This window comes from Alloalcanivorax balearicus MACL04, assembly GCF_025532145.1.
Taxonomy (GTDB): Bacteria; Pseudomonadota; Gammaproteobacteria; order Pseudomonadales; family Alcanivoracaceae; genus Alloalcanivorax; species Alloalcanivorax balearicus.
Window position 1 is genome coordinate 1 of record NZ_ARXS01000015.1, and the last position, 56,871, is coordinate 56,871.

Below are 56,871 nucleotides of genomic sequence, written 5' to 3' on the forward strand. Positions count from 1 at the left end.
GCTCCATTCGCTTGCAGGCAAGCTCCCACAGTGTCTTCGTGGCCATCTTTGAATTCATGTCTCCAAGGCTCGCGATTGGCGGTGGAGCACTCTGATTCATGCCCCCTCTTGTGCTTACGCGTCGCCCACTACCCCCTTTTCCCGCCAAATGCTTGTTATTGCACGACATTGACGCGGTTTTCCGCGCCAGGGTTTTGACAGCCGTTTCGCCACGGGCAGAATGAAGGCTGACTGGAACTCTTGGGGGAAATGCCGGTCAGCTTCAGACGTTACATCTTTGTTTCTCCTGTTGGTCGGGGTGTTTTCGGTTCCGTTGGACCATGGCGACCCCCGACCCTTGTCGGCGTTCACGGTTTAGCGCTGGCGCGAGGGGGCGGGAAACTGGCAGTATGGCCAGATTCCGCCGCCGGGTGCTGGGGCGCGGCCGTTACTTCGGCGGGCGAGCGGGAAATAACCACAGGCCAATGGAGGCAGAATGAAAAAGTTGGGAATCGTGCTGGCCGGTACCGTCCTGGTGGCGGCTTGCGGTCAACAGGACGGCGGTGAGGATGCCGCCAAGGTGGAGATCAAGACGGACGACCAGAAAGCGTCCTACGCACTGGGTTATCGCAGTGCCGAGCAGATGAGTGCCATGGAGGGACTGGATACTGAAGCAATGATTGCCGGTATCCGCGATGGTCACACTGGCACGGATTCCCGCCTTGGGGATGAGGACCTGAACCAGCTGATCCAGGATTTCCAGATGCGTCTGGTGGAAAAGCGCCAGGCCAAGCTGGAACAGGAAGCCGAAGACAATCTGAAGAAAGGCGAGGAATTCCTGGCCGAGAACGGTAAGCGTGATGGTGTTACCACCACCGACAGCGGGCTGCAGTATGAAGTGTTGAAGTCTGGCGAGGAAGGCGCGCCGTCCCCCACCGTGGAGGACACCGTTACCGTACATTACGAAGGCAGCACCACCGATGGTGAGGTGTTCGACAGCTCCATCGAGCGGGACCAGCCGGCCACTTTCGGTCTGGCCCACATTGTCCCGGGTTGGCAGGAAGCGCTGCCGATGATGAAAGTCGGCGATAAGTGGAAGCTCTATCTGCCGGCGGAACTGGGCTACGGTAAGCAGGGCGCCGGTGGTGACATCGGTCCCAACGAAGTGCTGATCTTCGAAGTGGAGTTGCTGGGTATTCAGGGTCAGGGCGATGACGCCGCCGATGACCAGCCCGCGGCGGACGAAGGCGAATAACACCACCGTTCCGGCCGGCCCCGATGGGGCGGCCGGAAACCGCTACCCGCGCTCGGCTCGCGCCGCCGGCGCCGGCTGCTGGTAAAGGCTCACTATCAACTGATCTTCCAGCGCGAACCGCTCCTCCAGCGCCACCATCAATCGCGCCACCCGTTCCGGTAATTCCGTCAGCCGAGTCATGCAGTGGGTCGGACTGTCGTAATCCTCATTGAACGCCAGCGCTTCCTCGGTGGAGGCGTCCAGCCTCTGAATCAATTGTTCCGCCCATTGTGGTGGCCCGTTGCCGTAATGGCGCGCCGCTCGCACCAGGGCGTTATACACCTCGAAATAACCCGCGCTGAGATAGTCCATCAGTACCTGGCAGAGGTCCTGGATGCGTTGATGGACGGGGGTGTCCGGTTCTTCCCGCGACGGCGTGTGGTCGATGCCTTGTACCTGGCACAGGAGCACGATCAATTGCCGCCGCTCCTCCAGCCAGGCTTGTACCAGTGCCTCAATATGCTGCCATTGGGCCAATGCTGTGGAACTGGAACTTGCCATTGTTCGCTCTCCTTTTTCGGGCATGGCTGACAGATTTTTTTCCTTGGGGGAAGTCGAGACTAGAACCGGCGAGCGGCCACTGGCAACGGGTGAGAATGGGACACGATCGGGGTGGAGGGGAAAAAGCACGCGCCATCAGTGGCTTGCCGCAAAAGATGATTTCTTCATAACCCTCCCGCTCTCTTATAAGTCCTGCGGAGAGCCCTGGCTATGGCATTGAAATACCAGAGGTTATTGGCTCCGGGTCATTAAAGTGTCACGGCCACCTTCTAGCGTCTGCAGGGTTTTTCCCACTCCCGAATTCGGATAAGGAGGTCTCGTGCGACGATTGCTGATCGCGGTGTTGGGTTCGCTGGCCTTGCAGGCTCAAGCCAACCCCGACGTTATTTCCCGGGAATACAAGCTGATTCTGGATGCCAGCCGGTTTCAATCGCAAACCGAATCGGGCGATGTGCTGGCCCTGATGCAAGTGGTGAAGCCGGCCATCGAGAATGCCATCGAGCGCGATGTCAGCGGGGCCATCAGCCTGGATCACGACCGCCAGGTGCGCTTTTACGACACCGCCTCGACCTGCCGGTTGAGACAGCTGGGCTACAGCTTCCGTGAGCGAGTGGAAAACGGCGAATCGGAGGTCACTCTGAAATTTCGCAGTCCGGACCGGTATATCGCGGACTTCGAGGATCTGTCGTCCGCCACCAACGGCGCGGAGAGCAAACTGGAAGCGGATGTCGGCGCCACCAGTACGGTTCCTTTCAAGGTGGTCTATAGCCACTCCACCAAGGCGCCCAATACCCGCACCCTCAATCGCATGGACGATATTCACACCCATTTCCCCGGTTTCCAGTCCGACTATGGTCTGGATGACACCCTCACTCTGTCCCTGGTCGGGGGGCTGACCATACAGGAGAGAGCGTACCGGAACGTGGATATTGATCTGGGCCAGCACGATGCTGAAATCAGTATCACGCTTTGGTACCAGGGCACGCCCTCGGGCAGTCAGTCACCGGTGGTGGCGGAGCTGTCCTTCAAATACCAAGACCCGTCCGCGGACTACACACGCAAAGTAGTGAACCGGGCCCGCCAGGCCTTTGATGCCCTGCGCGGCCTGGAGCAATGGGTGGAGGCGGATGGGCAGACCAAGACCGGTTTCGTCTATCAGTACGACAGCGCTTTTTGTCAGCCCTGAAACAACAACACCAAGGATCTTTCCATGTTCAAAAAAACTTTGCTTGCCACTCTGATGGCGTCCTCGTTGCTGGTGGGATGCGGTAGTGATTCCGATAATGATCCGGCGCCCGCCGGTCCGTCTTCCCTGTTGGATATCGTGCCGGCGGAGGGCGCGTCGCTGCCGTACTCGGTGCTGCGCTCCGACCTGATCGACGCCAGTGACCAGCAACCCTTTGAAGTGCGTAACGGCGGTTTCGGTTCCGCCATGACCGCGGATCCGGAAGACGATCGGCGTTTTTATGCCTTGACCGATCGTGGTCCCAACGCGGTCTTCAACACGGGCAATTATGGCAACGGCAAGAAATTCCCCACGCCGGATTACACCCCTCGCATTGGTCATTTCGAAGTCACCAACGACGGTGAAGTGGTGATGCTGAATGAAATTCTGTTGAAACGTCCGGATGGAACCCTGATCACCGGCCTACCCAACAGCGACGGTCTTGGTGGTACCGGGGAAACGCCCTATAACGCGGATGGCTCGCCGATTCTGGTTGACCCCAGCCTGCCCTATGACGAAGAGAGCAACCCCCTGCGTCTGGATGATTATGGTCTGGACGGTGAAGGGCTGGTGGCACTCAGTGACGGCACTTTCTGGGTCAGCGACGAGTATGGCCCGCACATGGTGCACTTCGATGCTGACGGCAAGGAAATCGAACGCATCAATCCGTTCGCAGCCGATCAGCGCGAAACCCGTACCCATACGCTGCCAGCTGAATTCGGCCACCGGCGCGCCAATCGCGGCATGGAAGGGCTGACGATTACTCCGGATGAGAAGACTCTGGTGGGCATCATGCAGTCCACCATGGACCTGCCCAGCAAGGACGTGCGGGCGCTGGATATCACCCGTATCGTTACCGTTGATCTGGAAAGCGGCCGGGTCGGCCAGTATCTCTACAAGCAGCAGAAAGCGCAGAACTCCAATTCGGAGTTGGCGGCGCTGAGCGAGAACCAGTTTCTGGTGCTGGAACGGGACGGCAAGTTTCTCTACGGCGGCCCCGACGGCGTTGACGCCGCGACTCCGGATGCCCAGAAGCATGTCTACCGTATCGATCTGACTACCGGCACCAACCTGGAAGAGCTGGCGGTGGGCGGTGATCTGGTCCAGGACGACGCCTTGGGGTTGACCATCAACGGTGAGACCCTGGAGCAGGTGGTGATGAACCAGGGCTGGCAGGCGCTGGCGGCGCATAACATCGTGCCGGTGGAAAAGAGCCTGGTGGTGGATATGGTGGCTCGGGTGAGCTACCCGCACGACAAGATGGAAGGGCTGTGGGTGATCGACAGCGAGACCCTGGGCGTGCTCAACGACGATGATTTCGCCACCTGGTCCGTCGACGGTGAGCTGGTCCAGAAGCGCTTGGACAGCAACACCATCGACGGCAACCGGCTCTACGTAGTGCCGGCGGATCTGTCGGTGCAATAACCCTCCAGGCTTCCCACCTGTCGCGGCCCTTGCACGGGAGGGCCGCGATACTCATCCCATCAACGAGGAAACCCACGGCCAGATCCAGGGCAGGGCCAGGGCGGTCAGCAGGCCGGTCAGGCCCAGCGCCAGACCGCCGAAGGCCCCCGCCTTTTCGCTGAACTCGAAGGCGCGGGCGGTGCCGATGGCGTGGGCCACCAATCCGAGGGCGAAGCCGCGGATGCGGTCATCCTTCACCCGCAACAGCCGGAATACCGGGCCGGCGGCCAGGGCGCCGACGATGCCAGTGATCGCCACCGCGCCGGCGGCCAGGGAAACATCCCCATTGGTGACCCTCGCCACCTCGATGGCGATAGGCGTGGTGATGGATTTGGGCGCCAGGGAGCCGACCACGGTTTCCGGCGCGCCCAGCCACCAGGCCAGGCCCACCGCCAGCCCGGAGGCCAGCGCCGCGCCGATCACCACGGTGATCAGCAATGGCCGCCAGACGCTGCGCACGGTATGCAGCTGGCGATACAGTGGCCAGGCCAGGGCCACGGTGGCAGGACCGAGCAGGAAGGAAATCAGAGCGGTCTGGTCACGGTATTCCTCGTAAGGCACGCCCACCAGCGGCAGCACGATAATGACCGGAATGGCGGCGACGATAAACGGGTGAAACAGCGCCAGGCTGTTGGATTTGGCGTAGGCCCATTGGGCGAAACGGTAGCTGGCCAGCGTCAGCAGCAATCCGAACAAAGGGGTGTGCAGCAGCTCACCGAACAAAGGAGTGTGCATCAACTCAGCCATGGTGCGAGTCTCCTCCACCGCTGCCATGGGAAGAGCGCCGCAGCAGCACCTTCAACAGCAGAGTCACCAGTACCAGAGCGATCAGAGTGCCGAACACCACCGATACCGCCAGGGCCAGGGCATTGTCCTGATAGCGATGCCATTGCAGCACGATGCCAACGCCGAGAGGAAAGATCAGCAAGGTGATATGGCGAATCAGGGCCCCGGCGGCCTCGGAGACTTTATCCATCCCCGGTGCGCCCAGCATCAGCGCGAACAGCAGCAGGATCATGCCCACCACCGGTGCCGGCAGGGGCAGGCCGGTGAGGTGGATCAGCACCTCGCCAAGAAATTGAAACAACAACAGAATCAGCAGGCCATCAATCATAAGGATCTCCCGGAAGTCCCCAGCTCTGGACAAAGCCCGGAATCACGGCGCTGCGAACCTGGAATGGTGAAACGGGGGGATCAGCGGAATGGCCTGAACCAGGCTTGAAAGGCCCGCGTCGAGTGCCTCCCTGCAGCGTCGTGGCGCCTGGTCCGGAGGCATGAAGCCGGCGGCCAGCGAAAAGGGCCACCGGCGAGAACCGGTCAGGCGCGTAACGGACGGAACAATTGTACCAGGGCGAACAGCAACAGTCCGGTAAACACCACCAGCGACCAGCCGGGGATGCTCAGACCAAGAAAGGTCCAACTGATCTCGGCGCACTCGCCGGAGCCGGACAGCACCTGCGCCAGGACATCGTGGAGTGGAAACACATCGAACATATAATCCAGACCGGGACCACAATCGGGTACCTGATCCGGCGGCAGGCTCTGCAGCCACAGATGGCGGATGGCGATGCCACCTCCCACCAAAGCGGCGAGAGCAGTGAGTACGGCATAGATACGTACGCCGATACCTCGCGGACCGTGCAGGAACGCCACCAACAGAATGGCCATCACCGCGAACACGGCGACGCGCTGGAAGATACACAGCGGGCAGGGTTCCAGGCCATCCACATGCTGCAAATACAGGGCGCTGGCCATGGCGATAACACAGGCCAGCAAAGCAAGCCCGTTAAGGGCCCGGGGCGAAGGCAGTTTGGACCACATCGATTTGATTCCTTTCCGGCTCAGGCGGGGCCTGGTTTATTTTTTCGAATCGCTGGCATGCTGATTCGCGAGCAAGCTTGCTCCCACAGCGGCTCTGTAGCCCCTCTCTGTGGGAAGCTGCCTTGGCAGCGAATACTGTCCACGGACCGCGATTCCCCCCCTTCAACTTCAGGGACATGATGGTATGGAGTGCGGGACGGACACAATGGTTCCCCGCGCCATTGCCGTCAGTCCTTGCAACCATCAGTCCTTGAAATAGGTTTCCAGATAGCTTTCGAAATCCATGTCGTCCGCGGCTTCCCAGGCGGCCTGTTCGGTCAGGCTGTGCCGGGCCAGCGTGGCCAGTTGCGCCTCGCGGTCGGCATCCAGCGGCCGGGAACGGAAATGGTCTCTGTGGGCCAGAGCCTGGTTCATGGCGAACTGGAAGAAGGTCTGATCGCGGCTTTCCAGCTTGTCCATGATCTGCCCGGATGGCGTGGCGTCCGGTTCTTCCACCTTCAAACGCTGACGTTTCAAGGCATCGCAATAGTTGTTGCCGCCGTGACAGCGGTCGAACAACTCGGCGATCGGCACCATCTGGTCCAGTTTTTCCAGCGCCCACTGTTTCAGCGTCACGCTCTCGCCCCAGTTATTCAGGGCCACGGAGGTGTCCCGGCCGTTGTAGACCACCTGGCGCAGGTTGTCCTTGCTGGCGTTCAGATCACAGCTTTCCAACTGCGGCGAGGTGCGCAGCAGGCAATAGGTGGCGAACAGGTCGAGGAAGCGGATTTCCTGCTGATTGATGCCCACCGGTTCGAACGGATTGAGATCCAGAGCGCGGATCTCGATGTACTCGACGCCGCGCCGCTTGAGCGCCAGGGTGGGGCGTTCCCCTTTGTTGATGGTCCGTTTGGGCCGGATCGAGGAGTAGTACTCGTTTTCGATTTGCAGGATGTTGGCGTTGAGCTGTTGATAGTCGCCTTTGGCATCCAGTACGCCGATGGCGTCGTAGGCCGGTTCCGGTGTTTTGATGGCGTGGGTCAGCGTCTCCACGTATTCATCGAGATTGTTGTAGCTGATCGCCAGGGACGACTGGGCGTTGTTCTGATAGCCCAGATCACTCATCCGCAGGCTGGTGGCATGGGGACGGTAGAGGCTGTGGTCGAAGCGCTCCAGCAGATGGTGCTCGCGGCCGGCCAGGAACGACGCGCACAATGCCGGTGAAGCGCCGAACAGGTACACCAGCAGCCAGGAGTAACGCTGGAAATTACGGGTCAGGTCAAAGTAACGCCGGGAAATGAAATCCTGCAGCGGCTCGTCACTGCCTTCCTGGGCCTGGTGCAACTGCCAGAATGATTCCGGGAAGGAGAAGTTGTAGTGAATGCCGGCGATGGTCTGCATCTTGCGGCCGTAGCGGTGGCCCAGGCCGATCCGGTAGATATGCTTCATGCGGCCCACGTTGGAGCTGCCGTAGCGGGCCACCGGCACTTCGTTGTCCTCTTTCACCCGGCACGGCATGGAATTGACCCACAGCAACTCGTCACCGATGTGGCGGTAGGTGTAGCGGTGCAGTTGATCGAGGAATTCCAGCGGGCTGTGCAGATCGCTGCTGGCGGGGGTGATGAACTCCAGCAGCGCTTCGGAATAGTCCGTGGTGATGTAAGGGTGAGTCAGAGCCGAGCCGAGAGCCTCGGGGTGGTCGGTTCGTGCCAGATTGCCATCGGTGCTGATGCGCAGGCTCTCTTTCTCAATGCCCCGGCGAATGCCCACCAGGGTGCTGGCGGCGTCGGAGTCCAGAAGGGCCTGAATGCGTTGACTGAGCAAGTCGGTCATGGGGCTGTCCCATTCTTGGGGCGGTAATCGGGGCGGTGTCGGTCCGCCGCCCGTGTTGATGATCCGTTACCGGCGGCGTGCCGCCGGTTTGGCTGGCACGCTGCCCGCGGGCTGCTTAACGGAAGGTTAGCCGCGCTTCTTCTGTTGCTCCAGAGCCTTGGCGAAAGCCGCGCCCAGTGCGCCTTGCGGTGCCGCCGCCGGTTTGTTGCCGCCACCACGCTGACGCTGGCCGCCGCCACGCCGGCCCTTGCCCGCCGGTGCGCCCTGGCTTTGACCAGCCTGACGCTCCTGATGGCGATCGTCCATACGCATGGTCAAGCTGATGCGTTTGCGCGCCTGGTCCACTTCCAACACCTTCACTTTGACGATATCGCCGGGGTTGACCACATCATGGGGATCCTCGACGAATTTGTCGGCCAGCGCCGACACGTGCACCAGACCGTCCTGATGCACGCCGATGTCGACGAAGGCACCAAAGTTGGTGACGTTGGTCACCGCGCCTTCCAGGATCATGCCCGGCTTCAGGTCGGCCAGGGTTTCCACCCCTTCCTTGAACTCCGCCGCCTTGAACTCCGGGCGCGGGTCGCGGCCCGGCTTTTCCAGCTCGCCAAGGATGTCGGTGACGGTGGGCAGACCGAAATGCTCGTCAGTGAACTCGACCGGTTTGACGCTCTTCAGGAACGGGATGTCGCCGATCAGGTCCTTGATCGGGCGGTCGTGCTGCTTGGCGATCCGCTCCACCACTGGATAGGCCTCCGGGTGCACGGCGGAACCGTCCAGCGGGTTCGCACCGTTCATGACCCGCAGGAAGCCGGCGGCCTGTTCGAAGGTCTTTTCACCCAGACGAGGCACCTGCTTCAGAGCGTCACGATCGTTGAAGGCGCCGTTCTTCTCGCGGAAGCTGACGATGTTGCCGGCGATGGTGCTGTTGAGGCCGGCGATGCGCGCCAGCAGCGGCGCGCTGGCGGTGTTTACGTCCACGCCGACGGCGTTCACACAGTCTTCCACCACCGCGTCCAGGGAGCGCGACAGCTTCACCTGGCTGACGTCGTGCTGGTACTGGCCGACGCCGATGGATTTCGGGTCGATCTTGACCAACTCCGCCAGCGGGTCCTGCAGACGGCGGGCGATGGATACGGCACCGCGGAAGGACACGTCCAGTTCCGGGAATTCCCGCGCCGCCAGTTCGGAGGCGGAGTACACCGAGGCGCCGGCCTCGGACACCATGATCTTCTGAATCTGCTGCTTGTCCTTGAGCGCCTTGACCAGTTCGCCGGCCAGCTTGTCGGTTTCGCGGCTGGCGGTGCCGTTGCCGATCGCCACCAGATCCACTTGATGCTTGACGCTCAGTTTGGTCAGCGCCGCCAGGGACTGTGCCCACTGGTTTTTCGGCTGGTGCGGGAAAACCGTGGTGTGTTCCAGCAGTTTGCCGGTGGCGTCCACCACCACCACCTTGACCCCGGTACGCAGCCCCGGGTCCAGGCCCATGGTGGCTTTCGGGCCCGCCGGAGAGGCCATCAGCAGGCTCTTGAGGTTGCGGGCGAATACCTGGATCGCCTCTTCCTCGGCCAGTTCGCGCACGCGGCCGAGCAGTTCGGTTTCCAGGTGGGTGTTGAGTTTGATCTTCCAGGTCCAGCGCATTACCTCGCCGAGCCAGTTATCGGCGCCGCGACCCTGATCACGCCAGCCGGCCACTTCGCGGACCATGGCCACGCAGGGGTGTGGCTCGGCACTTTCCAGCTCTTCCGGCAGCACCATGGCGACATGCAGCACGCCTTCGTTGCGGCCGCGAAACAGAGCCAGGGCACGGTGGCTGGGAATGTTCTTGAGTGCTTCCTGGTGCTCGAAGTAGTCGCGGAACTTGGCGCCCTCTTCTTCCTTGCCGTCGGCCACCCTGGACTGGATCTGGGCCCGCTCCCAAAGGAAGGTGCGCATACGGGTGAGCAGTTCGGCGTTCTCGGCGAAGCGCTCCATCAGGATCTGCTTGGCACCGTCCAGGGCGTCCTTGGCGGAAGCGATCTTGTGCTCTTCGTTGAGGAAACCGGCGGCTTCGCTCTCCGGATCCAGGCCGGGGTCGTTCAGCAGGGCGTCCGCCAGCGGCTCCAGGCCGGCCTCGCGGGCCATCTGCGCGCGGGTGCGGCGCTTGGGCTTGTACGGCAGATACAGATCCTCGAGCCGGGTCTTGGTGTCCGCCTCGCGGATCGCCTTTGCAAGCTCCGGGGTCAGCTTCTCCTGCTCGTCGATGCTCTTGAGGATCGCCTCGCGGCGCTCCTCAAGCTCGCGCAGGTAGCGCAGCCGCTCTTCCAGGGTCCGCAACTGAGTGTCATCCAGCCCGCCGGTGGCCTCTTTCCGATAACGGGCGATAAACGGCACGGTGGCTCCTTCGTCCAGCAGGGCCACGGCGGCGGTCACCTGTTGCGGCTGGGCGTTGAGTTCCTGGGCGATGATCTGTTCGATGCTCTGCATGGGTATTCCTGGATTGCACGCTGATCCGCATCACGCCGGCGTTTCCGGCACGTATATAAGAAACGACCGGAATCATAGGGAATGACTCCGGCCGTTCATAGATTGACTTGCCAGGATGGCTGTGGTTATCGCCGCGGATCAGCGCAGAACCCGGTCGATTTCCGCCAGTAGCTCCGCTTCCCTTGGGGGCTTGACGATGTAGCCGGAGGCGCCCTGGCGCTCGCCCCAGACTTTGTCGGTCTCCTGATCCTTGGTGGTCACCAGAATCACCGGAATGCCCCCCAGCTCCGCGTCCCGGGTGATCTTGCGGGTGGCCTGGAAGCCATTGAGTTCCGGCATCACCACGTCCATCAGAATCAGGTCCGGGCGTTCGCTGCGCGCCCGTTCGATGCCCTCCACGCCGTTCACCGCGGTGATCACTTGATGTCCCTGCCCCTCAACGATCTTCGCCAGATTGGTGAGCTGGGTGGGTGAATCGTCCACCACCAGTATCTTGGCCATGCGTGTTATCCCCCCTGAAAACGGCATTTTGACGAAATGATAGCAGCCCGTCCGGCAAAGGTAAGCTGATGAAAAACGTCAGCCGGGTGCCGTTTCCGGTCAGGCCGGAGGCCGGGATACCAAGTACTGACAGTAATCTTTATATACAATCTTAATCATCGTAAAACTTGCCCGCCGTCACAGTGACGGGTAAGGAAGCTGTGTCAAAACGATTCGGGAACCCTCATGAGCGAACAAGTGGACAAGATTCTGGTGGTGGACGACGACGCCCGCCTGCGCGGCCTGCTGCAACGGTTCCTCGAGGAGCAGGGCTACGCGGTGAAAGCGGTGGCGGACGCCGAGCAGATGGACCGGGCCTTGTCCCGGGAGATCTACTCGCTGATGGTGCTGGATCTGATGCTGCCCGGCGAGGATGGCTTGTCGATCTGCCGGCGTCTGCGCGAGAGCGAGAACGGCCTGCCGATCATCATGCTCACCGCCAAGGGCGATGATGCCGAGCGCATCGAAGGGTTGGATGCCGGTGCCGACGATTACCTGCCCAAGCCGTTCAATCCAAAGGAACTGAGCGCCCGCATCCGCGCGGTGCTGCGCCGTCACGTGCGTGAAGTGCCGGGGGCGCCGAGCAAGGCGGAAGGCAGCGTGGACTTCGGGCCCTGGACGCTGGACCTGTCCAGCCGCACGCTTAGTCGTGACGGTGAGCCGCAGGCGCTGACCACCGGTGAGTTCGCCGTGCTCAAGGCGCTGATCCAACATCAGCGGGAGCCGCTGACCCGGGACAAGCTGATGAGCCTGGCCCGGGGGCGGGAATGGTCCGCCATGGAGCGCTCTATTGACGTGCAGGTGTCACGGCTGCGCCGCCTGTTGGAGGAGGATCCCTCCAAGCCCCGCTATATCCAGACCGTATGGGGCGTGGGTTATGTGTTCGTGCCGGACTGAAATAATTCGCTTGCAGCGGCCCGCCGCCCGGACCAAGCTCCCACAGCGGCTTCGTAGCCCTTCGTGAACACCGCCCTGGCAGCGCGCTGGAATGAAATCCCATGCCCAAACTTTACCCCCGCACCGCCTTTTTCCGCGCTGCCCTGATCGTCGGGCTGGTGATTGGCCTGAGTCAGGCCATCACCCTGTGGTTTTTCGCCCGTAACGCCTATCTTCCGGGCATCCGCGAGTACGCCCGGCTCACCGCCTTGCAAGCGGAACTGATCTTCGAGGAGGGCGCCGACAGCGACTTTCTGGAAGAGCGTCTGGGAGCCACCACCGGTATTGGTGTGGGGGCGCCGCCGAGCTTGCGAGAGCCGGACAGCCTGTTGCTGACGCGGCCGGTGGTGAATCAATTCGGTGATGAACTGGCGGAGCTGCTGGACGAGCCGGTGACGGTTCGTCTGGAGGACGCCCGCCAACCAGTGCTGTGGGTCAACGCGCCGTCGTTCGAGGGCACCTGGCTGCGTGTGCCGATGGTGTTCTTCCGCGACTATGATCGTTACCTGCTGCTGGGCTGGGGTGTCACCGTGCCGCTGTTGGCGGTGATCGGCGGCTTGCTGATCGCCCGCAGCCTGAACCGGCCGCTGCGCCGGCTGGCGCGGGTCGCCCTTAAAGTCGGCCGGGGGGAAGCGGTGCCAGTGCTGGACGACACCATCGGTCCCACCGAGATCCAGGCGGTGAACCGCGCCTTCAATCGTATGACCCGGGATCTGCAACAGGCGCAGCGTGACCGTGCGTTGCTGCTGGCGGGGGTCTCCCACGATTTGCGCACGCCGCTGACCCGGCTGCGGCTGTCCGCTGAATTCCTCGACGACGAGGAGCTCTCCCAGGGCATCATCGCCGACATCGAGGACATGGATGCGATCCTCGAGCAGTTCATTGCCTTCATTCGCGACGGCGCCGACGAGCAGCCTTCCTACGAAAGCCTCAACGCGCTGATCGAGGAAGTGTGCGGCAAATACCCGGCGGAGCAGCTCCGCGTCACTCTGGCGGAGGTGCCGCGCCTGATGCTGAAGCGGCTCACCGCCAAGCGCATGCTCACCAATCTGATCACCAACGCGCTCAAATACGGCGCCGCGCCGGTGGAGATCCACACCATGGTGGATGACAACGCGGTGTTGCTGATTGTCCGCGACCACGGCCGAGGCGTGCGTGAAGAGGACATTCCCATGCTGTTGCAGCCGTTCTCCCGAGGGGAGAAGGCGCGCACACTCAGCGGCAGCGGCCTGGGTCTGGCCATCGTCAAACGCATCGTCGACATGCACCACGGCCAGATGGCGCTGGACAACCACCCGGAAGGCGGCTTGCAGGTGCGTATCCGCTTCCCGGTCACCGGCCAGCTGGTGCAGCCGGAGACCCTCTCCGCCGGGGTGCGGTGAATCGAAGAACCTGCCGCTGACCTCACAATCATGAATTCAGAGGTCGCTACAAGGCCGCTGTGGGAGCTTGCCGGCAAGCTCCCACAGCGGCTTTCGTAGTCCGGTCCGTGGGAAGCGGCCGGGCGGTTAATGGTCGGTGGCCCGCTCCACCGCCCGGCCGGCGAAGAACACCAGCAGGCCACCCAGCGCCAGAGCGGTACCCACCAGCCCGGTGGTGGACCAGGGCAGATCGCCGCGGGTGGCGACGCCGGCCAGCCAGGCGCCGAGGGCGTTGGCCAGGTTAAAGGCGGCGTGGTTAAGGGAAGCGGCCATGGTCTGGCCGTCGCCGGCCACATCCATCAGCCGCGTCTGCAGCGCCGGACCGAGCGCCATGCTGGTGCCCACCAGACCCACGAACAGTAACCCCCACCACATGGAATTGGCGGCAACGAAGAACAGGCCCTGGATCACCGCGCACCAGATCAGAATGCCAGGGATGGACTTCATCAGATTGCCGTCGGCGGCGCGGGCGCCGGCCAGGGTGCCGAGGATGGTGCCGATACCGAAGATGGCCAGCACCAGCGGGCCCAGGGATTCATCCATACCGGCCTGTTCGGTGAGCGTAGGCATCACATAGCTGAACACCGCGAACATACCGCCGAAGCCGATGCTGGCGATGCCCAGGGTGAACAACACCCGGTGTTTGAGCAGCGCGGACAATTCACGCAGCGGGCTGGCATGAGGATCCACCGGTTGCACCGGCACGAAAATCCGCACCATCAGAGCGGTGAGCAGAGCGATAGCGCCGACCCCGGCGAACGCCACCGGCCAGCCGAACTGATTGCCGGCCCAGGTGCCCAGAGGGGCGCCCAACAGAATCGCCACGGTAAGGCCGGTCATCACCCGGGCCACCGCCCTGGCCCGTTGATGAAACGGCACCGCCGAGGCGGCGACCAGGGCGGCGACGCCGAAATAGGCACCGTGAGGCAGACCGGCGATGAACCGTAACGCCACGAAGGACCAGAAACCGGGGGCCAGGGCGCTGGCCAGATTGCCCAGAGCGAACACCAGCATCAGTATGATCAACAAGGCGCGGCGCGGTACCCGGGCCGCCAGGGTGGAGATGATCGGCGCGCCCACCACCACGCCCATGGCGTAGCTGCTGATGGCGTAGCCCACGTCCTGTGGATCCACCTGCAGATCCAGGGCGACCCGGTTGAGCAGGCCCATGATCACGAATTCCCCGGTGCCGATGCCGAAGCCACCCAGCGCCAGGGCCAGTTCGGCGATGCGGGGGTGTCTGGCCATGGCGGCCTTGGGTTGCTGGACGGACATGCGCGCTCCTCGCTGCCGCGGCAAACAAAAAGCCGCCGGAGAAGCCGGCGGCCGAGAATGAGGTATGGGAAGACGTCTATTTTGACAGATTTGTTCCTAAGCAAAAGAAAAGATTTTGTTTATGACGCTGATGAGCACGGCCAATGCCCCGACGGTATCAGTGCCGACCGCATCGCGATTTCAGGCACCGGGTACGGATTCGCATCGTGAACCCGGTACACTCTGTATTCATCAATGGGAGGGAGGCGCGGCCATGGAAACGCGGTACACCATAAGCGAAGACGATTACGTCCGTGCCGCCGGATTGTTTGCCCGGCCGACGCCCAGGGCGAAGGTGGTCTACGCATTGGTACTGGCGGTTCTGGTGGTGCTGGCGCTGTTTGGGCCGCCGGTGGTGCGGGCCGGGGCGATGGGTGGCCTGATCGGTGGCGGTGTGACTTTCCTGCTGCTGCGGTTGTTGGTCGCGCCCTGGCTTTCACGGCGCCATTATCGAAGCTACAAGGCGATTCAGGAGCCCACCACGATGACGCTGATGGACGCCGGGATCCGCTTCGAGGCGGAGAGTGGCACCGCCATGGTGAGCTGGGACAAGATACTCAAGTGGCGCCACAACGACCGCTATATCCTCATCTATCCGATGCCGCGCTTGTACTACATCGTGCCCAAGGCGGCGGCCGGGCCCGGATTCGACCCGGCGCTTCTGATCGAGGCGTTGAGCGCGCGTGTTGGCCGGGAGCGCTGAAACGTGAAGGCGACTTACCCTAGCCGCCGAGTAACCTGACCAGCGCCGGCAAACCGAACGCCAACAGCAGGCTCACCGCCAGACCCAGCATCGCTTTCATGGCATCCGACATCACCACGCGCGCGGTTTCCCGCGTCGAGGGTGTGAACATATGCATGGAGATGGCGAATTCCCGGCCGGCCAGCAGCCCCAGAAACACCCAGGTGGTGGACATGGGGATACTGCTCATCTCCTTGAACACGAACAGAATGATCGCGTAGATGAAATCGATGATGGTGGCGGCCCGGATGTCCACGGTGCCGGTCTTGGTGGTGACGATGCGCTGGATGGTGCCGCCGGCGGTCTTGAAGATCCAGGCATGCAGGACCAGCAGCACCACCAGTGACAGGAAAAATTGCAGACCGTCCAGTTCCCGGGGCAGGTAGGCATAGATGTTGGCCAGATCCTGAATCAACCATTGGCTCCACAGAAAGCCGGTGGAGGCCCATTGCAAGGCGATCCAGTAGGAGGGCACCGGCTTGCCGTAGGTGCGGTCGAAATACTCGGTCAGATGCCGGATCACGAACCGGTAGGTGAACAAGGCGACGACGAACGCCACGGCGTACCCGAGCCCGGATTTGCTCAGCATTGACTGCACGTTGCCGGCGGCGAATACCGACAGCACCAGGAAGGTGGTGCTCACCGGTATGCCGTAGCGGGTAAGAATCAGGATCGCCAGGGGCGGGATCACATAAAGCCAGGTGATGCCCTGCTCGGGCATGGGGAATTTCTCCAGGCGGCCATAGGCCGGATCGCCGCCATGACTGAACCAGCCATACAGCAGCACGACCACCAGAATGGCACTGGCGAACGCCCACAGCAGCCACCAGGGGCGGTGATGGTTGGAGGAAATGAACGTGCCCAGGGTTTGGATGGCGTCGTTGGCGACAATGGAATACGCCGCCAGTAAGAAGCCCGCCACCATCAGAATATCGCCCATATTCTCGTTCCTTATGAATGGGATTTGCCGACCAGCCTGTTCCCGATTGTTTACGACTCTATGACGTGGCGGTAAAAGCGTTATGCTGGAATCAGCCCGTGATCAGGAGAACAACGATGAACGAAGACAAACGCCGCCGTTATTCCGCGCCGGTGGTGGACGGCATTGCCAAGGCGCCGAGTCGGGCCATGTTGCGTGCCACGGGATTCACCGATGAGGATTTCGTCAAGCCGCAGGTGGGTATCGCGTCTACTTGGAGCCGGGTCACGCCCTGCAACATGCATATCGACGGCCTTGCCCGGGAGGCTGGTGCAGGCGCCGACGCCGCCGGCGGCAAGAGCGTGATCTTCAACACCATCACCATCTCCGATGGCATCGCCAATGGCACCGAGGGCATGAAGTACTCCCTGGTTTCCCGTGAGGTGATCGCCGACTCCATTGAAACCGTGGCCGGTTGTGAGGGGTTTGACGGGCTGGTGGCCATCGGTGGCTGCGACAAGAACATGCCCGGCTGCCTGATGGGGCTGGCACGGCTTAACCGGCCCTCGGTGTTCGTTTATGGCGGCACCATCCAGCCCGGTCCCGGCCACACGGATCTGATTTCCGTGTTCGAGGCGGTGGGGGCCTACACCAAGGGGGACAAGCGTCTGATCGAGGTGGAGCAGGTGGAGAAAGTGGCGGTGCCCGGCCCCGGTTCCTGTGGCGGTATGTACACCGCCAACACCATGGCCAGCGCCATTGAGGCATTGGGTATGAGCCTGCCGGGCAGCTCCGCCCAGAACGCCGTATCCGAGGACAAACTGGCCGATTGCCGGGCCGCCGGTGCCGCCGTGCTGGACCTGCTGGAACGGGACATCAAACCCAGCGATATTCTGACCCGGGAAGCGTTCGAGAACGCCATCACCGTGGTCATCGCCCTGGCTGGATCCACCAATGCCGTGCTTCATTTGATGGCCATGGCCCATACCATCGGCGTGCCGCTGAGCCTGGAAGACTTCACCCGCATTGGTAAAAGGGTGCCGGTGCTGGCGGACGTGCGCCCCAGCGGGCATTACCTGATGAGCGAACTGGTGGCCATTGGCGGCATTCAGCCGCTGATGAAAACGCTGCTGGAGGAGGGGTTGCTGCACGGTGATTGCCTGACCGTCACCGGTCGCACCCTGGCGGAGAATCTGGCCGATGTGGCGCCCTATCCCGACGAGCAGAACATCATCCGCGCGCTGGACCGGCCGATCAAGAAAGACAGCCATCTGCGTATTCTCTATGGCAATCTGGCGCCGACCGGCGCGGTGGCCAAGATCACCGGTCACGAGGGCACCCACTTCAGTGGCAAGGCACGGGTATTCGCCTCCGAGGAGGGCGCCACCGCCGGCATCATGGAAGGCACCGTGGTGGCCGGCGACGTGGTGGTGATCCGCTACGAAGGCCCGCGCGGCGGCCCGGGCATGCGTGAAATGCTGACGCCCACTTCGGCGATCATGGGACGCGGTTTGGGCAACGACGTCGCCCTGATCACGGATGGCCGTTTTTCCGGCGGCAGCCACGGTTTCGTGGTGGGCCACATCACTCCGGAGGCCCAGCAGGGCGGTCCGATTGCCCTGGTGGAAGACGGCGACGAAATCGTCATCGACGCGGAGAACAACACCATCACCTTGAAAGTTTCCGAACAGGCGATGATCGACCGCCATGCCCGCTGGCAGGCACCAGCACCCCGCTATACCCGCGGGGTGCTGGCCAAGTACGCCCGCACCGTGGGGTCGGCTTCCCAAGGCGCGGTGACCGACGGCGATTGAGCGGTGGAAGAAGAGCCGGACGCCGGGCGCTATAAACAAGAGGTCGGACGTCCGACGTCCGGCTCAATCCGGCGCGCGGCGGAACCCCACGCCGAAACGATTCAGCATGTTGATCACGCCGATCACGTAAGTGAGATCGGTGCATTCCTTCTCGGTGAACTGATCCGCCAGCGCCCGGTAAAGCGCCTCGTCATCGTGGCCGGCGTCGCTGAGGCGGGTCAGGTGGTCAGTCCAGGCCAGGGCGGCTCTTTCCCGCTGGCTGAACCAGGGCGCTTCGTGCCAGCCTGGCAGGGTGTCCAGCACTTCGTTGGGAATGCCCCGGTTACGGGCATCCGCCGCGTGCATGGACATGCAAAACAGGCAGCCGTTGATCTGTGAGGCACGCAGCTTCACCAGTTCCACCAGGCGATGTTCCAAACCGGTGGCATCGATGACTTTCTGAGTGGCGAACACCGCTTTCATGGTGTCCGGTGAGGCGCTGTAGAAATCGAAGCGGGCTTTCATTTTTATCTCCTGAACAAGAGCGTTATTCCGGCTCGTGACGGAAGCCGACGTTGAAGCGGTTCCACATGTTGATGACGCTGATGGCGTAGGTCAGATCGGTGCGTTCTTTTTCGCTAAAGTGCGCGGCCAGCTGATCGTATTCCGCCTCGTCGTCACGGTGGCCTTCGCCGAGTCGGGTGAGGCGTTCGGTCCAGGCCAGAGCGGCCCGTTCCCGTTCACTGAACCAGGGCGCCTCACGCCAGCCGGACACGGTATCGAGGACTTCGTTGGGCACGCCGGCGGCGCGGGCATCGCGGGCGTGCATATGGACGCAGAAGGCGCAGCCGTTGATCTGCGACGCTCGCATCTTGATCAGTTCCAACAGACGGTGATCCAGGCCGGTATTCTCGATCACTTCCGAGGTGCCGAGCATGGCTTTCATGGTGTCCGGCGAAGCGGTGAAGAAGTTGATACGGGCTTTCATGGTTGCTCCTGTTAAACAAGCGGGCCTGTTGAACAGGCCGGGTGGCAAAGAGGTTGAAATGCCGGTTCAGATTAGGGCTGAATTGGAAGGTCTGGCAGATCCAATTCGAACGATTTTGGGAGACCAATTTGCAAATCCACCTACCGCTGAATGGCACCGGAACGGTACCCCAGCGGCTTTACCGCGACCTGCGCTTGGCTCTGGCGGAGGGCCGTCTGGCCCCCGGCGAGCGGTTGCCACCCAGCCGCGCATTGGCGGCGGAGCTGGGTATCGCCCGGCAGGCGGTGGTGGATACCTATGAACGTTTGGTTGCCGAGGGCTTTTTTGAAGCGCGCCGGGGTGCCGGAACCTTTGTCCGTCGGCTGCCACCGGTGGTGACCGGCGAACAGGTGGAACCGGGAGTGGGGCCGGGCCGGCACTGGCGTCCGTTACCCGTATGGGGAGACCGGGAGGCGCCGCGGCGCTATAACTTCGCCGGTGGCGTGACCGACCGGCGTTTGCTGCCGATGACGGATTGGCGTCGGGCGGTGATGCATGCGCTGCGTGAGGAAGCCCGGGATCGCACCCTGCAGGGCGAGTGCCAGGGGTACCTCGGTTTGCGCGAAGGGATCTCCCATTACCTGGGTTACAGTCGCGGTTTGCCGTGCGCGGCGGATGAAGTAATGGTCACCCAGGGGGCCATGCAGGGGATGGATTTGCTGTCCCGGGTGCGGATCGCGCCGGGAGCGGTGGTGGCGGTGGAGGAGCCGGGCTATCCGCCGGCGCGCTGGGTATTTGAATCCTATGGCGCCCGCGTGGTGGGGGTGCCGGTGGATGAGCAGGGGTTGTGCGTGGACCAGGTGCCGGAGGCGGCTTCGATGATCTATGTGACGCCTTCCCACCAGTTTCCCCTGGGTATGCCGATGACCCTGGAACGGCGGCTGCAATTGCTGGACTTCGTTCGCGGGCGTGACGTGCTGATCGTCGAGGACGATTACGATGGTGAGTTCCGCTTCGACGGCCGTTCCCTGGAAGCGCTCAAGAGTCTGGACCGGCACCAGCAGGTGGCGTATCTCGGCTCGTTCTCCAAGGTGCTGCATGCGGATCTGAGACTCGGCTACATGATCATGCCGAAGGGGCTGCAACCAGCGCTGCGCCAGGCCAAGAGCCTGACCGACGGGCGCGCGCCCAATCTGATGCAAAAAGCCCTGGCCAATCTGATTGAGGAGGGCGCTTTCGCCCGGCACCTGCGCCGCATGCAGAGGCTTTATCAGCGGCGGCGGCAGCGACTGCTGGAGGCACTGGCGCAACGGCCGGATCTGTGGAACTGTCTGCCTCAGGTGGCCGGAATTCATTTGACGCTGGAATTCCGGCAATCGGTGGACAAGCTGGAAGCCCGGTTGCTTGGAGCAGGCATCAACGCGGAAGATCTGGGTGGCTTTCACGCTTCGTCCGAAGGGACGAAGGGGCTGCTGATCGGCTTCGGTATGATTGATGACGAGGACATTGAGGTTGGCGTACGCGCGCTGGCGCGGGCCTTATCGGCTTAAGCTCCGGGGCGTCGGAGCCCGCGGATCAAGGAGAATAATGAATGACCTATCTTCGCTTCCGTCAGTTGTGTTTGGTAGCCCGCCAGTTGGAACCGGTGGTGGAGGATCTGGCCGAGGTTTTCGGAATTCAGGTCTGTCATCGGGATCCGGCGGTGCAGGCGTTCGGTCTGCATAATGCCTTGTTGCCGGTGGGCAATACCTTCATTGAAGTGGTGGCGCCGGTTCGCGAGGACACCACCGCCGGCCGCTTTCTGCAACGCCGGGGCGGTGACAGTGGCTACATGGTGATTCTCGATACCGACGATGTGGACCGCTGGGGCCCCCATGTGGATGCGCAAGGCGTGCGGGTGGCCGCTTTTCTCGGGCACGGTGACTATCGGGGCATGCAACTGCATCCCAAGGATCTGGGCGGTACTCTGCTGGAAATCAATCACACCCGTTACGGTGAATCTCTGGACGGCCCCTATAATCCGGCCGGGCCGGATTGGCAGAGTTTCGTTAACACTGACCGGGTGGAACGCATCGTCGGGGTCGAGTTGCAGGGCGGAGAATCGGAGGCCATGGCGCGCCGCTGGGGAAGCCTGTTGCGCCGGCCGGTGGAGAATAGTGGCGAAAGCAGCGGCGGGGGCCAGCAGGTGACGCTGGATAACGCCTATCTGCATTTCGTCGCTGATCGGGATGGGCGCGGTGAAGGGTTGAGTGGCGTGGATATCCTGGTGAATGATCTGGAGGCCATCAAGGAGCGCGCTCTTGAGCGTGGCCTGCCGGTGGATCAAAGCCAGGTCAGCATTGGTGGCGTCCGTTTCCACCTGGTTCATTCCGAGGCTTTGAACTGATCCGTTGGCGCTTGGCCGCGAGGGGACCGGCTGTGATCAAGGGCTGCGTTCAGTCCGGCTCCACCCGGAGCAGTTGCCCGTCATTGCTGTCGGTGAGCAAATACAGATAACCCTCCGGGCCCTGGCGCACATCGCGGATACGTTGCTCGCGCTGCCGCAGATAACGCACTTCCTGCTTCGGTGTCTCACCCTCGAATCGCACCCGGTTCAGATGCGTCAATTTAAGCGCGCCGGATAACGCATCGCCCCGCCATTGTGGGTACCGCTCACCACTGACGAAAGCGAAACCGGAAGGCGCAATGGAGGGCACCCAATAATGCAGTGGTTGGGCCAAGCCTTCCTGGTGGGTCTCGCCAATGGCGGGGCCGTAATATTCGCGGCCGTAGGTGATTTCCGGCCAGCCGTAGTTCACTCCCGGTTTCACCGTGTTGATTTCATCGCCGCCGCGCGGGCCATGTTCGTTGAGCCAGGGTTGACGGGTGTCGGGGTGTAACGCCAGGCCCTGGGGGTTTCGATGCCCCCAACTCCAGATTTCCGCGCGGCCGTTGCCGCCGTTGGCGAACGGATTACCGCTGGCGGCGGCGCCGTCCTGATCCAGACGCAGTACACTGCCGGCATGATCGCCGGTGTCCTGGGCCCGCTGCCGTTGTCCCCGGTCGCCGATGGTGAGAAACAGATGGCCCTCGTCATCGAACAGCAGCCGCCCGCCAAAGTGCTGGCCGGTATCACTGCAGGCGTCGGCCACCAACACATCGCGGAAGCCGTGTAGTTCGCCGTCACGATATTCACCGTGGCCCACCGCGGTGGTGGCGCCGCCGTCACAGGCTTTGGCGTAGCTCAGATACAGCCGCCGGTTATCCTCGAAGCGGGGGTGAGGCAGCACATCGAACAGGCCGCCTTGGCCCTGGGCCACCACGGCGGGAATGCCGGGGACCGGTTCTTCCACCAGTACACCATCATGGAAACGGCGCAGGGTACCGCCCCTTTCGGTAATCAGAACCTCGCCTCCGGGCAGAAAGGCCAGAGACCAGGGATGCTCAAGCCCTTCAGCGAGAACGGTGACGGTGAGTGGTGTCCCGTTTTCCGGGGTAATGGGGGAGGTGGCGTCGGCGCAGCCGCTTAACAGAGCAACGAGGGCAAGCGCCAAGCAAGAGCGGAGCAGCATGACGGAGAGTCCTGGCGGAAAGGCCCGGTCAGCTTAGCGGGATGGAGGGCGGCAAAAAAGTGCCGGTATCGCGGTCCGTGAACCAGCGCTGTTACAGACCATTCGCGGCCGAGGCCGCTTCCCACAGCGGCTTCGTAGTTCCTTCTGTGGGAAGCGGCGCGGGCGGCGCTCCGCTTGGCCGCGAATACAGTGTGAATTCATATCTCCAACACCAATGGACGGATCGCGATAGCGGTTGCGTCTCAGCGCCTTACTTGCCGCCACGCACGTGGGCCATAAACTCGGCCATACCGGCTTTGCGCTCCTCGTCCACCTGGCGCGCGCTGTCTCTTTGGTTGAGTTGATCAAGCAGCACCTTACTGCCGGGGATCTCCGCCAGCAGGTCCAGATCGAACAGTTTGCCGGCGATACCGGCGGCCAGATCCAGGCTGTAGAGCAGGACGGCGTCGGCGGCGGTCAGTTGGGCGCCGGCCACGAACGGATCGAACTTCGCCACCCGCTTCAGGGCGGCGGCGCCCTTGATCAGCGCTTCCCGGGCCTGTTGCTTGGTTTCGTCGCTGACCTTGCCGCCGAAGAACACCTCCGGATAGCAGCGGCGGGCCGGCAGTTCGATATACAGTTCGATCAGTTTGGCCAGCTCCTTGACCTGGGCGCGCTGGAACGGATCGGCGGGGTACAGCGCCTGGCCCTGGCCGGTTTCATCGATGTATTCCAGGATCACGTTGGTTTCGGCGAGAAACCCCTGGTCGGTTTCCAGCACCGGCACCTTGCCCATGGGGCTGATGGCGAGAAAGGACGCTTCCTGGGACGGGTAGTCGTTGACCTGCTCGAAGGCCATGCCTTTTTCCAGCAGCGCGAACTTCACCATGTTGACGTAGTTGCTGGCACTGAAGCCATGCAGTTTGAGCATTGTTGTTCTCCTGATTATAACGCGGTAAGGCCACCGTCCACCGACAGTTGATGACCGGTGACGAAAGAGGACGCGTCCGACAGCAACCACTGTACCGCCTGCGCCACTTCCGTTGCTTCACCGACACGCCCCATGGGGTGCAGGGCCGCGTGCAGGCGTCGTTGCTGTTCGGCGTCGATGCCATCGTCATGTTCCACCTGAGCGATGGCGCGCTCCATCATGGCGGTACGGATGATGCCTGGACAGACCGCGTTGACGCGGATGTTCTGACGGGCGTATTCCGCCGCCACGCTCTTGGTCAATCCCACCACCGCGTGTTTGCTGGCGGCGTAGGCGGCTCGCTTGGGAGCGCCCACCAGGCCGGCGATGGACGCGGTATTGACGATGCTACCACCGTCACCCTGTTTGGCCATGGCGGCAATCTGGTATTTCATGCACAGCCACACGCCTTTGACATTGATATCGATGATGCGGTCGAACAGGGCCTCTTCCACGGCTACGATCTTGGCGTTTTCTTCCTCCACGCCGGCGTTGTTGAAAGCGCCATCCAGACGTTCATAGGCCTCCAGCGTGGCCTGCACCAGGGCGGACACCTGATCCGCGCGGGTGACATCCACGGCCATGGCTCTGGCGGTGCCGCCGGCTTCGCGGATGGCGGCGGCGGTGGACTCCACGGCGTGGGCGTCGATATCGGACAGCATCAACCGTGCTCCCGCCGCGCCCAGGCTTTCTGCCGTGACCCGGCCGATGCCGCCGCCGGCACCGGTGATCAGAATGACCTTGCCGGCCAGTTGTTCATCCCGCATCTGTCGTGTCTCCGTTGAGGTTCGCTCTCTACTGTAGCGGATTCCAGTGGAAAACCCGCATGTCGAAAGCGGCACGAAGGCGGCGACAGGCGACCCGTTAGAGCCTGAACAGGCTCTTGGGTCAGGACGGGATGGGTACCATCAAGGCCTCGCCGACCGCGAACGGCGTTCCCTCGGTGTCGGCCAGATCCCCCAGCTCGGCGTTCACGAACACCTGCCGCCGGCCGGCCTTGAGCACCCGGGCACGTACCACGAAAGTCTCCGCCACCGCCGGTCTCAGGCAACGCACGGAAAATTGTGAGGCGGTGACGTTGCCGACTTGTGACGCGGCGGCGAAGCCGCAGGCGGTATCAATCAGACCGCCAATCAGAGCGGCGTGAAGGAAGCCGCTGTATTGGGCGAACTCATCGCGCCAGCGTAAGCGCAGCTCCGCCTCGCCGGCTTCCACCCGGTACACCTCGAGATTGAGCCAGTTATTGAAGGCCGCCAGACGGGACAGGGCGCGAATGCGTTCCAGCATCTCGGGGGCGTCGCTCATGCTGAGGTCTCCGATGAAGGGCGCGGCGCCAACGCCTTGAAGACGGCGGTGGCGCGGGCGCACAGAGTGTCGTCCGCCCATACCTGGGCGGCGGCGAAGTTCAGGGAAGGCCCGGTCCGGGTGGCCTCGGCACGGATTTCCACCCATTGGCCGAGGCGGGCGCTGCCCAGGAAGTCCAGCGTCATGCTTACCGTGACGAGGCCGGAAATACCGCCCAGCCGGTCGGCGCAACTCAGTCCCATGGCATTGTCCGCCAGCGCCGAGATCAGTCCGCCATGGACAAAGCCGCGGCTGTTGGCATGGGGCTGGTCGGCGCGGATGGCGAGGCTGAGCCCGTGATCATGATGGCGGATGAAAATCGGCTCCCAGGGCGCGGTGAGCCCGCTGGCGCGGCGGTGCCGCTCATAACCGGCGGGGACGGCGAGGTCGGACATGACAGGTCTCCAGTTATTTTTAATTAGACCAGTCTATATAATTGTGAAGCAACGACAAGCCGAAATGAAAGAATGGGCTGATAAGGGGCGGCGCGCATCGTGGTTGGGTGCTACGAAGCCGCTGTGGGAGCTTGCTTGCAAGCGAATACCGCAAACACGCCTGAGCAAACCTCATTCGCTTGCAAGCAAGCTCCCACAGCGGCTTCGTAGCTATCCCTGGGGATGATATCCAGGTTCCGGTGTCAGGGGCGCAGGGCGTTGATCTGGTCGGCCAGGCTGGCGCAGGCGTCGGCGATGGCCTGACCGTGGCATTCCACCCGGGCCTGGACCAGGGCGCCTTCCAACGCGGAGAGAATCAGGGAAGCCAGGGGGCGGGCCCGATTGGCCGGGATACCATCGTCGATCAGCAAGGCTTCCCATTCCCGGCGCCAGTTCTGTATGGCTTCGCGGCCGGCGTCGGTGATCAGGCGGGAAGCAGGGGTGGTTTCCAGCAGGGTGGTGGCCAGCGGACAGCCGTCGGCGAAACCGGATTGCGCCATCCAGCCGGTCAGCAGGTCACCATAGACGCGCAGTGCGTCGGCACTATTGCCATGCTGGCGGCGCAGGTCACGCAACGTATCCAGTACCCGCTCCCCGGCGTGGCGCACGGCGGCTTCGCCAAGCTGCTCCTTGCCGTTGGGAAAGTAATGGTAGAACGAGCCTTTAGGGGCGCCGGCGGCGGCCAGGATGTCGTTGATGCCGGTGGCGGCGTAACCCTGTTTGCGGAACAGGGCCACGGCGCTGTGGATCAGGCGGTCGCGATGTTTGGGGCGGGTTGCCATGGTGTGGGTCCGTCAACGAATGATCTAGACCAGTCTATACAGTGGGCGGAACACTGTCATGGTGCCGTCAGCCCGGACCGACCCGATGTGGGCTAGCGCTATTGCTTCTTCACTTTTTCTTTTTCCGCCGCCGCGTCATCCAGCACATAGGCGATCACGGCATCACGGCTCGGGCCCCTGGTGCCGATGGCGCTGTGGCCGCCGGCCGTCACCAGCAGTATCTGCCGGCCGGTGTCGTCCAGATAGGTCATCGGTGTGGCATGGCCGCCGATGGGCAGACGGTCTTCCCATAGCGTGCGCCCGCTGGTGAGGTCGTAGGCACGCACGTGGTTATCCAGGCCGCCGCTCATGAACGCCACGCCGCCGGCGGTGATGATCGGTCCGCCGATATCCGGCACGCCGATCGTCACCGGCAACGCGATCGGTGACGGGTAGCCGATGGTGCCGTTGCGATGGCGCCATACCACTTCGCCGGTACGCAGATCGGCGCCGGCCACGTAACCCCAGGGCGGTTGCTGGCAGGGCAGTCCCAGTGGCGACAGGAACGGTTTCATCTTCACCGCATAGGGGGCGCCATAGTTTTCGTTGGCGCCGGGACCCCGTGAGGAAACATGGCGGCTATGGTCGTCTTTTCTGGGTACCAGAGTGGAGACGTAGGCGAGATAGGAGGGCGAGGTGAACGCCACCTGGCGGACCGGATCCACCGCCAGGGCGCCCCAATTGAATACGCCGAAGTTTCCCGGATAAATCAGGCTTCCTTGTTCCGAAGGCGGCGTATAACGGCCCTGGTACTGGAGCTGGCGAAAGCGGATGCGACAAAATAATTGATCCACCGGCGTGGCGCCCCACATGTCCCGCTCACGCAACGGCGGTGGATTGAAATTGAGGGCGGAGCTGGGCTGGCTGGTGGCCACGGTCTGATAACCGAGACTGGCCGGCGCCGGTTGTTCGCGTACCGGCAACACCGGATCGCCGGTGCGGCGGTCGAGCACATAGACGTCGCCCTGCTTGGTCGGTTGCACCAGCACCGGCACGCGGCCCTGGGGGGTATCCAGGTCCAGCAGGCTGGGCTGTGCCGGTACATCCATGTCCCAGAGATCGTGGCGGACAGTCTGGAAGACCCAGCGCACCTTGCCGGTGGCCAGATCCAGCGCCACCACCGAGGAACTGAAGCGTTCGGCATCGGGGTCGCGCTGTTCCCCCCATTGATCCGGAGTGTGATTGCCCATGGGCAGATAGACCATGCCCAGAGCTTCGTCGACGCTGGCCACCGACCAACTGTTGGGACTGCTGGCGCTGTAGGTTTCGCCCTCCGGCAGCGGTTCGGTTCGTTCCGGGCTGCCGGGGTCCCAGTTCCACACCAGCCGGCCGTCGTCCACATCGTAGGCGCGGATGACACCGGAGGGTTGGGCGACGGAAACGTTGTCGCTGATCAGGCCACCGATGATCACCACCTGGTCGGTGACCACCGGCGGCGAGGATGGATAGTAGAGGGGCGGTTGCGGGTTGGGCATGCCGGCCCACAGATCCACTTCGCCATTACTGCCAAACCGGGCGCACCGTTCACCGGTGTCCGCGTCGAGCGCGATGAGGCGGGCGTCGGCGGTAGGCAGGAACAGCCGCCGTTCACAATGCAGATCTTCCGGATCGATCAGGCTGTCCCGTTCGCTGCCGGTGGCGGCGAGCATTTCCTCTGGCTGTGGATTGGTGCGTTCCACCGTGGCCAGCGGCGGCTGACGATGACCGGGGAAATAAGCCACGCCGCGACAGATTTGGCGCCGGCGATTGAGCTCCGGTTCGATGTCGGGATCGAAACGCCAGCGTTCCACGCCGGTGGTGGCGTCCAGTGCGATCAGCTCATGGCGCGGCGTGCACAGGTACAGGGTATCGTCCACTTTTAGCGGTGTGGCCTCGAACGTGGTGGCGTCGGTGTCGCCGGTATGGAACACCCAGGCCCGGCGCAACCGGGCCACGTTGTCGGGGGTGATTTGCGCCAATGGCGAATACCGCTGGCCGAGGGCGGTACGTCCGTAGGCGTGCCAGTCTCCTTCGGCCACCAACTCGGAGTGGCCGGCGTCCGGGCTGACCGGGCCGGGCAGCTCTCCGGTCAGATCATGGGGGTCCTGATAGTAGCCGACAGCGGCTACCGCCGTGCTCAGCAAGACCGCCAGCAGCAAAGGCGCGCGTCCGCCCCGGATCGGGGACGCCACGCCAGGAATTACCAGCAGCAAACCAAACAGCACCAGCAATGCGCCGCGCGGCGCCAGGGCCCACCAGTCCAGTCCTGCCTCCCACAGGCTCCAACCGAGGGTGCCGACCAGCAGCAGGGCGTACAGGCCCAGGGCGCTGCGCCGTTTCATCAGCAGCAGCAAGGCGCAAAGCACCAGCACCGAGCCGGCCACCAGGTAATAGGGGCTGCCGTTCAGGGACACCAGCCAGCCGCCGCCGGCGGCCATGGCCAGCCCCAGCAGTAGTATCAGCAGGGCGATCACCACACGAATCACGAAGCACCTCCTCTTACCGCGGCGCTTGCTGAGGCCGCGGTGACTCGCCCGGTTTGGCTTCCGCCTCTTCCTTGAGAATGCCCAATGCCTTGAGACTGGCTTCATCCGGGAAACCGTCGGCTGGCAGCCCCTGTTGTTGCTGGAAGCGGCCAAGCGCGGCGCGAGTGCCCGGACCGAGCAGCCCGTCTTCGGAGCCGGCCTTGAAGCCGTCGGCGTTCAGGCGCGCTTGCAACGCCTTGACCTGGTCCCGGTGCAGACGCGGCGCCGGGACCGGTGCCCGGCTGAGTTCGCCGGCGCCATTGATCCGGTCCGCCAGACGGCCCACCGCCAGCGCGTAGGCTTCGGAGCGATTCCAGCCCATGATCACGCGGAAGTTCTCGTACACCAGAAAGGCGGGGCCATGGGCGCCGGAGGGCACCAACAGCGACGCGTTCATCGGCGCCTCCGGCAGTGGCTGGCCGTTGGGAAGTCGCACGTTGCGTTCGCGCCAGTAACTCAGCGGCCAGGATTCACCGAGGCCGGCCAGGCCATAGTCGAACTGGTCCGGTAACGAGACTTCGCGGCCCCAGCGCTCGCCGGTCCGCCAGCCCAGGGCGTTGAGGAAATTGGCGGCGGAAGAGAGTGCGTCCGGCAGGCTGTGCCAGAGATCCCGGCGGCCGTCACCGTCGCCGTCCACGGCGTAACGGAGAAAAGTGGAGGGCATGAATTGGACATGGCCCATGGCGCCGGCCCAGGAGCCTTCCATCTGTGGCACGGTAATGGCGCCTTCTTCGACGATGCGCAGAGCGTTCATCAACTCGGCGGTGAAAAAAGCGCCGCGACGGCCTTCACAGGCCAGCGTGGCGAGCGCGTCGAGTACTGGCGTGTTGCCGTAAAAACCGCCGTAGTTGGTCTCCAGCCCCCAGAACGCCAGCAGGTAAGCGGCGGGGACGCCGTACTCGGCTTCCACCTTTGCCAACAGCTCGGCGTGCTGGCGGCCCAGCTCCCGACCTTGTTTAATCCGCTGTGCCGTCACCCGTCGCCCATAGTAGTCGGCGAAGCTGCTGGTAAATTCCGGTTGTTTGCGATCCAGCTCGACCACCTTGGTCTGCAGGGTCAGTGCGGGGATCCGCTGACGGGCCAGCTGCGGATCGATGCCGTCCTCTATGGCTTTTTGTTCCAGCTCACCCAGGCATGCCCGGAAATCTTCCTGTTCCAGGGCATGGGCACCGGTAATCAGACCGAACAACAAAACCGGCATGGTGATGAAAAAGGGGCGGGACATAATCTCTCCATGACATCAGGGGGCGGGCCGGGGCCCGGATTATTGATCTTCCAATACGCGTCGTACCCGTACCGCCGTGGCGCGCGGGCGGACAGTGCTGTTACGGGCTTCCGCGCGGGCGCGGGTGACGGCGGCGCCGAACAGCAGGATCAGCGACGAGTAGTACACCCACAACAACAGCAGTACCAGGGAACCGGCGGCGCCGTAGGTGGAGGCGGTGGCGGTGTGGGAAAGATACAACGCGATCAGGAAGCGGCCGAGGATGAACAGCAAGGCAGTGACCAGCGCGCCGAGCAACACGTCACGCCAACTCAGGATGGCGTCCGGCAACACCTTGAAGATGGTGGCGAACAGCAGCGTGATCACGGTGATCGATACCAGGGTCTCCACCGCCACCATCAATACGCCGGGCACGGGCAGCCATTCCTGGGCGAACACCATCAGCGCCTGGGTGATCACGCTGAGCAGCAGCGACACCATCATCACGAAACCGATGGAGAGGACCACGGTAAGCGACAGCAGCCGGTTCTTGATCAGCGCGAACACGGTGTTGCGTGACGGACGGGGGGCAATATCCCAGATGTTGTTGAGTGAACGCTGCATCTGAGCGAAGACCGTGGTGGCACCGATCAGCATGGCGCCGACGCCGATGATGGTGGGCAACAGACCACCGTCGGTGATGCGGGTACGCGCCACCGCTTCCGCCACCGCCTGGGCGGCCTCGGCACCGACGTTGTCTTCCAGCAGACTCATGATTTGTTGCATGGCGGCATCGGTGCTCATCACCAGCCCGATCACCTGAACCGCCAGAATCACCACCGGCGCGATGGAGAACAGCGTGAAGAACGCCAGCGCGCCGGCGTGGATCAGGGCATCACCTCGTAACCAATAGCCGATGGAGGCTTTGAGAATACCGAACCAATAGAGGACGATGTCCTTGATTTTCTGCATGCCGTGTCGTCCTGGCGGCGATTGTCGATGGGACTATTGTTCCGCTATGCGCGCCGAGAAGAAAGTCCACTTTTCTTCGTAGAGGGATGGCCGGATCTGGTGATCGCTACGAAGCCGCTGTGGGAGCTTGCCTGCAAGCGAATCGTTCTTCCAGCCCTGGAAGTTCGCTTGCAGGCAAGCTCCCACAGCGGCTCCGTAGCAGAAACTGTGGGAGCCAGCTTGCTGGCGAATTCAGGCCCTCCGACATAGGGAAATTCGCTTGCAGGGCACCATTGAAGCTCCCACAGCGGCTTCGTAGTCTGGTCCGTGGGAAGCTGCCGGGGGGAGCCCGTTGTCGTCAATGCAGCTTCAAACGTGGCCGCACCAGGCGGCTGAAACGGCCCGCGGTGAGCAGCATGATCGTTCGCGGCCAGCCATACAGCGCGGCCTGGTGCATGCGGTACAACGCCACGTACATGATCCGCGCCAGCCAGCCTTCGACGAAGAAGTTGCCGCCCTTCAGGTTGCCCATCAGCATGCCAACGGAACTGTAGTTGGACAGCGACACCAGTGAACCGTGGTCCTTGTACTCGAACGGCTTCAGCTCCTGACTGTTGAGCAAGCGAACCAGATTCCGGGCGGTGTGGTGGGCCATTTGCTGCGCCGATTGCGCGCGCGGCGGGATCGGCCGTTCTGCTCCTTCCGGTTTGAGGAAGGCGCTGTCGCCGATGACGAAGACATTGTCGTGGCCCTTGGCCAGCAGATTCGGTTCCACCTCGATCTGGTTGACGCGAGTGACGGCGAAGCCCTCCAACTGTCCGAAAACATCCGGGCCTTTTACCCCCGCCGCCCACACCATCAGGTCGGCCTCGATCTCCTCGCCGTCCTTGGTGACCAGCGCCTGCTCGGTGGCCTCCGCCACCATCACGCCGGTGCGGACCGATACGCCGAGCGCCTGCAGCCGTTCGGTGGCGGCGGCGGATACCCGCTCACTGAGGGCGGGCAGAATCCGCGGCAGCGCCTCGACCACGGTGACGCGCAGCTGTTTGCGGTCCAGGTGTTCGTGGCCGTAGAGCTTGAGCATGGCCACCGCGTGATGGATTTCCGCCGCCAGTTCCACACCGGTGGCGCCGCCGCCGACAATCGCCACGGACACTGGATCATTGCGGTAGTTGGCGTGCAGACAAGTGTTCAGGAAGCGCTCGCGAAAGCGTTCCGCCTGGGTGCGGGTATCCATGAACAGGCAGTGCTGGCGCACGCCAGGGGTACCGAAGTCATTGCTCTGGCTGCCGATGGCGAGCACCAGGTAGTCGTAGTCGAGTTGCCGTTCGGGCAGCACCTCTTCGCCGTCCGGGCCGTTCATCGCCGCCAGGGTAACGGTCCGTGCGGCGGCATCCACGCGGGTCAGGGTGCCCGGTTCGAACCGGTAATGATTGAGCCGGGCATGGGCGCGGTAGTCCACGGCGTCCAGGTCGGCGTCGATGGCGCCGGTGGCCACTTCGTGATAGCGCGGTTTCCACACATGGATATTGCTGGTATCGACCAGGGTAATGTCGGCGCGACCGCGCTTGCCCAGTTTACGCCCGAGTTGGGTGACCAGCGGCAGGCCGCCGGCACCGCCTCCTACTACCAGGATCTTGGGTTTGCTCATGCAGGGGCTCCGTCCTTCAAAGCAGGGCCGCCCCGGTCCCGGGAAGGGAAGGGGGCGGCGAAAAGAACAGTTTACCGGCATCTCCGGATGAACGGAAAAGCCCACACTCATCCTTAGGAACTAAAAGCGTGGACAGCCAGTCACGACTTAAGTATAAGTGACGTCGTTAAAGTTTACCTTTACGTTAACGTAAAGGTGTAAAGCGGGGCTGGACGGGCCCCTCATACCGACAACAACGAACGACAAGGAGCCTGCCATGACGGAGTCCTATACCCGTGGGCCGCGGGACAAGACGCTGCTGACCTCCACCATTGGCGATGCCTTCGACAATACGGTGGCCGCATACGGTGAACGGGAGGCGCTGGTGGCCAGCCATCAGCAGCTTCGTTACTCCTGGAACCAACTGGCTGAAGAAGTGGAGCGCTATGCCCGCGCTTTCATGGCCCTTGGTCTGCAACCCGGTGACCGTCTAGGTATCTGGGCACCGAACTGCGCCGAGTGGTGCATCACCCAGTTCGCCAGCGCCAAAATGGGCGCCATTCTGGTCAACATCAATCCCGCCTACCGCCTTAATGAGTTGGAATACGCGCTGAAACAATCCGGCTGCCGCTGGCTGGTTTGCGCTGACAACTTCAAGACCTCGGATTACCAGAGCATGTTGACGGAACTGGTGCCGGAGCTGGCATCGTCCCGTCCCGGGGACGTGCACAGCGAAGTCCTGCCCGAGTTGCGTGGCGTGGTCAGTCTCGCCGATCAACCGCCCGCCGGTTTCGTCAGTTGGCGAGAGCTGGGCGCGCTGTCGGAATCGGTGGCGGTGGACGACCTCAGCAAGCGCCAGACCGGGCTCAAGCCCGATGACCCGATCAACATCCAGTACACCTCCGGTACCACCGGCTTTCCCAAGGGCGCCACGCTCAGCCACCGCAACATCCTCAATAACGGCTATATGGTGGCCGAGAGCATGGGCTTTACCGAACGTGACCGGCTGGTGATCCCGGTACCGCTTTATCATTGCTTCGGCATGGTGATGGGGAATCTCGGTTGCATGACCCATGGCAGCACCATGATCTATCCGGCGCCGGGCTTTGACCCCGAAGCCACGCTGGAAGCGGTGGCCAGTGAACGGGCCACCGCCCTGTACGGCGTGCCCACCATGTTCATCGCCGAGCTGGGGCATCCGCGTATCAAGGAATTCGACCTCTCCTCCCTGCGCACCGGTATCATGGCCGGCGCTACCTGTCCCATTGAAGTCATGCGGCGGGTGATCAGCGAAATGCACATGGAGGAGGTGCAAATCGCCTACGGCATGACCGAGACCAGCCCGGTATCACTGCAAACCGGCGCCGATGATGAACTGGAGCGCCGTGTCTCCACCGTTGGCCGCACGCAGCCGCACCTGGAAACCAAGGTTGTCGACGAGCAGGGCAATACCGTGCCGCGTGGTGAAATCGGCGAGCTGTGCACCCGGGGCTACAGTGTGATGCTGGGTTATTGGAACAATCCGGACGCCACCGCCGATGCCATCGACGAGGACGGCTGGATGCACACCGGTGATCTGGCGGTGATGGACGATGCCGGCTATGTCCGCATCGTGGGACGCAGCAAGGACATGATCATTCGCGGTGGCGAGAATATTTATCCCCGTGAAATCGAAGAGTTTCTCTACACCCATCCCGCCGTGGCCGACGTCCAGGTGATTGGTATTCCCGACGATAAGTACGGCGAGGAAATTGTCGCCTGGGTGAAACTGAAAGGTGACGAAAATGCCAATGCGGAGCAGTTGCGCGATTACTGCAAGAACCGTATCGCTCACTTCAAGACTCCCCGGCATTTCAAATTCGTGGACGACTTCCCGATGACGGTGACTGGCAAGATCCAGAAATTTCGTATGCGTGAGATCAGCATCGAAGAGGTTCGTGTCACCGTTACCGAATCCTGAAATTCCCGAGCCTGTGACGACAGAGCCCGGCTGACCGCCGGGCCGCGAGATACAAAAAAAGAAGGAGAGCGACCCATGCGCCAGTACAACGAGGCGGTGGACCAATTCGATATTCAACAGGTGGCGAAAGCCACTCTGAGCGGCTCCCTTGAGAGCCTGAATGCCTGCGTGGAATGCTGCGACCGTCATGCCCTGCCGGGGCGGATCGCCCTGTTCTGGGAAGGCGCCGATGGTGACAGCGCCACCTACACATTCAGCGAATTACGCGACCAGGCCTCCCGTTTCGCCGCCTTTCTCGCCAATCAGGGTGTGGGCGCGGGCGACTGCGTGGCGGGGCTGTTGCCACGCCGGGTGGAACTGCTGATCACGGTGCTGGCCACCTGGCGGCTTGGCGCGGTGTATCAGCCGCTGTTCACCGCCTTTGGTCCGAAGGCCATCGACCACCGGCTGCAAACCGCCGGTACCCGGGTGGTGGTCACCGACGGTGACAATCGCGGCAAACTGGACGGTTTGCAAAGCGATCCATTGGTGGTCACCGTGGGCGGTGATAAAGGCCGGGGCATCCGCCGGGGTGACTTCAGCTTCTGGGCGGAACTGGAAAGCCACCAGGACGGCGCCGAGCCGGTGATGCGCAGTGCCGACGACCCCTTTCTGATGATGTTCACCTCCGGCACCACCGGCTTGCCCAAGGCGGTGCCGGTACCGCTCAAGGCCATCGTCGCTTTCGCCGGTTACATGCAACACGCGGTTGGATTGCGTGAAGACGATGCATTCTGGAACCTGGCCGATCCCGGCTGGGCTTACGGGCTTTACTATGCGGTGACCGGGCCGCTGTCCCTTGGTCACCCCACCACCTTCTATGACGGCGGCTTCACCGTGGAAAGCACCTGCCGGGTGATCAACAAATACGGTATTACCAACCTGGCCGGCTCACCCACCGCTTACCGGTTGTTGATGGCTGGCGGTGACACCGTGGTTAAGGCGCTGCGCGGCAAATTGCGGGCGGTGAGCAGTGCCGGTGAACCACTGACGCCGGAGGTGATCCGCTGGTTCGCCAAGGAACTGGGCACCACCATCCACGATCACTACGGCCAGACCGAGCTGGGCATGGTGCTGTGTAACCATCACGAACTGAAGCATCCGGTGCGGATCGGTGCCGCCGGCTTCGCCGTGCCCGGGCATCGGGTGGTGGTGGTCAACGAAGAGGGCGAGGAATTGCCGGTGGGACAGCCGGGGATTCTTGCCGTGGATCGCAATCAGTCCCCCTTATTCTGGTTCCCGGGGTATCCCGCCGATCCGCAAAAGTCGATGCTGAAACATTATTATATGAGCGGCGATACGGTGGAGCTGAACGGCGACGGCAGCATCAGCTTTGTCGGCCGTTCCGATGATGTGATCACCACTTCCGGTTACCGGGTCGGCCCGTTCGATGTGGAAAGCGCCCTGATCGAACATCCGTCGGTGGTGGAAGCAGCGGTGATCGGCAAACCCGACGAAGAGCGTACCGAATTGGTAAAAGCGTTCGTGGTGTTGGGGGCGGGCTACCGAGGGGATGACGACCTGGCGAAGGAACTGCAGCAAGCGGTTCGCCAGCGGTTGTCCGCTCACGCCTATCCGCGCGAAATTGAGTTCGTGGAGTCGCTGCCGAAGACACCCAGTGGTAAGATACAGCGATTCCTGCTGCGCAACGAAGAAGTGGCGCGGCAACGCCAGGCGGCGGCCACGGCCTGATCCTGACGCTTTTTTGTTCTGCCTTGCGCCGGCCCTTGGGCCGGCTTTTTATTGGGTTCATCGCGGTTTAGCGGGATCCGGCCTTACCCTCCATCGTGGACAGCGGAGTCGCGTTACGTTAAACCCCAAACCTGTTGCGGGCCTTGGAGATATAAATTGGGGGGCACTACGACGCCGCTGTGGGAGCCCCTTCCGTGCCAGTGGTTGGTCCGGAAGGCCTTCGTACAGCCCCGCTTCGAGTGAACCGCAGCTTCCCTGGCTCCAGAAACGACGAACCTTTCTGGACAGGAGAGATTGCACGTCCTCCCCTTCGTGGCGCTTCGGCAGCGACCGGGAGCCTACATGGACGTATTCACGGCGTTCCCGCAAAGGTATAACGCGGCTTCGCTGTCCCGGATGGGGAGGTGGAGAGGAACCAAACCGCGATCGTGTCTTTAATACCGCACCGTCACCGACTTCAATTCGGTGTAATCCTCGATGAAGGCGCTGCCGAACTCCCGGCCGATGCCGGAGCCCTTGACGCCACCGAACGGCACCGCCGGATCGATGAAGGTGTGCATGTTCACCCACACCGTGCCCGCTTCGATGCGCGGCACCAGACGCAGGGCCCTGGACAAATCGTTGGTCCAGAGGCTGGCGGTGAGGCCGTAGGGACTGTCGTTCATGAGGGAGAGCAATTCCTCTTCGTCATCGAAAGGCAGGAAGCACGCCACCGGGCCGAACACTTCCTCTTGCAGCAAAGTGGCATCGCGACGATCCGCCACCGCCAGGGTCGGTTCGATAAAGAAGCCAGGGCGGTCCAGCGCCCGGCCACCGTGGACGATCTCGCAACCCTGATCGGGGGCACTGGCGAAGTACTGGCTGACTTTTTCGAAGTGCGGGCGGTTGGAGAGCGGTCCAAAGTCGGTGCTTTCATCCAGCGGCGAGCCGATTCTGAGCTGCTTCAGTTGTGCCGCCACGCCGTCGACGATTTCGTCCAGCCGTGAGCGGTGCACGTAGAATCGTTCCGCCGCCGCGCACACCTGGCCTTGATGCAGATAAGCCGCTTCCATGACACCGGCCACCGCCTTTTGGGGGTCGATATCGGCGAGAAAGCCGGCGGCGTTCTTGCCGCCCAGTTCGAGGGTGGCTCGGGTCAGGTTGGCCTGCATGGCCTGGGCGCCGACCTTGCGACCGGTGTTCATGGAACCGGTGAACGAGACCTTGCTGATCTTTTCGTGCTCGATCAGCGCCTGGCCGCAGGCACCGGTGCCGCAGACCACGTTGAGAACGCCGTCGGGCAGGCCGGCTTCCTTTGCCAACCCGGCCAAACGCAGCAGGGTGAAGGGCGTGAACTCGCTGGGTTTGATCACCACAGTGCAGCCACAGACCAGCGCCGAGGCAATTTTCCAGATGGCGATCATCAACGAGAAGTTCCACGGCACGATACCGGCCACCACGCCGACCGGTTCGCGTAACGTGAAGGCGGTGTAGCGTTCGCCCTGCATGGAAGGCAGTGACGGTGTCAGGGTCTCGCCGTTGATCTTGCCGGCCCAGCCGGCGTAATAGCGAAGGAAATGGCTGCTTTGTCCCACCTCGAAGGCCCGGGACAATTGAATGGTCTTGCCGGAGCACAGTGTTTCCAATTGCGCCAGCTCTTCCCCGTGCTGATCGATCAGATCGGCGAGCCGGTTAAGGATGGCGCCGCGCTGCAGCGGCGCCATGTCCCGCCAGACGCGGTGAAAGGCGTGGTGGGCGGCGTTCACCGCGGCGTCTGTTTGCGCCGGCTCCGCTTCCCGTACCTCCGAGAAGGTTTCGCCGGTGCCGGGGTTCACCACCGGGTGGGCCGGACCGGTGGCCCGGCCATATTCGCCGTTGATGAAACAATCGTGGCCCTGCTGCAGGAATGCCCGCACCTCGGCTAATAAAGCGATGTCGCTCATGGTCCAGTCCTCATTGCATTAAAACGAAAAGGCGACGATCAATTGGCTGTACAGGTTGCGATCGTCATTACCTAGTTGCGTGCCACCATCGGCGGCGGCGCGGTCCGGTTGGTACAGGCCGATGACCGGAATCAGGGCGAGGTGGTCGTTCACCGCCCATTCCAGATAGAGGTCGTATTCCCGGGCACTGGTGTCCGCTCCGGCGTCCCGGTCCAGAGTGGTGAAGTCGTAGGCCAGCAAACCGAGCGACAGGTTTTCCTTTGGCGTCACCGTCGCGCCGAGATGATGGACTCGTGAATTGGTGTTGAACGGTCCAGCGTAATTCGCCGCCACTTCGCCCTGGAACCAGGTGCCGAGAGCGCGGCCATTACCGTAGAGCAGCGGATCATAGCCTGTGGAGAAACGGCTGAATCGATAGTTGATACTGGGCCGCCAGGGCATCTCGGAGAAGGTCCAGCCCAGTTCCGCGTACCAGGCGTTTTCATCATCCTGGTCCTGATCCTGCCAGGCGTATTCCGCGGCCAGGAACAGATTCTCCACGCCAGCGTTGCCCTGAGCGCGCAGGCTGACGGTTTCCAAGTCATCCCGTTGCGGATAGAGGAAGGCGAATTCGTCGTCCAGATCGGTGACCTTGACGTAGGTGATGCCCACGGTGCCTTTGTCGTTTACATGCTCCAGAACACCGACGTTCAGTTCCGGTTTGGCCTGGGCCGGGTTATCGGATTGCAGCCACATGACGTCACCGCGCCAGCCTTGTTCGCCACTCAGACTGATGATGGCGGTCTTGTCGAAGGCGCTGCGGCCGGCAAGATAGTAAGCACCGCCACGGTTCAGCGCGCCGTCGGCGATGCCCTTGCCGAAGTTCAGTGAATCACTGGTGATCAGAAAGCCGTCGCCGACGATCACGCTCTGCCGGCCGGCGGACACCACCAGACCATCTTTGCCGAGAGCGGGAAACAGGGCGCCGGAGTGCCAAGTCAGGAAAGCATCTTCCAGTTTGGTGGTGCGCTCGCCGCCGTCGGAGAAGCCGGCGGCGTCACCATCACCCCAGGTGCCGGTGGAGGTCCAGCGCAGGGCGCCGGTGACGCGCTGATCCCGGGCCAGCCGATGTTCGCCGCTGATGCCATATTTCACCGCGCCCTCCTGCCAGGTGACGCTGCCCTCATCGAGAGTGCCGGCCTGGTCGTAGCTTTCCTGACTGTGCAGCCAGGCGGCGGTGCCGGAAACATCGAAATTCAAAGTGGTATGATCGTTGTTGGTCAATTCCAACGCTTGTGCGCTGGTGGCCATTAGCAGGAGAGAGCCCCCGGCAAGAGGGGCGAGCGTGACACGCATGATGAATGTCCTCTGTTGTTATGGTGCGGTGGCGGGCATGCCGTCGTTGATGTCGATACCCTGGTCGCGCATGGCACGGATCAGCCCGGCCCGGGTGCCGGGAATGTTGTCCATCATCCGATGGCGAACCGCCGCCACGTCAGCGGCGCTATAGGGTTGGGCGTCGGCCGGCGTGCTGTCACCAGCGATACCGTCGCGGCGCAGGATCCAGTTCAGCAGCGCCGACAGCTGTTCGTCGTTCAACGCCGCCTGGGCCACGCCGGGTACGCGCACCAGAAATTCCCTTCCCCCCGGTACGCGCAGAAAGTTGCCGACAAAGCCGATCATGTTGGGAACGTCGTTGGCGGGCGCGCCTTGCCCCTGGGGCAGATGGCAGCCCGCGCACTGCAACTGATAGTTCACCTCCGGGCGATAGCCGGCCCGCGACAGTGGCACCTGCGGTTGCTCATTACCGGGTGCTGGTTTCTGCCCGGGGTCGGGAAACGCCCGGGCGTGCCCGGCCGGGGTGGCCAGGCAGGCAAGGATCAGCAACAGTGGCGGCAACGGCTTCATGCCGGGCTCAGGCGCTGGCCACGCCGCGAATCACGGCGACGGTGCAGTTGTAGACGTTGGCCTTGGCGCCCAGGCACCAGTTGATGTCGTTGTTGTTGAACGGCCGGTACATCGGTTCCTCGCTGTCGTTACGGGTGCAGGCGCACTGGCCGCAGCTGTGCTTACCGCAGCAATCGTTGTAGGAGATGATGTAGTCCAGGCCGTCCGCCGGGTTGCGGCAGGTGCCGATCCAGGTGACTTGGGATACTTCCGTGCCCGGCGGACAACTGGTCACCGAGCCGCCGCAGCAACTGCACAGAAAGCCGTCCACGGAGCAGTAACGCCAGTAGTCGCAGCTGTTGGGATCGCCCGGATCACCGGCGGATGGCGACTCCGCGGCCAGCGCCTTGGCGGTGCGGTCGATGGGTAGCAGCACCGGCATGGCGGTGCCCACCACCATCAGGGAACCAAGTTTGGAAAGAAAATTCCGCCGCGACGTGGTGCTGGCCACGTGCCGGCTGGAGCGTTCGAAAAACCGGTCGAGAAATTTCATGGTCGGACTCCTGGCTCAGGACGGCGTATGCATGGAAGGGGAGGGCTTGTTGAGGTACTCCTGCAGGGTGGCCGCGCCCAGGTGCTCGGTTTCGAACAGGCTGTCCAGGTGTTCCCGCGAGTTCACCAGCCCTTTGGCTTTGAGCAGACCCTGACGATCGATCATCACCGCGTAGGGCAGCTTGCCGATCTGATAGGTCATGCCCACCTGCGGGCTGACCACGTAGCGAGCGCCTTCCAGCCCGAATTCCTTGATCAGTTTTCGTTGCTGTTCCGGCTCACCGTCGCTGATGTACACCACTTCCAGATCGTCGCGGGCCTTATCGATGGCACGCAGCGCGGGCAACAGGGATTTGCAGATCGGGCAAGTCGGCGACAGGAAGAACAGCAGTTGAGTGCGGTCGTTGGCGTAGCCAAAGTTCACCGGACGCCCCAACAGATCCTCGGCGGTAACCTGGGGCGCGGGCTGATTCACCGCCACGCCTTTGTCCACCATCAGCGCGCCGGCGGGCGCGATACGGGCATGCAGGACACCGATCTGACGGATCAGGCCAAACACCACCAGAGCCAGGGCGATCAGTAAGCACCAGAGCAGAATGTTGGAAATCAATAGAGCAGTCATAGCGTATTACCTTCCGGTCAAAGCAAGCAGGCGCGGCCGATTCGCCAAGAGGGCATCGGTCGCGGCGTAAATCAGCAGGATTGCGGCGCCGGCGGCCAGCACCACGAAACCGTCGAACAAACCCAGGGTGCGTTCGGCCACGGGCAGGCCGGCCAGTATCGCCAGGGCGATCAGCAAGCCATTGCGGATCAGCAACAACGGATGCAGGGGTTGCTGGCTGTTGGGGCCGGCACAACCGCAATCGAGATCGTGGCGTCCGCGCAGCAGATTGGTGATCATGGCCAGGGTGTAGAGAGCGAGCAGGCCGGCGGCGAGAATGGCGCTGATGATGCGGCTGGGCTGGAACAGCAAGCCCAGGGCCAAAGCGCCTTCCAGAACCGGCAGGGCGCGGGCAGTGACCGTGGTCAGACTCGTTGGCAACAGCTGGTAGGCATCCAACTGGCGTTCGAACCAGGCCGGTGCCTGCAATTTATGCAGCGCCGCGCTGGCCAGGATCACCGCCAGGGCCAGGGCGCCGGCGATGCTGATAATCGGATCCAGCGTCATGGTTATTCCTCCACTCAGTGATTGAGGATCAGCGTTGGGGTCTTGCTGACGCCTTCCATGGTGTGAAGGTGCTTGCCGGTTTTCAGATCAAAGGTCTCCAGGCCGCCCTCGATGTTGGTGCCCAGTAGCAGCGGGGCGTCATCGTTGGTGGCGTTGAGGCTCCAGATCAGATTCGGCGCTTCCAGCGTGCCGACCTTCTTGTGAGTTTTCAGATCGAACGCCCAGATGATGGTGCTCGGGTCTTCCCACTTGTGCCGCTCATGATCGGGATGCATCAGCACGTAGAGACGATTCAGTCGCGGTGCGATGGCCATCAACTGCCAGCCGCCGGGGGCCCAGCCGTCTTTCTTTTCCTGTTCGTTGGTCAGTGACCAGGTGGGCAGGACCTTGGGTTTGGCATTGGAGAAATCGACACCGTGAATGACGCCCTCGGTGGTAACGAAATAGAAGGTGTCGCCGAGATGGATGGCCCTTTCCACCAGCTTCTCCTGCTCCGGGTCGAAGAATTGGGTGGTGGTGCGATCACTGACCTTGCCGTTGTCATCCAGGGTGGTGACTTGCAGATCACCGCTGCCGCACAGGGACGCGAAACGCCGGTCGCCGATCGGATAAGCCAGGATGCAGCCATTGATGTTCACTTCGCTGGCCACTTTGCGGGCCTGGGTATCCACCACGGTAATGGTTTGCGATGGCGTGAAGTTGTAAACGTAAACAAAGCGGTCATCGCCGCTCATCGACAACGCGTACTTCTCGGTCAGCGTGGAGGCGCGCTTGGCGGGGATTTCCACTTCCCAGGAGGGGGACAGCGTGCGGGTATCCCAGGCGGTCAGCACATCGGTACGGGTGCCGCGCACATAGCGACTGAAAAAAATATCGGCGGTGTAGACCGTCTTCTGATCGTGGGCCAGCACCGCCGGCGCGGCGCCGCCGGTGCTGAGCATGCCCAGTACTTTTTGTCGGTCCGGATCCACCACCACCACCCGGGTGGCGACCATGTTGTCGAATTCGAAGTCGATCAGATAACTGCGGTGAGGACTGGGTGGGAAGGGCAGTTCGGCCTGGCCGACGGTTTCGGTCGGCAGCGCCGCGTACAAGGACGGAGGGATCAGTACGGATCCCAACGCCAGCAGGCCGGCGGCAAATTTGGACAAAGGCATGGTGATTCCCTGTTTTTGGTTATCGATGGCATGGAACACTGCCTTCAGTCTGCGCCGGTCAGGGAAGGGGAAGCTTGAGAATGGGTGCCAACCCGTTGGCTATTCTTGCCAAGACGGGGAGTTCAGAGGCAGGTGCGTACCCGTTTCTGAATGTCGCGAAGCTGGGTTTCGCTGAGTGTGGTGAGCGTATGCAGGCGTTCGGGCAGTCCGCTGCTCTTGCGCTGAACGTAGAGATTGAAGCCTTTGCGTCGATCCCCGCGCACCTGAATATCGGCGATATCCTCATAGGGTATGAGGGCCAGCCGTGGGCGCAAGGTGGTGCCGAACAGAACCCGGAGGATGTCCCCGAACAGGGCCGGCCGGTCGGGCAGCGGCGCCAGAGGGACGTAGTGGAGCCCGTGATCGTCCAGTCGGCAACGGATAACCCGGCCGGTACACCACAGCAAGGCCAGCCCGATCAGCAGAAACGACAGGCTCATGCCCGCCATGATGACGCCGGGAAAGCTGACCAGCGAGGTCAGATAGAAAAGGATGCTGTCCTTCAGCGATTCACCCGTGCCCAGGCAGATCCAGACCGGCAGGAACCCCATGAAAGTGAAGATGGTGCCCGCGATGGCGGTGGGATAGCGTTTCAGGTAGTAGGATGTTGCCATGTCCGTATTTCGCCGGTAAGCGTCCATGAACGGATTCAAGCACAAAATGGCGGTCAATACCGCCGATCCTGTCCGCGGCTTTCTCTTTGTGGCGCTGCTGTGGCTATGGCCGGCGGTGCCGTGGGCGACGGAGATTGGTCCGCCAGGCGTCTATCTGGATTTCGTCGGCGACCGTCAGGATCAGTACCAGGGGCAACTGACCGCGCCGGAATTCACCGAGCCGCTTTATTTCCTGCTATCGGATTGGGTCGCCGCCGACATCGAAGTCGGTGGCGTCGAAGGCACGGTGGTGGCCCGGTTGAGCCGGGAGATGGGGGATATCTGGGGCGGGCCGGGCAGCTATGATCTGGCGGAAGGACCGGCGCCGGAAAACGGCTCCTGGTTCGCCGGCGTCCTGGCGCCGGGACGCTATGCGCTGTGGGTGGCGTCACCGCAACGCAAGCCCCTCTCCTACACCGTATTCATGACGGCGCCATCGCGCCGGGCCCCAGAGGTTTGGAGCGTGGCGCTCGGGCGTCTGTCGCGGGAGCCGATCCTGGTCACCGAGCATCTGGAGGCACCGGTACTGACACATCGCTATCAGGTGAGGATCGACCGCCAGGGGTTGTTGGAAGCGACGCTCGGCGTGACCGGGCCGATACCACAGCTGCGGATTCTGTCCGCCGATGGCCGCCGCACCCTGGCACATACCCATGATGGGGAGGATGGCGTGCGCATCCGGGTGCCGCCGGGCCGTTATCAAGTGGAGATCAGTGGCGAGCGGCCCGCGCACTATGACCTGACACTCCATGCCACGGGGCTTTCCGCAGGCGACCACTAATCCGGTGCCCGCGATCGCGGATCAGTAGTGACGGCCCCGGGCCTGCAGGCGCCAGTCGCTGGGACTGATGGCGAAGGCCGCCTTGAAGCTGCGGCTAAAGGACGCGCTGTCGGTAAAGCCGTAATCCAGAGCCACTTCCAGAATGCTGCGATGGTCATTGTCGGGCAGGGCGAGAGCGTCGCGCACCGCATCCAGCCGCACCTGGCGGATGAAGCGTCCGGGGGTGACCTGATGTTCCTGAAACAGGCGGTACAGGGCGCGCCGGGACACATGCAGCGCCTCGGCCAGTTCGTCCGGACTCAAATGCGGGTCGTCGATATGGGCGAGCACATGCTGATGAGCGGTATCCAGCCGAAGGGTAGGCGAGGCCTGACCCGCCGGCCTGACGGAACAATGGATCAGGGCGGACAGCATTAATTGCACCGCCTGAAAAATGGTCTGGGCGCTGTCACCGTCGCCGGGGCGGTCCAGTAAAGCCAGCAGAGCGGCCAGGGCCGCGCGGGCGGTGGTGCGATCACTCAACGAACGGCCGCAAAGACGGTCACTGATCTGGTGCCAGCCGGGCACCGCATGGTAGGGCAGGGTCAGCACCGTCAATTGCGCCTGGTGATCCTTCTCCAACCGGTAGGGACGGCTGGTATCGCACACGGTGATATCGCCGGGACACAGCATCGTACGGTGGCCATCCTGCTCCACCAGCATGCGCCCGGCCTGCTGCCACATGACCTTGAGGTAGCCGGTTTCCGCCCGTTTGATGGCGTAATCAGTGCGGGTGAGCTGGCACTGGTCGGCACGGATCACCGCCACCGAGCGCTCGCCGAGACTGGTCAGGCGCACCCGGGCGTGGAAGTCGTCGTCCCGGGGCGAGGCGATTCTGAGCCAGGGGAAGTTGTCGTTGACGAACTGTCGCCACGGCTGAAACCCCCGCAGGGTGCGGGTTTCCACAAGGTGATTGGTGCTGGCTGCGGGTTCCATCGGGACCCTCCGCGTAGGCGTTGGCGAAAAGGAGAGAACGGTCACTGTCTTGCTGTGATAGGGCTTCCGGTGATGACGCTACCGGCGCAGCAAACGCCGTGCCAATGCTTCCTTTCCGCCTGGGTTTGTTGGACTTTTAGGGAAATATAACAAATTAATGAATTGGGGCAATCAGGCAGGGGAGGGGGGTGCTACAACGCTGCTGTGGGAGCTTGCCTGCAAGCGAACGTTAGGGCCCTGAAGCCCATTCGCTTGCAGGCAAGCTCCCACAGCGGCTTCGTAGCGTCTTCTGTGCCAACTCTATTCAGGACGGGTCAGACCCACAAAAAAAGCCCGCCGAAGCGGGCTTTTTTACTACCGGGCGCTGATCAGGGGATCAGGCCTTGGGGCCGGCGGCGTGGATCTCTTCGGATACGTCCGCGTATTTCTCGGCGAAGTTTTTCTCGAACTGCTGCGCCAGGTCACGGGCCTTGGCGTCGTACTCTTCCGGGTTGGCCCAGGTGTTTTTCGGTTGCAGCAGGTTGTCGTCCACACCGGGCACGGTCTTCGGCACATCCAGGTTGATGATGTCCAGATGCTCGGTTTCCGCGTCGTCCAGGGCGCCGCTGAGGATGGCATTGACCACGCCACGGGTGGTGGGGATGCTGAAACGATCGCCCTGGCCGTAGGGGCCGCCGGTCCAGCCGGTGTTGACCAGGAACACCTTGGAGCCGAATTCTTCCATGCGCTTGATCAGCAGCTCGGCATACTCACCGGCACGGCGCGGGAAGAACGGGGCGCCGAAGCAGGTGGAGAAGGTGCTCTTGATGCCGGGCTCGGAGCCCATTTCGGTGGAGCCGACCAGAGCAGTGTAGCCGCTCAGGAAGTGGTAGGCGGCGGCTTCCTTGCTCAGACAGGACACCGGCGGCAGCACGCCGGTCAGGTCGCAGGTCAGGAAGATCACGTGCTTGGGTTCGCCGGCGCGGTTCTGCGGTACCCGCTTTTCGATGTTTTCCAGCGGGTAGGCGGCGCGGGTGTTCTGGGTCAGGGACACATCGCTGTAGTCCGGCAGGCGGGTTTCGTCGTTGATGATGACGTTTTCCAGCACGGCGCCGAATTTGATCGCGTCCCAGATCACCGGCTCGTTCTTCTGGCTCAGGTCGATGCACTTGGCGTAGCAGCCGCCTTCGATGTTGAACACCACGCCCTTGCCCCAGCCGTGTTCGTCGTCGCCGATCAGGTAGCGGGCCGGGTCCGCGGACAGGGTGGTCTTGCCGGTGCCGGAGAGCCCGAAGAACAGGGCCACATCGCCGCTTTCGCCAACGTTGGCGGAGCAGTGCATCGGCAGCACGTCCTTGGCCGGCAGCAGGAAGTTCTGCACCGAGAACATGGCTTTCTTCATTTCACCGGCATAGCGCATGCCGGCGATCAGCACTTTGCGTTGGGCGAAGTTGAGGATCACGCAACCGTCGGAGTTGGTGCCATCGCGTTCCGGATCACACTGGAAGTCCACCGCGTGCAGGATCTGCCATTGGTCCTTGCCGGCCGGATTGTAGTTGTCCGGGCGGATGAACAGGGTGTTGGCGAACAGATTGTGCCAGGCGGTCTGGGCGGTGACCTTTACCGGCAGGTAGTGCTCTTCGGCGGCGCCAACGTGAAGATGGGAAACAAAGCTGTCACTTTCAGTAACGAAGGACGCCACCCGATCCCAGAGGGCGTCGAACTTGTCCACCGGGAACGGGCGGTTCACCGGACCCCAGTGGATCTGCTCACTGGTGGAGGGTTCGTCGACGATGAAACGGTCCATCGGGGAGCGGCCGGTACGGTGACCGGTTTCCACCACCAGGGACCCGTTGGCGGCCAGTTGGCCTTCGTTGCGCTGAATCGCCAGCTCCACCAGTTGGGCCGGGCTCAAATCGTTGTAAATAATGGGATCGGTCATGGTTTTTCCTGGGCTTGTGGCCGAGCTGTGGGCTTGTACTCGGCGGCCGAAACCGCGTTCAAGGTAGCAAAGCCCCCTAGTTCGCATTGCGGGTGACAGTGCCGGTCTCGTGCCCTTTCGGGGCAAGACCTGAACCGGTGGTGTTTCCCACCTTTCGCCGTTTCCGGACCCGGAAAAACAGGCCAAGGGTAGCCGGACGGCGACTGCACGGGCCCAAGGAAGCAACCGGGTGGATGGCTTCGGGAAGCCCGACAGGGGCGCGATTATGCCAGAAAAGCCAAAAGGTGGCGACGCCGTGCCGGGGTCCGTTGCCACGGTTTTATGTTTCTTTGTGAATCAGCTCCGCCAAATCGACCGCATCGAAGTGTTCCTGGTGGCCGCAGAAGTCACAGGTCAGGGTGGCTTCCCCCTGTTCGTCCAGAATCGCCTGCAACTCCTCCTTGCCCAGGGAAACCAGCGCGCGCTGGGTGCGCTCCCGGGAGCAGGTGCAGCCGAACGCCAGCGGCTGGGCCGGCGGCAGCTGGGGCGGGGTATCGTGGAACAGCCGGTGCAGCACGGTGGCGGTGTCCAGGTCCAGCAACTCCTCGCCGCTTAGCGTGCTGGCCAGCGTTTCCAGGTGTTCCCAGGTGACGGCGTTATGGTCGGCCTCGGCGACCTGGTTGGGCAGACGTTGCAGCATCAGGCCAGCGGCGCGGCCGTTGCCCGCCGCCAGCCACAGGCGGGTGGGCAGTTGCTCGGATTGCCGGAAATAGCCTTCCAGACAGGTGGCCAGGTCCGGCCCTTCCAGGGGCACGATGCCCTGATACTGGCGGCCCTGCTCCGGGCTGATGGTGATCACCATGGTGCCCTCGCCCAGCAGCGCCGGCAGGTTGGTGCGGTCCGTCGGCAGGGATTCGGCGTGGCGGGCCAGCGCGCGCACCTTGCCGTCGTCGCTGCATTCCGCCATCAGCAGGGACAACGGTCCCTTACCCTGGGCCTGCAGAGCCAGGCGGCCCTTGAATTTGAGGGTGCTGGCGAGCAGGGCCACGGCCACGACCGCTTCGCTGATCAGGCTCTGCACCACCAGCGGGTAATCCCGGTTGCCGGTGATCGACGCCAGACTGCTTTCCAGGCGGATCAGTTCGCCACGGATGTCGGAGTCCGGGAAGAGAAAACGTTGCTTTTGGTCCTGCATCGGTGCCTTTCCTGCTGTTTTTGGGGCCATGACGACTATGAACTGGCGCCTAGATGTCGTTGTCGCGCTTGAAACGGGCCAGGTCGCGCCGTTCCTTCTTGCTGGGGCGGTGATCCGGGCTGGCGTTGGCGCTGTGCGCCAGGCGCCGCTGTTCCGACTTGTCCTGCCGTTGCTGGCGGCTCTCCTCGGTTTCCTGATAGAGCGTCTGAGCGACGCTGGCCGGGCCGCGCTTATTGCTGAGGCCCTCGACCCGCACCGTCCACTGTTCATCGCCTTTGCGGATCACCACTTCGCTGCCCGGCTGCACGGTTTTGCTGGGCTTGGCCTTGGCGCCATCGACCTGGATCTTGCCGCCTTCAACGGCTTGCTTGGCCAGACTGCGGGTTTTGAAGAAGCGGGCCGCCCACAGCCAGGAATCAATGCGGGTGCCTTCACTCACGGCAGCACTCGCAGGAAATCGTCGATGGCCTCGAACGGGCGAGTGTCGTCGCGCTCCGGCAGGCTGGAGTCGGGGCGGCGGATGGAAACCAGGTGGCCAAGGCCGAAACGGCGTCCGGAATGCAGCACCGGCAGCGAATCGTCCACCAGCAGCGTGCGGGCCGGGTCGAACGGGTGCGCCTCGCGCAGATTCCGCCAGAACGGCTGATGCTCCTTGGCGTGGCCATAGTCGTGGCTGGAAACCAGGGCATCGAAGTAACGCTCGATGCCGGTGCGCTCCAGTTTCACCTGCAGCGCGTCGCGGTGGGCGTTGGTGACCATGACCACCCGCCGGGAACTGGCCGCGAGAGCGTCGAGGAAAGCCTCGGCGCCGGGGCGGATGGCGACACGCTCTGCCGCCGCCCGCTTCAATTCGGCGATGTTCAGTCCCAGTTCCGAGGTCCAGAAGTCCAGGCAATACCAGTTCAGGGTGCCCTGGTGGCGGCTGATCCAGTCATGTAGTTTGCGCTCCGCCTGATCGGCGGGCAGCCCGTGGACCTGGGCGTATTGTTCGGGGACGTGCTGCTGCCAGAACCAGTTGTCGAAGCGCAGATCCAGCAGGGTGCCGTCCATGTCCAGCAGCACCGTGTCGATAGCGTTCCAGTCGATCATTGTCATGCCTGTCGGGGAAGTGCCTGTCGCGGTGGCACAGTATGCAGGATCGGCGCCGGCGCCGAAATACGCCGGGTGTCCGGTCACGGTGCGGCGGTGCATAATCGGGACACATATGACAATAAAATGAGAAGGTTTGGTGAACGAAGAAGGGTTCCTCTACGAGCGGATCAGTCGCCGGCTGTTGGAGCAAATCGGGGCCGGCAGCTACGCGGTGGGGCAAAAATTGCCCTCGGTGCGACACCTGAGCCGCCTGTTCCAGGTCAGCGTCAACACGGTGATGCAAAGCTACCGCCAGTTGGAGGCGGAGGGTTATCTGGAGATTCGTCCCCAGTCCGGCGCCTATGTGCGTCATTGCGATGTCCATGACGTGCCGGAGCCGGATGGCTCGCGCTACCCGCTGCTGCCGGTGGAGGTGTCACTGAGCGAGGAAGTGCTGCATTACATGGAATTGCATGTGGTGCCACGCCAGGTGCGGCTTGGTATCGCCCTGCCGGGCGTCGAGGTGATGCCGGTGGAGCGGGTCACCCAGACCATCCGCGAGGTGGCCCGGCATTATCCCCAGGAAACCTGGGATTACATGCATCCCCATGGCTATCCGCAGTTCACCCACCATCTGGCCCGCCGCAGCCTGTCGTACGACGTGCCGGTGGTGCCGGACGACATTATCGTCACCGGCGGCGCCATGGAGGGGTTGTCCCTGGCGCTGCGCAGTGTCAGCCGGCCCGGCGACGCGGTGGCGGTGGAGTCCCCCACCTATTACGGCACTTTGTTGCTGCTGAAGACCCACCAGCGCCGGGTGGTGGAAATTCCCACCCATCCGCGCCACGGCATCAGCCTGTCGGCATTGGAGCGGGTCTTCGCTGAGCGCGGGGTGTCCGCCTGCATCGTGTCCGCCAATGCTCAGAATCCGCTCGGGTTCACCATGAGTCTGGAACGCAAGCAGGCGCTGTCGGCATTGGCCCGGCGTTATCAGATCCCGCTGATCGAGAATGATGTCTGGGGCGACACCGTCTACGAAGACGGCGCGCTGCCGGTCAAGGCGTTCGATGACGACGGCTGGGTGCTGTACTGCAACAGCTTTTCCAAAACCCTGATGCCCGGGTTGCGCATTGGCTGGGCGGCGCCGGGCCGGTTCCAGCGGCGCTTCCTGGAACTCAAGCAATTGAGCACCATCACCTCCACCTCGCTGTCGCAGATTGTCATGGGCCGGCTGTTGGAAAGCGGCTTCTATGCCCAGCACATCCGTGACTTGCGCCGTACCCTGCAGCGGCAGGTGGAAGCCACCGCCAGGGAAGTGCGGGCGGCGTTTCCGCCGGGCACACGGCTGACCCGCCCCACTGGCGGCTGCGTGCTGTGGGTGCGATTGCCGGGCCGGGTGAATGCCGTGGCGCTATTCGAAAAAGCGGCCCGGGAGGGGATTCATGTGTTCCCCGGCGGCGTGTTCTCGCTGGACAACAAGCATTCGGATTATTTGCGCCTGAACGCCGGAGGGCCGGTCACTGGTGCCGTGGTGGAGGCGTTACGCTGGCTGGGGCGGGCCACTTCGGAGCTGGCCGGTGGTTGCGTCATGGAGTGAGTCTCTCCGCGATGAACCATAAAAAACGCCGGCTGACGCCGGCGTGGTGAGGCAGTGCAAAAGGTAAGGACGTTAATAGCTCTCCCGAGAGCGCTCACTAAGGCTAACGACCTCGGCGGTTATCTAACCGTCTCGCGCAGTGACATAACAGATACAGTTGCCGCCATTTCGCTGAAACAGTTCCGTTGCCTTAACCGGTAATTGCCGATGGCCGTACTGTGTCAGCAATTTTGATGGAACTGTGTCTGTTTTGGCGCCGCCGCCATGCCTACCTTCGAAGCCGATAACAACAACATCGAGGAGAGACATGATGTCCGTGACAGGATCGGGCGCACACGCGTTGTCGGACTATAGAGGGTCGGACCATAAAGGGTCAGACAGTAAACGATGGAAGCAGGGGCTGGCCGGCGCCTTGCTGGTTGGCACGGCCCTGACGCTGAGTGCTTGTGGGGGCAGTTCGAGTTCCCACGGCAGTGCCCCGGAAGTATCCCTGAGCGTGCTGTCCAGCGACCCGCAGTGGGTTAGCGGTGGTGATGCGCGGATTCGTATCGAGGGGGCGCCGGAGGGGGCGACCCTGACTCTGAATGGCGAGCCGGTGACCGCCGATAGCCTGTCAGAGAAAGAGGAAGGTCTGGAAGGCGTGATCTCCGGCCTGGCTGTGGGCGACAACGAGCTGACCGTGAGCGACTCGGAAGGTGGCGCCCTGGCCACGCTCACGCTCACCAACCACCCGCAGGAAGGCCCCATGTTCTCCGGGCCGCATCAGTATCCGTTCGTGTGCACCACGGTATCCGAGTTCGGCAAGCAGCCGCTGGTGGATACCGACGGCGACGAAGGCTTCCCTGTTTACGACGAGGGCGGGCAGCAGATCGGCCTGAGCCGGGACTGTGGCCTGGAGCCGTTCGTGGAATATGTCTATCGTGGCACCGACGGCAGCTACAAGCCGATGCCCGAGGACGGCTCCCGGCCGGCGGACATCGCCACCACCACGCTGCTGGACGGCCGCGAGGTGGACTTCGTGGTGCGCTGGGAACGCGGCACCATCAACCGTTTTCTCTATTCCATCGCCATGCTGGCGGAAGCCGGGGAGGAAGCGGATTCGCTGGACACCGGCCTTTGGAACGGGCGGCTCATGTACCGCTTCCAGGGCGGTGTCGGTATCGGCCACACTCAGGGGCGCATGGACGTCAACCGTCGGGCATTGCAGCCGGATGTCCTGGGCAAGGGCTACGCCATCATCTATTCCACCGGCACCCGCATGTCCGAACACTACAACGTGCAGGTGGGCGGCGAGACCGCCTTGATGGTCAAGGAGCGCTTTGTCGAGCTGTACGGCCAGCCGCTCTATACCGTTGGCCTGGGTGCCTCCGGCGGCGCTATCCAGCAGTACGTGTACGGGCAGAACCACCCCGGTCTGATCGACGCGGCGATCCCGGTGCAAAGCTATCCGGACATGGTTACCCAGACCATTCACATCGGCGACTGTGAGTTGCTCGAGTACTTCATGGACGCCACCGACCGTGACAATGACAAATGGCATACCACCAAGAATCGCACCTGGTTGGTGGGGCTGAACGCCACTGATGAGGTACCCGATCCATTGGCCGGAGCCAAAACGCAACTGGGGTACGGCACCGCGCCGGGATCCACCGAGTGCGTGGAGTCCTGGCGCGGACTGACGCCGCTGACCATGAACCCGCATTACGGCGAGGCCCGCAACCAGGAGCAGATGCAGCCACCGGGGATCATGGATTCGGTGAACTGGAGCCATTACGACGATCTGCGCAACGTGTACGGGATGGACGGTGAGGGCTACCCCCGTCGCCTGTTCGACAACGTCGGCGTGCAGTACGGTCTGCAATCCTTGTTGGACGGCCATATCTCCGCCGAGGAGTTCCTCAAACTGAACGCCACTGTCGGCGGCTGGAAGCCGCAGAAGGAGATGGTTCAGGAAGGCTTTCCATTCCTGGGTACCCAGGACGACGTGCTGGCGGACCCAAGCACGTTCGACCCCTGGAGCAGCCGCAACATGACCCTCAGTGAGGATCCGTCCACGCCGGCGCCGCGTACCGAGGGTAATCTGGAGGCGATTCGCGCCGCCTATGACGCGGGTATCGTGTTCCACGGTGAGATCGACATTCCGGTGATCGACTGGCGCCCGTATCTGGAGGAAGAACTGGATATGCACAATGCCCACCAGTCCTTCGCCGTGCGCCAGCGCATGATCGACTTCGCCGGCAACGCGGACAATCAGGTGATCTGGTTCAGCGACGCCCGTCCCGAGGAAGGGCCGGACCAGGTGGCGCTGGCACTGGAAGTAGTGGATGAATGGATGGCCAATCTGTTGGCCGACCCGCAAGCGTCGGTGGCCCAAAGCCGGCCGGAGCGTGCCCGGGATGCCTGTTTCGCCACCGATGGCAGCCTGATCGCCCGAGGTGATGATGTGTGGAACGGCGTGCTCGATGAGCAAGCGGATGGGGCCTGTACCCAGACATTCCCGCTCTATTCCACGTCGCGCATTGTCGCCGGCGCTCCCTATCAGGGCGATGTCTTCAAATGCGCGCTGAAACCCGTCAGCACGGCTCTGCAAGACGGCACCTACGGCGATTGGGCGCCTTCGGCGGAGCAGATCGCCGAACTCAACGCCATCTTCCCGCAAGGGGTATGTGACTACAGCCAACCGGATCAGGGCCGGCCCTGATTCTCATCCGGGGCGTCCGGCCGGGCGCCCCGTCTACCTTTCACCGTCCAATCCCGTTAGGCTTGGGGCCTCTGAACGGGAGCCCCCATGGACGAACAAAAGCCGCGTATTCTGGATACCCGCCTGGTGGCGCAAAGCCGCCTGTTCGGCATCGAAGAGATGCATCTCCGTTTCTCCAACGGCGAGGAGAGAACCTACGAACGCCTGTGCACGCCGCCCTTGGCCGGTGTCATGTGCGTGCCAATGTTGGACCAGGACACGGTGTTGCTGATCCGGGAATACGGCGCCGGCGTCGAGGAATATCTGCTGACCCTGCCCAAGGGTGCCTATGAGCACGGCGAGGACTGGCGCGAGGCGGCCAATCGCGAGTTGAAGGAAGAAGCCGGCCACGGTGCCCGCAAGCTGACCTTCCTGAAGCGCATGTCCTTGTCTCCCGGCTATATGGGCCACCATATCGGTGTGGTGCTGGCGGAGGAACTTTATGAGGAATCGCTGCCCGGCGATGAACCTGAGCCGCTGGAAGTGGTCCCCTGGAAATTGTCCGAGCTGGATCGTCTGATCGAGCGGGACGATGTGACCGAAGCGCGGGTCATCGCCGCGCTGTATATGACGCAACGCATTCTTGACCAACGCCATTCTTGACCAACGCAAGACGGAAAGCCGTAATGACTGACTTTAATGCCCTGCTGGACTCCCTCTCCAAGATCGCCCGTGATGCGGGCAGCGCCATTCTGACAGTGTATGAGCGGGATGATCTGGGCGTGGAAACCAAAGACGACAAATCGCCGATCACCGAGGCGGATAAAGCCGCCCACGACATCATTGTCGCCGGCCTTGAGACGCTGACGCCGGAGATTCCGGTGTACTCCGAGGAATCCGGGGGCATCGACTACGCCACCCGCAAGGACTGGCCGCGGTTCTGGCTGGTGGACCCGCTGGACGGGACCAAGGAGTTCATCAAGCGTAATGGTGAGTTCACCGTGAACATCGCGCTGATCGAAGGCGACACGCCGGTGCTGGGCGTGGTCTATGTGCCGGTCACCGGTGTGCTGTACCTGGGCGGGCGCGGCGTCGGCGCCTTCAAGGAGGAAAACGGCGAACGCAGTGCCATTCAATGCCGTGAACGCACCACGCCGGTGGTGATGGTGGCCAGCCGCAGCCATGGCGGCGAAGCGGTGGAGAAACTGGAGACCTTCATTCGCGAGGAAGTCGGCGAAGTGGAACGCACCTCCATGGGCTCCTCGCTGAAACTGTGCCTGGTGGCGGAAGGCAAGGCGGACCTCTATCCGCGTCTGGCGCCCACCAGCGAATGGGACACCGCCGCCGCCCATGCCGTGGTGTCCGCCGCCGGCGGCGTGGTGGTGAACACCGCCTTTCAGCCGTTGGTCTACAATAAACCGGATATTCTCAATCCCCACTTTCTGGTGCTCGGCCAGGCGGTGGACAGCTGGCGGTTCATCGCCCCCGCCCTGGAGTAACCATGAGTCAGAGCGAAGCCATCCGATTCGTCAGCGCCGGTCAGTCCTGCTGCGGTGATCTGTTCCTGCCGGAAGGGGATGGGCCCTTCGCCACCCTGATCATGGCCCACGGCTTCGGCTTGACCCGGGAGTGCGGGCTGGCGCCGTTCCGGGACGCCTTCCTGGCCGCCGGTTACGCGGTGTTCTGGTTCGATTACCGCCATTTCGGCGACAGTGAAGGCATGCCCCGGCAACTGTTGTCACCGGCCCGTCAGGTGGCGGACTGGCAAGCGGCATTGCACACCGTGCGGGGCCTTGCGCAGGTGGATTCGGATCGCATCGTCCTGTGGGGAACGTCGTTTTCCGGCGGTCTGGTCACCGCGGTGGCGGCCCGTGAACGGGTGGCCGGCATCATCAGCCAGTGCCCGATGATGGACGGCTTCAACGCGGTGCTGGAAGTGATCCGCTACGCGGGGCTTATGCAGGGGTTGAAACTTACCGCCCTGGGGGCTCTGGACGCGGTGCGCGGTGCGGCGGGGTTGGCGCCGTACTATGTGGCCAGCGCCGGCCAACCTGGTGAGGTGGCGGCGATGAGCAGCGAAGACGCTTATCAGGGTTACACCGCCTTGCTGGCGGACGGTGTTCCCAACCAGGTGGCGGCGCGGATCGCGTTCAGCCTGCCGCTGTTTCGCCCGGTGACCGTGGCCGACCGGATGCAATGCCCGGCGTTGGTGCTGGTCTGCGATGAGGACACGGTGGCGCCGGCGCGGGACGCGGACCGGGCGATCGCCCGGATGCCGGACGCGACGGTGCGCCGCTATTCCATCGGACACTTCGACATCTATCAGGGCGAACACCAGGAGCGCAGTCTGCGGGAGCAATTGGCCTTCCTGCGGCGGATTCTGGCTCCGAGTGATGAGCCGGCCGCGCCGGAGGCCGACCAGTAGCGCGGGCTTTCAGCTCAGCCAGGGTGGCAGCAGCTCTATAAGCTGTTGGGTCATAGAGTCGTGGCTGAGATGAAAGGCCATGCCGAACAGGCACAGATTCAACGCCGGCAACATCAGCCCCAGCACCAGGAAATTCACCACCACGGTCTGACGGATGCGTCCGCTCCACAGCAGCGCGCTGATCACCACCACCACCGCCAGCGGCGCCGCCAACCAGTCCGGTGGCGTGATTTCGGTCCAGCCTGGAGGCAGGACGGGCAAGGTCAGGTCAGGCAAGAAATCGGAAAACAACGGCGGTGCCCCACAGCAAGCCGTCCTTGAATGTCCGTGGCGGTTCTTTATTCCGTGTTCCGCCAATAATGATTTGGTGGCGAAATGCTATCACGATTAATACTAAAGTGTTAACTGTGTCTAATCAGAAAGTCACACTAGTGCCCATCCAGGTAATGCCGCAGGGCCTGGGGATCGGGCAGGGTAACGGTGCCGTAGCCAAACCGGACCAGCCCTTCCCTCTCCAGCTGCTTGAGCACCCCGTGCACGCCCTGGCGGCTCATGCCCAGCATGCTGGCGATATGCTCCCGGGTCAGCTTGAAGGTCACCGGCTCGGTGAGGGCGTG

At 62.8% G+C, this 56,871-nt stretch carries 53 protein-coding genes (1 of these 53 only partly in view); 17 read left to right on the top strand and 36 right to left on the bottom strand.

The window, feature by feature from the left end:
- The first annotated feature begins 475 nt into the window (after positions 1–475).
- A complete protein-coding gene (locus MA04_RS13255; protein WP_163122799.1) occupies positions 476–1,234 on the top strand; it encodes an FKBP-type peptidyl-prolyl cis-trans isomerase in 759 nt (252 codons plus the stop codon).
- A 42-nt stretch (positions 1,235–1,276) separates the two neighbouring features.
- On the opposite strand, the gene rsd is transcribed toward MA04_RS13255, so the two are convergent.
- Entirely contained in the window at positions 1,277–1,774 is a 498-nt protein-coding gene (gene rsd, locus MA04_RS13260) for a sigma D regulator (protein ID WP_163122802.1), read from the bottom strand.
- A gap of 319 nt (positions 1,775–2,093) precedes the next feature.
- Here rsd and MA04_RS13265 point away from each other — a divergent pair, with 319 nt between their 5' ends.
- Positions 2,094–2,960, top strand: a complete 867-nt coding sequence (locus MA04_RS13265; RefSeq protein WP_205475361.1) for a hypothetical protein — start codon at positions 2,094–2,096, stop codon at positions 2,958–2,960.
- A gap of 24 nt (positions 2,961–2,984) precedes the next feature.
- Positions 2,985–4,424, top strand: coding sequence for an esterase-like activity of phytase family protein (locus tag MA04_RS13270; protein WP_262460912.1), 1,440 nt, complete (start codon positions 2,985–2,987; stop codon positions 4,422–4,424).
- Positions 4,425–4,475: 51 nt separating this feature from the next.
- Here the strand turns inward: MA04_RS13270 and MA04_RS13275 are convergent, their stop codons facing one another.
- From MA04_RS13275 to MA04_RS13300, 6 genes are all read right to left on the bottom strand, one after another.
- Positions 4,476–5,210: an LrgB family protein gene (locus MA04_RS13275; protein ID WP_240342672.1), complete on the bottom strand. Its 735-nt coding sequence runs from the start codon at positions 5,208–5,210 to the stop codon at positions 4,476–4,478.
- Positions 5,203–5,577 (bottom strand): CidA/LrgA family protein, encoded by a 375-nt coding sequence (locus MA04_RS13280; protein ID WP_022996847.1) that lies wholly within the window; start codon positions 5,575–5,577, stop codon positions 5,203–5,205. The genes MA04_RS13275 and MA04_RS13280 overlap by 8 nt, the downstream gene beginning before the upstream one ends.
- Positions 5,578–5,780: 203 nt before the next feature.
- A complete protein-coding gene (locus tag MA04_RS13285; RefSeq protein ID WP_262460914.1) occupies positions 5,781–6,284 on the bottom strand; it encodes a disulfide bond formation protein B in 504 nt (167 codons plus the stop codon).
- A 243-nt stretch (positions 6,285–6,527) separates the two neighbouring features.
- A complete protein-coding gene (gene gshA, locus MA04_RS13290) occupies positions 6,528–8,096 on the bottom strand; it encodes a glutamate--cysteine ligase (protein WP_163122811.1) in 1,569 nt (522 codons plus the stop codon).
- 126 nt (positions 8,097–8,222) lie between these two features.
- Positions 8,223–10,562: a Tex family protein gene (locus MA04_RS13295; RefSeq protein ID WP_163122814.1), complete on the bottom strand. Its 2,340-nt coding sequence runs from the start codon at positions 10,560–10,562 to the stop codon at positions 8,223–8,225.
- Between the two features lie 138 nt (positions 10,563–10,700).
- Complete coding sequence (locus MA04_RS13300) at positions 10,701–11,063, bottom strand: response regulator (protein WP_014992868.1); 363 nt, start codon at positions 11,061–11,063, stop codon at positions 10,701–10,703.
- Between the two features lie 225 nt (positions 11,064–11,288).
- On the opposite strand from MA04_RS13300, the gene ompR reads away from it, so the two are divergent.
- Positions 11,289–11,999, top strand: coding sequence for an osmolarity response regulator transcription factor OmpR (gene ompR, locus MA04_RS13305; protein ID WP_163122817.1), 711 nt, complete (start codon positions 11,289–11,291; stop codon positions 11,997–11,999).
- A 101-nt stretch (positions 12,000–12,100) separates the two neighbouring features.
- Complete coding sequence (locus tag MA04_RS13310; protein WP_262460919.1) at positions 12,101–13,420, top strand: ATP-binding protein; 1,320 nt, start codon at positions 12,101–12,103, stop codon at positions 13,418–13,420.
- A gap of 126 nt (positions 13,421–13,546) precedes the next feature.
- Here the strand turns inward: MA04_RS13310 and MA04_RS13315 are convergent, their stop codons facing one another.
- On the bottom strand, positions 13,547–14,734 hold the full coding sequence (locus MA04_RS13315) for an MFS transporter (RefSeq protein ID WP_163122823.1): 1,188 nt from the start codon (positions 14,732–14,734) through the stop codon (positions 13,547–13,549).
- A 253-nt stretch (positions 14,735–14,987) separates the two neighbouring features.
- On the opposite strand from MA04_RS13315, the gene MA04_RS13320 reads away from it, so the two are divergent.
- Positions 14,988–15,476, top strand: a complete 489-nt coding sequence (locus tag MA04_RS13320) for a YcxB family protein (protein WP_262460920.1) — start codon at positions 14,988–14,990, stop codon at positions 15,474–15,476.
- 19 nt (positions 15,477–15,495) lie between these two features.
- Here MA04_RS13320 and MA04_RS13325 read toward each other — a convergent pair whose 3' ends face one another.
- Positions 15,496–16,455, bottom strand: coding sequence for a hypothetical protein (locus MA04_RS13325; RefSeq protein WP_163122829.1), 960 nt, complete (start codon positions 16,453–16,455; stop codon positions 15,496–15,498).
- A gap of 116 nt (positions 16,456–16,571) precedes the next feature.
- Between MA04_RS13325 and ilvD the strand changes: the two genes are divergently transcribed.
- Positions 16,572–18,248 carry a dihydroxy-acid dehydratase gene (ilvD, locus tag MA04_RS13330; protein ID WP_262460922.1) on the top strand — a complete coding sequence of 559 codons (1,677 nt, stop codon included), beginning with the start codon at positions 16,572–16,574 and terminating at the stop codon, positions 18,246–18,248.
- 63 nt (positions 18,249–18,311) lie between these two features.
- Here the strand turns inward: ilvD and MA04_RS13335 are convergent, their stop codons facing one another.
- Complete coding sequence (locus MA04_RS13335; protein WP_063140466.1) at positions 18,312–18,752, bottom strand: carboxymuconolactone decarboxylase family protein; 441 nt, start codon at positions 18,750–18,752, stop codon at positions 18,312–18,314.
- A gap of 22 nt (positions 18,753–18,774) precedes the next feature.
- On the bottom strand, positions 18,775–19,215 hold the full coding sequence (locus MA04_RS13340; protein WP_063140465.1) for a carboxymuconolactone decarboxylase family protein: 441 nt from the start codon (positions 19,213–19,215) through the stop codon (positions 18,775–18,777).
- A gap of 128 nt (positions 19,216–19,343) precedes the next feature.
- On the opposite strand from MA04_RS13340, the gene pdxR reads away from it, so the two are divergent.
- The gene (gene pdxR, locus MA04_RS13345; protein WP_262460925.1) at positions 19,344–20,744 is read left to right on the top strand and encodes a MocR-like pyridoxine biosynthesis transcription factor PdxR; all 1,401 of its coding nucleotides are present in this window, start codon (positions 19,344–19,346) and stop codon (positions 20,742–20,744) included.
- Between the two features lie 41 nt (positions 20,745–20,785).
- Complete coding sequence (locus MA04_RS13350) at positions 20,786–21,580, top strand: VOC family protein (RefSeq protein WP_262460926.1); 795 nt, start codon at positions 20,786–20,788, stop codon at positions 21,578–21,580.
- 49 nt (positions 21,581–21,629) lie between these two features.
- Here the strand turns inward: MA04_RS13350 and MA04_RS13355 are convergent, their stop codons facing one another.
- The 10 genes from MA04_RS13355 to MA04_RS13400 form a co-directional block, all read right to left on the bottom strand.
- Positions 21,630–22,745: a PQQ-dependent sugar dehydrogenase gene (locus MA04_RS13355; RefSeq protein WP_262460927.1), complete on the bottom strand. Its 1,116-nt coding sequence runs from the start codon at positions 22,743–22,745 to the stop codon at positions 21,630–21,632.
- A 250-nt stretch (positions 22,746–22,995) separates the two neighbouring features.
- Complete coding sequence (locus MA04_RS13360; RefSeq protein ID WP_262460929.1) at positions 22,996–23,655, bottom strand: glutathione S-transferase family protein; 660 nt, start codon at positions 23,653–23,655, stop codon at positions 22,996–22,998.
- A 14-nt stretch (positions 23,656–23,669) separates the two neighbouring features.
- Positions 23,670–24,461, bottom strand: coding sequence for a glucose 1-dehydrogenase (locus tag MA04_RS13365; RefSeq protein WP_163122847.1), 792 nt, complete (start codon positions 24,459–24,461; stop codon positions 23,670–23,672).
- A 121-nt stretch (positions 24,462–24,582) separates the two neighbouring features.
- Entirely contained in the window at positions 24,583–24,999 is a 417-nt protein-coding gene (locus MA04_RS13370; RefSeq protein ID WP_262460930.1) for a PaaI family thioesterase, read from the bottom strand.
- Positions 24,996–25,433 carry a PaaI family thioesterase gene (locus tag MA04_RS13375; protein WP_262460932.1) on the bottom strand — a complete coding sequence of 146 codons (438 nt, stop codon included), beginning with the start codon at positions 25,431–25,433 and terminating at the stop codon, positions 24,996–24,998. Before MA04_RS13375 ends, MA04_RS13370 begins: the two co-directional genes overlap by 4 nt.
- A gap of 242 nt (positions 25,434–25,675) precedes the next feature.
- Positions 25,676–26,254, bottom strand: a complete 579-nt coding sequence (locus MA04_RS13380) for a TetR/AcrR family transcriptional regulator (RefSeq protein WP_262460933.1) — start codon at positions 26,252–26,254, stop codon at positions 25,676–25,678.
- 98 nt (positions 26,255–26,352) lie between these two features.
- Complete coding sequence (locus MA04_RS13385; RefSeq protein WP_262460934.1) at positions 26,353–28,758, bottom strand: membrane-bound PQQ-dependent dehydrogenase, glucose/quinate/shikimate family; 2,406 nt, start codon at positions 28,756–28,758, stop codon at positions 26,353–26,355.
- 13 nt (positions 28,759–28,771) lie between these two features.
- On the bottom strand, positions 28,772–30,022 hold the full coding sequence (locus MA04_RS13390; RefSeq protein WP_262460935.1) for a lytic murein transglycosylase: 1,251 nt from the start codon (positions 30,020–30,022) through the stop codon (positions 28,772–28,774).
- A gap of 39 nt (positions 30,023–30,061) precedes the next feature.
- The gene (locus tag MA04_RS13395) at positions 30,062–30,973 is read right to left on the bottom strand and encodes a YihY/virulence factor BrkB family protein (RefSeq protein ID WP_080530346.1); all 912 of its coding nucleotides are present in this window, start codon (positions 30,971–30,973) and stop codon (positions 30,062–30,064) included.
- 337 nt (positions 30,974–31,310) lie between these two features.
- Positions 31,311–32,603, bottom strand: coding sequence for an NAD(P)/FAD-dependent oxidoreductase (locus MA04_RS13400; RefSeq protein WP_163122857.1), 1,293 nt, complete (start codon positions 32,601–32,603; stop codon positions 31,311–31,313).
- A 256-nt stretch (positions 32,604–32,859) separates the two neighbouring features.
- Here MA04_RS13400 and MA04_RS13405 point away from each other — a divergent pair, with 256 nt between their 5' ends.
- A complete protein-coding gene (locus MA04_RS13405; RefSeq protein WP_262460936.1) occupies positions 32,860–34,542 on the top strand; it encodes an AMP-binding protein in 1,683 nt (560 codons plus the stop codon).
- Positions 34,543–34,617: 75 nt separating this feature from the next.
- Positions 34,618–36,273, top strand: a complete 1,656-nt coding sequence (locus MA04_RS13410; RefSeq protein WP_262460937.1) for an AMP-binding protein — start codon at positions 34,618–34,620, stop codon at positions 36,271–36,273.
- A gap of 434 nt (positions 36,274–36,707) precedes the next feature.
- On the opposite strand, the gene MA04_RS13415 is transcribed toward MA04_RS13410, so the two are convergent.
- The 8 genes from MA04_RS13415 to MA04_RS13450 form a co-directional block, all read right to left on the bottom strand.
- Positions 36,708–38,195, bottom strand: a complete 1,488-nt coding sequence (locus MA04_RS13415; protein ID WP_262460938.1) for an aldehyde dehydrogenase family protein — start codon at positions 38,193–38,195, stop codon at positions 36,708–36,710.
- An 18-nt stretch (positions 38,196–38,213) separates the two neighbouring features.
- A complete protein-coding gene (locus tag MA04_RS13420) occupies positions 38,214–39,530 on the bottom strand; it encodes an alginate export family protein (RefSeq protein ID WP_262460939.1) in 1,317 nt (438 codons plus the stop codon).
- Between the two features lie 18 nt (positions 39,531–39,548).
- Positions 39,549–40,082, bottom strand: a complete 534-nt coding sequence (locus tag MA04_RS13425; RefSeq protein ID WP_262460940.1) for a cytochrome C — start codon at positions 40,080–40,082, stop codon at positions 39,549–39,551.
- 7 nt (positions 40,083–40,089) lie between these two features.
- The gene (locus MA04_RS13430; RefSeq protein ID WP_014992899.1) at positions 40,090–40,614 is read right to left on the bottom strand and encodes a methylamine dehydrogenase light chain; all 525 of its coding nucleotides are present in this window, start codon (positions 40,612–40,614) and stop codon (positions 40,090–40,092) included.
- A 15-nt stretch (positions 40,615–40,629) separates the two neighbouring features.
- A complete protein-coding gene (gene mauD, locus MA04_RS13435) occupies positions 40,630–41,235 on the bottom strand; it encodes a methylamine dehydrogenase accessory protein MauD (RefSeq protein WP_262460941.1) in 606 nt (201 codons plus the stop codon).
- Positions 41,236–41,241: 6 nt separating this feature from the next.
- Positions 41,242–41,781, bottom strand: a complete 540-nt coding sequence (locus MA04_RS13440) for a MauE/DoxX family redox-associated membrane protein (protein WP_262460942.1) — start codon at positions 41,779–41,781, stop codon at positions 41,242–41,244.
- A 14-nt stretch (positions 41,782–41,795) separates the two neighbouring features.
- Positions 41,796–42,938 carry an amine dehydrogenase large subunit gene (locus tag MA04_RS13445; protein ID WP_262460943.1) on the bottom strand — a complete coding sequence of 381 codons (1,143 nt, stop codon included), beginning with the start codon at positions 42,936–42,938 and terminating at the stop codon, positions 41,796–41,798.
- A gap of 122 nt (positions 42,939–43,060) precedes the next feature.
- Positions 43,061–43,591 carry a hypothetical protein gene (locus tag MA04_RS13450; RefSeq protein ID WP_163122885.1) on the bottom strand — a complete coding sequence of 177 codons (531 nt, stop codon included), beginning with the start codon at positions 43,589–43,591 and terminating at the stop codon, positions 43,061–43,063.
- A gap of 25 nt (positions 43,592–43,616) precedes the next feature.
- Here MA04_RS13450 and MA04_RS13455 point away from each other — a divergent pair, with 25 nt between their 5' ends.
- Entirely contained in the window at positions 43,617–44,411 is a 795-nt protein-coding gene (locus tag MA04_RS13455) for a hypothetical protein (protein ID WP_262460944.1), read from the top strand.
- Between the two features lie 21 nt (positions 44,412–44,432).
- Here the strand turns inward: MA04_RS13455 and MA04_RS13460 are convergent, their stop codons facing one another.
- The 5 genes from MA04_RS13460 to yrfG form a co-directional block, all read right to left on the bottom strand.
- Complete coding sequence (locus MA04_RS13460) at positions 44,433–45,386, bottom strand: helix-turn-helix domain-containing protein (protein WP_262460946.1); 954 nt, start codon at positions 45,384–45,386, stop codon at positions 44,433–44,435.
- A gap of 376 nt (positions 45,387–45,762) precedes the next feature.
- Positions 45,763–47,307 (bottom strand): phosphoenolpyruvate carboxykinase, encoded by a 1,545-nt coding sequence (locus MA04_RS13465; protein ID WP_022994320.1) that lies wholly within the window; start codon positions 47,305–47,307, stop codon positions 45,763–45,765.
- 319 nt (positions 47,308–47,626) lie between these two features.
- Positions 47,627–48,481 carry an Hsp33 family molecular chaperone HslO gene (gene hslO, locus MA04_RS13470; protein ID WP_022994321.1) on the bottom strand — a complete coding sequence of 285 codons (855 nt, stop codon included), beginning with the start codon at positions 48,479–48,481 and terminating at the stop codon, positions 47,627–47,629.
- 49 nt (positions 48,482–48,530) lie between these two features.
- A complete protein-coding gene (locus MA04_RS13475; protein ID WP_022994322.1) occupies positions 48,531–48,920 on the bottom strand; it encodes an RNA-binding S4 domain-containing protein in 390 nt (129 codons plus the stop codon).
- The gene (gene yrfG, locus MA04_RS13480) at positions 48,917–49,570 is read right to left on the bottom strand and encodes a GMP/IMP nucleotidase (protein WP_022994323.1); all 654 of its coding nucleotides are present in this window, start codon (positions 49,568–49,570) and stop codon (positions 48,917–48,919) included. Before yrfG ends, MA04_RS13475 begins: the two co-directional genes overlap by 4 nt.
- Before the next feature lie 139 nt (positions 49,571–49,709).
- Between yrfG and MA04_RS13485 the strand changes: the two genes are divergently transcribed.
- The 5 genes from MA04_RS13485 to MA04_RS13505 all read left to right on the top strand — a co-directional run bounded on the left by MA04_RS13485 (position 49,710) and on the right by MA04_RS13505 (position 56,254).
- Positions 49,710–51,149, top strand: a complete 1,440-nt coding sequence (locus MA04_RS13485) for an aminotransferase-like domain-containing protein (protein ID WP_262460949.1) — start codon at positions 49,710–49,712, stop codon at positions 51,147–51,149.
- A 307-nt stretch (positions 51,150–51,456) separates the two neighbouring features.
- A complete protein-coding gene (locus tag MA04_RS13490) occupies positions 51,457–53,850 on the top strand; it encodes a DUF6351 family protein (protein ID WP_262460950.1) in 2,394 nt (797 codons plus the stop codon).
- 87 nt (positions 53,851–53,937) lie between these two features.
- Positions 53,938–54,492 carry an ADP compounds hydrolase NudE gene (nudE, locus tag MA04_RS13495; RefSeq protein WP_262460952.1) on the top strand — a complete coding sequence of 185 codons (555 nt, stop codon included), beginning with the start codon at positions 53,938–53,940 and terminating at the stop codon, positions 54,490–54,492.
- A 23-nt stretch (positions 54,493–54,515) separates the two neighbouring features.
- Complete coding sequence (gene cysQ, locus MA04_RS13500) at positions 54,516–55,328, top strand: 3'(2'),5'-bisphosphate nucleotidase CysQ (RefSeq protein WP_262460953.1); 813 nt, start codon at positions 54,516–54,518, stop codon at positions 55,326–55,328.
- Between the two features lie 2 nt (positions 55,329–55,330).
- Positions 55,331–56,254, top strand: coding sequence for an alpha/beta hydrolase (locus MA04_RS13505; RefSeq protein ID WP_262460955.1), 924 nt, complete (start codon positions 55,331–55,333; stop codon positions 56,252–56,254).
- A 9-nt stretch (positions 56,255–56,263) separates the two neighbouring features.
- On the opposite strand, the gene MA04_RS13510 is transcribed toward MA04_RS13505, so the two are convergent.
- Complete coding sequence (locus MA04_RS13510) at positions 56,264–56,545, bottom strand: hypothetical protein (protein ID WP_014992919.1); 282 nt, start codon at positions 56,543–56,545, stop codon at positions 56,264–56,266.
- A gap of 137 nt (positions 56,546–56,682) precedes the next feature.
- Positions 56,683–56,871, bottom strand: partial view of a Crp/Fnr family transcriptional regulator gene (locus MA04_RS13515; protein ID WP_014992920.1) — the 3' portion only. It continues 501 nt past the right edge of the window; 189 of the gene's 690 nt are visible here — the last part of the coding sequence; its start codon lies beyond the right edge, outside the window; it ends in the stop codon at positions 56,683–56,685.

Excerpts from the sequence above, each read along its gene's own strand:
- MA04_RS13255 (WP_163122799.1), top strand. The coding sequence starts at position 476 with ATGAAAAAGTTGGGAATCGTGCTGGCCGGTACCGTCCTGGTGGCGGCT.
- rsd (WP_163122802.1), bottom strand. The coding sequence starts at position 1,774 with ATGGCAAGTTCCAGTTCCACAGCATTGGCCCAATGGCAGCATATTGAG.
- MA04_RS13270 (WP_262460912.1), top strand. The coding sequence starts at position 2,985 with ATGTTCAAAAAAACTTTGCTTGCCACTCTGATGGCGTCCTCGTTGCTG.
- MA04_RS13275 (WP_240342672.1), bottom strand. The coding sequence starts at position 5,210 with ATGGCTGAGTTGATGCACACTCCTTTGTTCGGTGAGCTGCTGCACACC.
- MA04_RS13280 (WP_022996847.1), bottom strand. The coding sequence starts at position 5,577 with ATGATTGATGGCCTGCTGATTCTGTTGTTGTTTCAATTTCTTGGCGAG.
- MA04_RS13285 (WP_262460914.1), bottom strand. The coding sequence starts at position 6,284 with ATGTGGTCCAAACTGCCTTCGCCCCGGGCCCTTAACGGGCTTGCTTTG.
- gshA (WP_163122811.1), bottom strand. The coding sequence starts at position 8,096 with ATGACCGACTTGCTCAGTCAACGCATTCAGGCCCTTCTGGACTCCGAC.
- MA04_RS13295 (WP_163122814.1), bottom strand. The coding sequence starts at position 10,562 with ATGCAGAGCATCGAACAGATCATCGCCCAGGAACTCAACGCCCAGCCG.
- MA04_RS13300 (WP_014992868.1), bottom strand. The coding sequence starts at position 11,063 with ATGGCCAAGATACTGGTGGTGGACGATTCACCCACCCAGCTCACCAAT.
- ompR (WP_163122817.1), top strand. The coding sequence starts at position 11,289 with ATGAGCGAACAAGTGGACAAGATTCTGGTGGTGGACGACGACGCCCGC.
- MA04_RS13310 (WP_262460919.1), top strand. The coding sequence starts at position 12,101 with ATGCCCAAACTTTACCCCCGCACCGCCTTTTTCCGCGCTGCCCTGATC.
- MA04_RS13315 (WP_163122823.1), bottom strand. The coding sequence starts at position 14,734 with ATGTCCGTCCAGCAACCCAAGGCCGCCATGGCCAGACACCCCCGCATC.
- MA04_RS13320 (WP_262460920.1), top strand. The coding sequence starts at position 14,988 with ATGGAAACGCGGTACACCATAAGCGAAGACGATTACGTCCGTGCCGCC.
- MA04_RS13325 (WP_163122829.1), bottom strand. The coding sequence starts at position 16,455 with ATGGGCGATATTCTGATGGTGGCGGGCTTCTTACTGGCGGCGTATTCC.
- ilvD (WP_262460922.1), top strand. The coding sequence starts at position 16,572 with ATGAACGAAGACAAACGCCGCCGTTATTCCGCGCCGGTGGTGGACGGC.
- MA04_RS13335 (WP_063140466.1), bottom strand. The coding sequence starts at position 18,752 with ATGAAAGCCCGCTTCGATTTCTACAGCGCCTCACCGGACACCATGAAA.
- MA04_RS13340 (WP_063140465.1), bottom strand. The coding sequence starts at position 19,215 with ATGAAAGCCCGTATCAACTTCTTCACCGCTTCGCCGGACACCATGAAA.
- MA04_RS13350 (WP_262460926.1), top strand. The coding sequence starts at position 20,786 with ATGACCTATCTTCGCTTCCGTCAGTTGTGTTTGGTAGCCCGCCAGTTG.
- MA04_RS13355 (WP_262460927.1), bottom strand. The coding sequence starts at position 22,745 with ATGCTGCTCCGCTCTTGCTTGGCGCTTGCCCTCGTTGCTCTGTTAAGC.
- MA04_RS13360 (WP_262460929.1), bottom strand. The coding sequence starts at position 23,655 with ATGCTCAAACTGCATGGCTTCAGTGCCAGCAACTACGTCAACATGGTG.
- MA04_RS13365 (WP_163122847.1), bottom strand. The coding sequence starts at position 24,461 with ATGCGGGATGAACAACTGGCCGGCAAGGTCATTCTGATCACCGGTGCC.
- MA04_RS13370 (WP_262460930.1), bottom strand. The coding sequence starts at position 24,999 with ATGAGCGACGCCCCCGAGATGCTGGAACGCATTCGCGCCCTGTCCCGT.
- MA04_RS13375 (WP_262460932.1), bottom strand. The coding sequence starts at position 25,433 with ATGTCCGACCTCGCCGTCCCCGCCGGTTATGAGCGGCACCGCCGCGCC.
- MA04_RS13380 (WP_262460933.1), bottom strand. The coding sequence starts at position 26,254 with ATGGCAACCCGCCCCAAACATCGCGACCGCCTGATCCACAGCGCCGTG.
- MA04_RS13390 (WP_262460935.1), bottom strand. The coding sequence starts at position 30,022 with ATGTCCCGCCCCTTTTTCATCACCATGCCGGTTTTGTTGTTCGGTCTG.
- MA04_RS13395 (WP_080530346.1), bottom strand. The coding sequence starts at position 30,973 with ATGCAGAAAATCAAGGACATCGTCCTCTATTGGTTCGGTATTCTCAAA.
- MA04_RS13400 (WP_163122857.1), bottom strand. The coding sequence starts at position 32,603 with ATGAGCAAACCCAAGATCCTGGTAGTAGGAGGCGGTGCCGGCGGCCTG.
- MA04_RS13405 (WP_262460936.1), top strand. The coding sequence starts at position 32,860 with ATGACGGAGTCCTATACCCGTGGGCCGCGGGACAAGACGCTGCTGACC.
- MA04_RS13410 (WP_262460937.1), top strand. The coding sequence starts at position 34,618 with ATGCGCCAGTACAACGAGGCGGTGGACCAATTCGATATTCAACAGGTG.
- MA04_RS13415 (WP_262460938.1), bottom strand. The coding sequence starts at position 38,195 with ATGAGCGACATCGCTTTATTAGCCGAGGTGCGGGCATTCCTGCAGCAG.
- MA04_RS13420 (WP_262460939.1), bottom strand. The coding sequence starts at position 39,530 with ATGCGTGTCACGCTCGCCCCTCTTGCCGGGGGCTCTCTCCTGCTAATG.
- MA04_RS13425 (WP_262460940.1), bottom strand. The coding sequence starts at position 40,082 with ATGAAGCCGTTGCCGCCACTGTTGCTGATCCTTGCCTGCCTGGCCACC.
- MA04_RS13430 (WP_014992899.1), bottom strand. The coding sequence starts at position 40,614 with ATGAAATTTCTCGACCGGTTTTTCGAACGCTCCAGCCGGCACGTGGCC.
- mauD (WP_262460941.1), bottom strand. The coding sequence starts at position 41,235 with ATGACTGCTCTATTGATTTCCAACATTCTGCTCTGGTGCTTACTGATC.
- MA04_RS13440 (WP_262460942.1), bottom strand. The coding sequence starts at position 41,781 with ATGACGCTGGATCCGATTATCAGCATCGCCGGCGCCCTGGCCCTGGCG.
- MA04_RS13445 (WP_262460943.1), bottom strand. The coding sequence starts at position 42,938 with ATGCCTTTGTCCAAATTTGCCGCCGGCCTGCTGGCGTTGGGATCCGTA.
- MA04_RS13450 (WP_163122885.1), bottom strand. The coding sequence starts at position 43,591 with ATGGCAACATCCTACTACCTGAAACGCTATCCCACCGCCATCGCGGGC.
- MA04_RS13455 (WP_262460944.1), top strand. The coding sequence starts at position 43,617 with ATGAACGGATTCAAGCACAAAATGGCGGTCAATACCGCCGATCCTGTC.
- MA04_RS13460 (WP_262460946.1), bottom strand. The coding sequence starts at position 45,386 with ATGGAACCCGCAGCCAGCACCAATCACCTTGTGGAAACCCGCACCCTG.
- MA04_RS13465 (WP_022994320.1), bottom strand. The coding sequence starts at position 47,307 with ATGACCGATCCCATTATTTACAACGATTTGAGCCCGGCCCAACTGGTG.
- hslO (WP_022994321.1), bottom strand. The coding sequence starts at position 48,481 with ATGCAGGACCAAAAGCAACGTTTTCTCTTCCCGGACTCCGACATCCGT.
- yrfG (WP_022994323.1), bottom strand. The coding sequence starts at position 49,570 with ATGATCGACTGGAACGCTATCGACACGGTGCTGCTGGACATGGACGGC.
- MA04_RS13490 (WP_262460950.1), top strand. The coding sequence starts at position 51,457 with ATGATGTCCGTGACAGGATCGGGCGCACACGCGTTGTCGGACTATAGA.
- nudE (WP_262460952.1), top strand. The coding sequence starts at position 53,938 with ATGGACGAACAAAAGCCGCGTATTCTGGATACCCGCCTGGTGGCGCAA.
- cysQ (WP_262460953.1), top strand. The coding sequence starts at position 54,516 with ATGACTGACTTTAATGCCCTGCTGGACTCCCTCTCCAAGATCGCCCGT.
- MA04_RS13505 (WP_262460955.1), top strand. The coding sequence starts at position 55,331 with ATGAGTCAGAGCGAAGCCATCCGATTCGTCAGCGCCGGTCAGTCCTGC.